The sequence below is a fragment of the Streptomyces sp. NRRL S-37 genome (assembly GCF_000721605.1).
GTDB lineage: Bacteria > Actinomycetota > Actinomycetes > Streptomycetales > Streptomycetaceae > Streptomyces.
The window spans coordinates 1-42,225 of the sequence record NZ_JOIZ01000033.1 but is presented as its reverse complement, the minus strand read 5'-3'; the positions used below and the strand labels follow the sequence as shown (position 1 = coordinate 42,225).

Below are 42,225 nucleotides of genomic sequence, written 5' to 3'. Positions count from 1 at the left end.
CCCCCGGCACCCCGCCGGCCGCACTCACCCACACCCCGGCAGCCCCCGCGCGACACCCCGGGACCGCCCCCACCGGCCCTCCACGACCCGACGCCACCACAGCCGGACACCCCCGCCCCGAACCCCCGCCCCGGCCTGTGCATACCGATCATCGGGATCTGTGTGGGCGGCGGTCCGGGTTAAGAGGTGACGGATTCCCCGTTCCGGCGCGTGAGCAGCCAGGGCTCCACCACACCCAGGCCTCGCACGGGCCGCTGCCACATGGGCTGGAGCGCGAACCGGTAGCCCGGCGGTTCCTCGCCCTCCTTCTCCGCCGCGGCCACCGCCTCGGCCGCCGCCGCCTCGGAGGCGGGCGCGTCACCGGTACGGATCAGCTCCTCGGCGAAGGCGCTGTCGACGAGCACGGCGTCGCGCGGGGCTATGGACGTGAGCCGGGAGGCCAGGTTCACGGTCGTACCGAACACATCACCCATCCGGGTGGTCACCGTGCCGAACGCCATGCCGACCCGCAGCTCCGGCATGGTCTCGTCGTTCGCCATGGTCTCGATCAGCCGCATCGCGATGTCCGCGGCGACACCGGCGTCGTCGGCGGCGTAGAGCACCTCGTCGCCCAGCGTCTTGATGAGCCGGCCGCCCCGCGCGGCGACCAGGTCGGCGGCGGTGGTCTCGAAGGCCTCGACGAGCTCGCCGAGCTCCTCCTCCTCCATCCGCCGGGTCAGCCGGGTGAATCCCACGAGGTCCGCGAAGGCGACGGCGAGCCGCCGGTCGACCATCTCCTCGTCGTCGGCGCCCTGCACGACCCGCCCGGCCGACGCGGCGAGCTGCCGCCGCCAGACGTAGACGAGGAACTCCTCCAGCTCGGGCAGGAGCAGTTCGACGATCGGATACGTCACCTCGGTACGGGTCATGCCCGGCTCGGGCGGCTCGGTCAGCCCTTCCAGGAAGGAGTCGATCTGCCACTCGGCCAGCCGGGCGGTGGTCTGTCCGGTGGACCGCGCCACCTGGACCGCCATGGCCTCGCTCAGCAGGCCCGCCTCCACCAGACCGGCGAGCCGGCGCAGGGCGAGGACGTCGGCCTCGGTGAGGGCCTTGGCCTGGCCCACGTCGGCGAAACCCATCGCCCGCCAGAAGCGGGTGGCCAGCTCCATGGTGACGCCGGCGCTGCGGGCCGCCTGGAACGGTGTGTAACGGCGCTCGGCGCCCAGGATGAGCTGTTCGAGGCGCAGGGCAAGCGGATCCTCGCCGGCGCCCTGCCCGTCCGTGGAACCCGAGTCGTCGACGGTCACGCGTGCCCTTCCGATCTGCCATGGCCAGGTATCGACCGGGCTCAACTCTACGGCAGGTGTGCGCCAGCTCACTCCGTCAGGTTGGGCCGGGGGGTGCGGTGACCGGCGTTCCCATGGTGGCCGGCGTGGGTGCGGGCCTGCCCCACCGGACCGAACGCCACGCCGCGGGCATCCCGCCCACCGGACCGGACACCGCACCACAGGCACGAGCCCCTCATCCCCACCAGGGCGAGCAGCCGCACCACAGGCCTAAGACCCGCGCCCCACCGGGGCGAGCAGCCGCACCGCAGGTGTCAACGCGCGCCCCCCGCAGGCCGCACGTGCACGATGTCGCCCGCGCCCACCGGTTCCTGCACGCCCTCCCCCGTGGCCAGCACCAGCCGTCCGTCGCCGTCCACCGCGACCGCCTCCCCCACCAGCTCCCGGTCCCCCGGCAGCTCCGCCCGCACCATCCGCCCCAGCGTCGCGCACCCCGCCGCGTACGTCTCCTGCAGGCCGCTCTCCCCCGGGTCACCCCCCACCGCACGCCACCGCCCGTACCAGTCCTCCAGCGACCGCAGCACCCCCCGCAGCAACGGATCCCGGTCCGTGCTCACCGCCCCCGCCAACGCCAGCGACCCCGCCGTCGGCACCGGCAGCTCGTCGTCCCGGAGGCTCACATTGATCCCGACGCCGATCACCACCCCGTCGTCACCGGCCCGCTCCGCCAGGATCCCCCCGGCCTTGCGTTCCTCTCCCCCCACCGTGACCAGCAGATCGTTGGGCCACTTCAACGCCGTGTCGACGCCCGCGGCCCGCGACAGCCCGGTCGCCACCGCCACCCCCGTGAGCAGCGGCAGCCACCCCCACCGGGCCACCGGCACCTCGGCGGGCCGCAGCAGCACGGAGAAGAACAGCCCGGACCGGGCCGGCGCCGTCCACCGCCGGTCGAGACGCCCGCGCGCGGCGGTCTGCTCCTCCGCGACGAGGACGGCCCCCTCCTTCAGCGCCCCCTCGGCGGCCCGCGCCACGAGGTCGGAGTTGGTGGAACCGGTGCGCTGCACCACGTCCACCCGCGTCCACAATCCGCCCGCGCGCACCAGCCCCCGGCGCAGACCGACGGCGTTCAACGGCGGGCGGTCCAGGTCGGACCAGCGTCCCGGACCCGGCTCACTGTGCCCGCCGGGCGTACCTTCAGCATGGGGTGTCATACGCCCCACACTAGGTTCGGCGCCTTCCGCCCCGCACAGGGGAGGGATCCCGGTCCGGGAGCCGGGGCTCGCGGCCGGCTCTCCGAGGATCTCCTTCCCGGGTCTGTGAAGGGGAAGGCGGTGTGGGAAACACCGCACTGCCGATCGGAAGACCCCCCACTACGCTACGGATGAGTAACCGTCCCCCCTTTTGAGCAGGCAGGGAGCCGCATCCCGATGTCCGAGCCGGAAGAGCAGCAGCCCGACATCCACACGACCGCGGGCAAGCTCGCGGATCTGAGGCGTCGCATCGAGGAGGCGACGCACGCCGGCTCCGCACGCGCCGTCGAGAAGCAGCACGCCAAGGGCAAGCTGACGGCCCGTGAGCGGATCGACCTCCTGCTCGACGAGGGGTCCTTCGTCGAACTCGACGAGTTCGCCCGGCACCGCTCCACCCACTTCGGCCTCGACGCCAACCGCCCCTACGGCGACGGCGTCGTCACCGGCTACGGCACCGTCGACGGCCGTCCGGTCGCCGTCTTCTCCCAGGATTTCACCGTCTTCGGCGGGGCGCTGGGCGAGACGTACGGGCAGAAGATCTGCAAGGTCATGGACTTCGCGCTGAAGACCGGCTGCCCGGTGATCGGCATCAACGACTCCGGCGGCGCCCGCATCCAGGAGGGCGTGGCCTCGCTGGGCGCGTACGGCGAGATCTTCCGCCGCAACACCCACGCCTCCGGTGTGATCCCGCAGATCAGCCTGGTCGTCGGCCCCTGCGCGGGCGGCGCGGTCTACTCCCCCGCGATCACCGACTTCACCGTCATGGTCGACCAGACGTCCCACATGTTCATCACCGGTCCCGACGTCATCAAGACGGTCACCGGTGAGGACGTCGGTTTCGAGGAACTCGGCGGCGCCCGCACCCACAACACCGCGTCCGGCGTGGCCCACCACATGGCCGGCGACGAGAAGGACGCGATCGAGTACGTCAAGCAGCTCCTGTCCTACCTCCCCTCCAACAACCTCTCCGACCCCCCGGCGTTCCCGGAGGAGGCGGACCTGACGGTCACCGACGAGGACCGCGAACTCGACACGCTCGTCCCGGACTCGGCGAACCAGCCCTACGACATGCACACCGTCGTCGAGCACGTCCTCGACGACGCCGAGTTCTTCGAGACCCAGCCGCTGTTCGCGCCGAACATCCTCACCGGCTACGGCCGCGTCGAGGGCCGTCCCGTCGGGATCGTGGCCAACCAGCCGATGCAGTTCGCCGGCTGCCTGGACATCACCGCCTCCGAGAAGGCGGCCCGCTTCGTACGCACCTGCGACGCCTTCAACATCCCGGTGATCACCTTCGTCGACGTCCCCGGCTTCCTGCCCGGCGTCGGCCAGGAGCACGACGGCATCATCCGCCGCGGCGCCAAACTGATCTTCGCCTACGCCGAGGCCACCGTCCCCCTCATCACGGTCATCACCCGCAAGGCGTTCGGCGGCGCGTACGACGTCATGGGCTCCAAGCACCTGGGCGCCGACCTCAACCTCGCCTGGCCCACCGCCCAGATCGCCGTGATGGGCGCACAGGGCGCGGTCAACATCCTGCACCGCCGCGCCATCGCCGGGTCGGACGACCCGGAGGAGACCCGCGCGCGGCTGATGCGGGAGTACGAGGACACCCTCCTCAACCCCTACGTCGCGGCCGAGCGCGGCTACGTCGACGCGGTGATCATGCCGTCGGACACCCGCCGGCACATCGTCCGGGGGCTGCGTCAGCTGCGTACGAAGCGGGAATCCCTGCCCCCGAAGAAGCACGGCAACATCCCCCTGTAAGGAGCCGACGTGATCAAGGTCGTACGGGGCAACCCCACACCGGAGGAGCTGGCCGCCGCACTGGCGGTGGTCCGGGCGCGCGCCGCGGCGGCGTCAGCCGTGCCGCCCGGCGCGCCCGCCCCCCGCGACTCCTGGTCGGACCCGTCCCGGATCGCGGCCCGCGGCGTCCCGCGCCCGGGCCCGGCGTCGTGGACGCGCACGTACTGGCCGGGCTGAGCCGCCGCCGGCATCGGGGGCGCGGGGCCGTGCCCGTCCGCGGCTCCACCGCGCGCAGGGACAACGCCGCGCCCCTACTTGAGTACGCGTACTCAGGCACCTCGACCGGTCAGGCGCCACGCTGGTGACATGCTGTGGTCCGACCCCGAGAACGAGCCGCCCGAGGAACTGCGGAACACGCAGAGCATGCTGCGGCGGCTGGGTGTTCTCGTGGCGCTGGCCATGGTGCTCGCCATGCTCGTGATCGGCGTGAGATGAGGCATCCGGGCCACGTCGATACGCTGACCGCATGACAGATCAGCCGCGCCGCCGACTCGTGCTCGCCTCCCAGTCCCCCGCCCGGCTCGGGCTGCTCCGCCAGGCCGGGCTGGATCCCGAGGTGATCGTCAGCGGGGTCGACGAGGACGCCGTCACCGCCCCCACCCCCGCAGAGCTGGCGCTCGCCCTGGCCGAGGCCAAGGCGTCCGTCGTCGCCGCGAAGCCCGAGGTCAAGGGTGCGCTGGTGATCGGCTGCGACTCGGTCCTGGAACTGGACGGCCAGGCCCTCGGCAAGCCCGCGGACTCCGAGGAGGCCACCGCGCGCTGGAAGTCCATGCGGGGCCGCGCGGGGACGCTGCAGACCGGCCACTGCGTCTACGACACCGTCAGTGGCCGTTACGCCTCCGCCACCGCCTCCACCGTGGTCCGCTTCGGTGATCCCACGGACGAGGAGATCGCCGCCTACGTGGCCTCCGGTGAACCGCTCCACGTCGCCGGGGCGTTCACCCTGGACGGCCGCTCGGCCCCGTTCATCGACGGCATCGACGGCGACCACGGCAATGTCATCGGCATCAGCCTGCCCCTGGTCCGTCGTCTCCTCGCCGACCTCGGCATCGGCATCACGGAGCTGTGGGCGCGGCCGGAGGCGTGACCGGAGGCGTGACCGGAGGCGTGACCGGAGAGCCGTCGCCACCGCCGGCGCCGCCCTCGGGAGCGGCGCCGGACCCGGCGGCGGCCGGCTGCTCCGGACGGCCGTCGTACGTCATCAGCAGCAGCACGATGAGCGCCAGTACGACGACCATGCAGAGGAACGCGGGCGGGCCGACCAGGCCCCAGGCGACCGCGCCCAGCAGTGCGTGCACCACCGCCGCGCTGATCAGCAGCACCCGGCCGAGCCCGGCGGGCGACCGGTCGCGTACGGCCACGAGCAGGGCCACCAGGCCGCACAGCGCGAAGTAGAGCCCGAAGACGATGCCGCCGGCCTTCGAGGACGCCGCCATCATGTCCGGGTCGAGCCCGGCCAGCGACATGTCCTGGCGGTCGACGACGGAGGCCAGGATCCAGTTCAGCGCCACGACGCCGAGCGCCTCCACGAACAGGACGAGCGCCACGACCCCTGCCACCGGTCTGCGCACCACCGGCCCCCACCCACTTTCGAGCACGCTTGCCGTTACCCCGAGTATGTTCGGGTCGACGCGAAGGCTACTAACGGGTAAATCGCGGTACAAGGGTTCTGCGGAGGGCAAAGAATCATTGGGCCATTCGTAGGGACTCCACAAAGAAACGGAGTGGGCCGCAGCACGCTCTCACAGAGACCTTGACCACACGGGACGGCTAGGGTTTCCGGGAGGAGTCCTGCGTACCGAGGTACGACAAGGGCTTTCGCGGGTCGAGCGAGCCTCGTATCACGCTCCGTGTGGGCAAGCTCACCAGTGGGGACGGGTCGAAGTGCCGTGTCGGCAGTCCCTAAACTCGGCTTGTTTCAAGGAGGGAGCCTCAATCGTGCGCAAGGTGCTCATCGCCAACCGTGGCGAAATCGCTGTCCGCGTGGCCCGGGCCTGCCGGGATGCCGGAATCGCGAGCGTTGCCGTCTATGCCGACCCGGACCGGGACGCTCTGCATGTCCGCGCCGCGGATGAGGCGTTCGCCCTGGGCGGTGACACTCCGGCCACCAGTTACCTCGACATCGACAAGGTGCTGAAGGCCGCGCGTGAGTCGGGCGCGGACGCCATCCATCCGGGCTACGGCTTCCTCTCCGAGAACGCCGAGTTCGCGCAGGCGGTGCTCGACGCGGACCTGATCTGGATCGGTCCGCCGCCGCAGGCCATCCGCGACCTGGGGGACAAGGTCGCGGCCCGGCACATCGCGCAGCGCGCGGGCGCCCCGCTGGTGGCGGGTACGCCCGATCCCGTGAGCGGGGCCGAGGAGGTCGTCGCCTTCGCCGAGGAGCACGGGCTGCCGATCGCCATCAAGGCCGCCTTCGGCGGTGGCGGGCGCGGTCTGAAGGTGGCGCGGACGCTGGAGGAGGTGCCGGAGCTGTACGACTCCGCGGTGCGCGAGGCGGTCGCCGCCTTCGGTCGCGGGGAGTGCTTCGTCGAGCGCTACCTGGACAAGCCGCGGCACGTGGAGACGCAGTGCCTGGCCGACAAGTACGGCAACGTGGTCGTGGTCTCCACCCGTGACTGCTCGCTGCAGCGGCGGCACCAGAAGCTGGTCGAGGAGGCGCCGGCGCCGTTCCTGTCGGACGCCCAGGTGGAGCAGCTGTACTCCGCCTCCAAGGCGATCCTGAAGGAGGCCGGCTACGTCGGCGCGGGCACGGTGGAGTTCCTCGTCGGCCTGGACGGCACGATCTCCTTCCTGGAGGTGAACACGCGTCTGCAGGTGGAGCACCCGGTGACCGAGGAGGTCGCCGGCATCGACCTGGTGCGGGAGATGTTCCGCATCGCGGACGGTGAGGAGCTGGGGTACGGCGATCCGGTGCTGCGGGGTCACTCGTTCGAGTTCCGCATCAACGGTGAGGACCCGGGGCGCAACTTCCTGCCGGCGCCCGGTACCGTCACCCGTTTCGACGCGCCGTCGGGGCCGGGTGTGCGGCTGGACGCGGGCGTGGAGTCGGGGTCGGTCATCGGGCCGGCGTGGGACTCGCTGCTGGCCAAGCTGATCGTCACCGGGCGCACCCGCAAGGAGGCGCTGGAGCGGGCCTCCCGTGCGCTGGCGGAGTTCCAGGTCGAGGGCATGGCCACGGCCATCCCGTTCCACCGCGCGGTGGTGAAGGACCCGGCGTTCGCGCCCGAGCTCACCGGTTCGGCCGAACCGTTCACGGTGCACACGCGGTGGATCGAGACGGAGTTCGTCAACGAGATCAAGCCGTTCACCGCCGCGGTCGACGCGGGGGCGGAGGAGGAGGCCGACCGCGAGACGGTCGTCGTCGAGGTCGGCGGCAAGCGTCTGGAAGTCTCGCTCCCGGCCTCGCTGGGCATGTCCCTGGCCCGTACGGGGCTGGCGGCGGGCGCGAAGCCGAAGCGGCGTGCGGCGAAGAAGTCGGGCCCGGTGGTCTCGGGCGACACCCTCGCCTCTCCGATGCAGGGCACGATCGTCAAGCTCGCCGTGGAGGAGGGGCAGGAGGTCCAGGAGGGCGACCTGGTCGTCGTCCTGGAGGCCATGAAGATGGAGCAGCCCATCAACGCCCACCGGTCCGGCACGATCAAGGGCCTGAGCGCGGAGGTCGGTGCCTCGATCACCTCCGGTGCGGCGATCTGCGAGATCAAGGACTGACACGTCTGACGCCTGCGGCGCTACGTTCACCCTGGTAGGGGTGCGCGTAGCGCCCACGGCCGGTGGGTGGGCCGGGGCCGCAGGCGGCTACGCCGCGCTCACCGCGGGCAGTCGTGCCTCCCTCAGTGCCTGAAGAGCCTGGGAGGTGCCCCCAGGGCGGCGCAGGTGGGTGGTGGGGTACCTCCCGATCGAGCGGAGTCGAGAGTGGGGGAGGCCCCCCGCAAGCGCCGGCCCGCGCAACTCACCGCCGGCTCACACCAACGGGGTCACCCAGTAAGCGCGAGGGTGACGCAAACCCACCCCCGAACGGAGCCGTCAGCGCCTGCGCAAGTCCGCCACCCGCGCCCGCTCAGCCCCTTGGGCCGACTCCGCCGCCCCCAGCGCCACAGCCGTACGCAGCCCGCCGGGCCCCTGCCGCCGCGGCCCGGGAAGAGGGACGTCCCGGCGCTGACGCCCCGGCGAGCCCCCCTCGCCCCCCGCCCCCGCGACAGCGATCTGGACGCCCTGATCGGCCAGCGCCTGCAACTCGGTCGCCGCCCGGTCGTCGTGCCCGGCCGGCTCATCGGTCACCAGCCGCGTGATCAGATCCGTGGGCACCGTCTGGAACATCGTGTCCGTACCGAGCTTGGTGTGGTCCGCGAGGACCACCACCTCCGCCGCGGCCTGGACCAGTGCCCGGTCGACCGACGCCGACAGCATGTTGGACGTGGACAGCCCGCGCTCGGCGGTGAGGCCGCTCCCGGAGAGGAACGCCCGGGACACCCGCAGCCCCTGCAGGGACTGCTCGGCACCACTGCCCACCAGGGCGTAGTTCGAGCCGCGGAGCGTACCGCCGGTCATCACCACCTCCACCCGGTTGGCGTGGGCCAACGCCTGGGCGACCAGCAGCGAGTTGGTGACGACCGTGAGGCCGGGCACCCGGGCCAGCCGGCGGGCCAGCTCCTGCGTGGTGGTACCCGCGCCGACCACGATGGCCTCGCCCTCTTCCACGAGGTTCGCGGCGAGGTCGGCGATCGCGGTCTTCTCGGCGGTCGCGAGATGTGACTTCTGCGGAAAACCGGATTCTCGCGTGAAACCGCCCGGCAGTACCGCACCGCCGTGCCGGCGGTCGAGGAGTCCTTCTGCCTCCAGCGCGCGCACGTCCCGCCGTACGGTCACTTCGGAGGTCTGGACGACGCGGGCGAGCTCACGGAGCGACACGGCCCCGTTCGCTCGCACCATTTCGAGGATCAATTGGCGACGTTCTGCAGCGAACACGAAACTGACAGTAACGCCGACGACCGTCTGCTTTCAGCAGTTTGCGCTGAATAGCAGAAGTTGTTCGCACAGCCCTGCACCAAGTGGTATAGGGCTGTCGTTTCGGACCATCAGGCCTCCGCGCCGGCCTTCCGGGTGTGCAACTGCCGTGCCACCTCGGCGATCGAGCCCGACAGCGAGGGGTAGACCGTGAAGGCGTTCGCGATCTGTTCCACCGTCAGATTGTTGTCGACCGCGATCGAGATGGGGTGGATGAGTTCCGAGGCGCGCGGCGCGACGACCACGCCGCCCACCACGATGCCGGTGCCCGGGCGGCAGAAGATCTTGACGAAGCCGTCGCGGATGCCCTGCATCTTCGCGCGCGGGTTGCGCAGCAGCGGCAGCTTCACCACGCGGGCGTCGATCTTGCCGGCGTCGACGTCGGCCTGGGAGTAGCCGACGGTGGCGATCTCGGGGTCGGTGAAGACGTTCGACGAGACCGTCTTGAGGTTCAGCGGGGCCACCGCGTCGCCCAGGAAGTGGTACATGGCGATACGGCCCTGCATCGCCGCCACCGAGGCGAGCGCGAAGACGCCGGTGACGTCGCCGGCGGCGTAGACGCCGGGAGCCGTGGTGCGGGAGACCTTGTCGGTCCAGATGTGGCCGGACTCGCGCAGCCGGACCCCGGCCTCCTCCAGGCCCATGCCCTCGGAGTTGGGGATGGCGCCCACGGCCATCAGGCAGTGCGAGCCGGTGATGACGCGGCCGTCGGCGAGCGTCACCTCCACCCGGTCCCCGACCCGCTTCGCGGACTGGGCCCGCGAGCGCGCCATGACGTTCATCCCGCGACGGCGGAAGACGTCCTCCAGCACGGCGGCGGCGTCCGGGTCCTCGCCCGGCAGCACCCGGTCGCGCGAGGAGACGAGCGTCACCTTCGACCCGAGCGCCTGGTAGGCGCCGGCGAACTCGGCGCCCGTGACACCGGATCCGACCACGATGAGCTCCTCGGGGAGCTCGTCCAGGTCGTACACCTGGGTCCAGTTCAGGATGCGCTCGCCGTCGGGGCGGGCGTCCGGCAGCTCGCGCGGGTGGCCGCCGGTCGCGATCAGCACGGCGTCGGCGGTGAGCGTCTCCTCGGTCCCGTCCGCGGCGCGGACGACGACCTTCCGCGATCCGTCGAGCGCCTGCATGCCCTCCAGCCGGCCCCGGCCGCGCAGCACGCGCGCGCCGGCCCGGGTCACCGAGGCGGTGATGTCGTGGGACTGGGCCAGCGCGAGCCGCTTCACCCGCCGGTTGACCTTGCCGAGGTCCACGCCCACCACCCGGGCGGCCTGCTCCATGGGCGGGGTGTCGTCGGCGACGATGATGCCCAGTTCCTCGTACGAGGAGTCGAAGGTGGTCATCACCTCGGCCGTGGCGATCAGGGTCTTGGACGGCACGCAGTCGGTGAGCACCGACGCCCCGCCCAGGCCGTCGCAGTCGACGACGGTCACCTCCGCGCCGAGCTGTGCGGCGACCAGCGCCGCTTCGTATCCGCCGGGTCCGCCACCGATGATCACGATCCGAGTCACGTACTCCATTGTCCCGCACACTTCACCGTGCGACCGCCCGGGGGCCTCGGCCGTGGCTCCCCCGTTACCGAAGGTGGCGCCCGTTCCCGCTGCCGTACCCTTCCCCCATGTCGCTCTACGCCGCGTACGCCGCCCATCTCGACGCGCGGCTGATGTCCCGCCGCGCCCCGCACTCGCCGCTGCGTGCCACCGGCTGGCTGAACGGGTGGCGGCTGACGTTCGGGGGTGAGCACCTGGGCGGGGAGGGCGCGCTGGCCACGCTGGTGGAGGACCCGATCTCGGCGGTCTTCGTCGCCCTCTACGACATCGCCCCGATGGACGAGGAGCCCCTGGACCGCTGGGAGGGCGCGGGCGACCTGGACCTCTACCGCCGCACCCGGGTGCGCGTGCACACCCTGGACGGCGAGGAGCCGGCCTGGACGTACGTCCTCAACGGTTACGAGGGCGGCCTCCCCGCGGCCCGCTACCTGGGCGAGATCGCCGACGCGGCGGAGTCCGCGGGCGCGCCCCACGACTATGTGATGGAACTCCGCAAGCGTCCCTGCTGACCTTCTCGGGGGAAACGACAGGACAACGATCGGCAACCCGTTCACTCCGACATCTACGCGCGTAGGCGATTACCGGCTACCCTCGTCGCGTGAACGCTTCTCTTCTTCCGGACGACATCCAGGGCGACCCGTACGCCGCAGCCGACGCCGCCGCCGCGCGCCTGCGCGAACTCACCGGCGCCGAGACCCACGACGTCGCCCTCGTGATGGGCTCCGGCTGGGCCCCGGCCGTGGACGCCCTCGGCACGCCCGAGGCCGAGCTCCAGGTCACCGAGCTGCCCGGCTTCCCGCCGCCGGCGGTGGAGGGTCACGGCGGCAAGATCCGCTCGTACGCCATCGGTGCGAAGCGGGCCCTGGTGTTCCTGGGCCGTACGCACTACTACGAGGGACGCGGGGTCGCCTCGGTGGCCCACGGCGTCCGTACGGCCGTGGCCGCCGGGGCGAAGACGATCGTCCTGACGAACGGCTGCGGGGGTCTGCGCGCGGGCATGCGTCCCGGTCAGCCGGTCCTGATCAGCGACCACATCAACCTCACGGCGACCTCGCCGATCGTCGGCGCGAACTTCGTCGACCTCACGGATCTGTACTCGCCGCGGCTGCGGGCGCTGTGCAAGGAGATCGACCCCACGCTGGAGGAGGGCGTCTACGCCCAGTTCCCCGGCCCGCACTACGAGACTCCGGCGGAGATCCGGATGGCCCGGGTGATCGGCGCGGACCTGGTCGGCATGTCGACGGTCCTCGAGGCCATCGCCGCGCGGGAGGCGGGGGCGGAGGTCCTGGGCATCTCCCTGGTCACCAACCTGGCCGCGGGGATGACGGGCGAGCCGCTGAACCACGAGGAGGTCCTCCAGGCGGGCCGGGACTCCGCGACGCGGATGGGGTCCCTGCTGGCCCAGGTGCTCGGACGCCTGTAGGGCGCGGCACCGCCACCGTTTCCCGTGGCGCCGTACCCGTTTCGCGTGGCGCCGTCACCGTTTCGCGCGGGGCCGGCGCCACAGGCATGCAACCCTGACAGTCGACGAACTCAGAGAGGCCGACCGACCGTGCACGACGACGCCCTCATCGCACAGGCCCAGGCGTGGCTCGCCGAGGACCCCGACCCGGACACCCGCGAGGAACTCGCCCGCCTCATCGACGCCGGCGACCACGCCGAGATCGCCGCCCGTTTCAGCGGCACCCTCCAGTTCGGCACCGCCGGCCTCCGGGGCGAGCTCGGCGCGGGCCCGATGCGCATGAACCGCTCCGTCGTCATCCGCGCGGCCGCCGGCCTCGCCGCGTACCTGAGGAAGCACGGCCACACCGACGGCCTGGTCGTCATCGGCTACGACGCCCGCCACAAGTCCCGTGACTTCGCCGAGGACACCGCCGCCGTCATGACCGGTGCCGGACTGCGCGCGGCCGTCCTGAACCGCCCCCTCCCCACCCCCGTCCTCGCCTTCGCCATCCGGCACCTCGGCGCCGTCGCCGGAGTGGAGGTCACCGCCAGCCACAACCCGCCCCGCGACAACGGCTACAAGGTGTACCTCGGCGACGGCTCCCAGATCGTCCCCCCGGCCGACGCGGAGATCGCCGCCGAGATCGAGGCCGTGGCCTCGCTCACCACGGTCCCCCGTCCCACCGAGGGCTGGGAGATCCTCGACGACACCGTCCTGGACGCCTACCTCGCCCGCACGGACGCGGTCCTGGCCGAGGGGTCCCCCCGCACCGCCCGCACCGTCTACACGGCGATGCACGGCGTCGGCAAGGACGTCCTCCTCGCCGCCTTCGCGCGGGCCGGCTTCCCGGAGCCCGTCCTCGTCGCCGAGCAGGCCGACCCCGACCCGGAGTTCCCGACCGTCGCGTTCCCCAACCCGGAGGAGCCCGGCGCGATGGACCTGGCCTTCGCGAAGGCCCGGGAGACCGATCCCGACCTGGTCATCGCCAACGACCCGGACGCCGACCGCTGCGCCGCGGCCGTCAAGGACGGCGCCGACTGGCGCATGCTGCGCGGCGACGAGGTCGGCGCCCTGCTCGCCGCCCACCTGGTGCGCCGCGGGGCGACCGGCACGTTCGCGGAGTCGATCGTCTCGTCGAGCCTCCTCGGCCGTATCGCCGGGAAGGCGGGCCTCCCGTACGAGGAGACGCTGACCGGCTTCAAGTGGATCGCCAGGGTGGAGGGCCTGCGCTACGGCTACGAGGAGGCCCTCGGCTACTGCGTGGACCCGGACGGCGTACGCGACAAGGACGGCATCACGGCGGCCCTCCTCCTCACCGAACTGGCCTCCGGTCTGAAGGCCGAGGGCCGCACCCTCCTCGACCTGCTCGACGACCTCGCCGTCGAGCACGGTCTGCACGCCACCGACCAGCTCTCGGTCCGCGTACAGGACCTCGGCCTGATCGCCTCCGCGATGCGCCGCCTGCGCGAGCAGCCGCCCACGGAGCTGGCCGGCCTGCGCATCACCGGGGCCGAGGACCTGACCCGGGGCACGAAGACCCTCCCGCCCACCGACGGCCTCCGCTACACCCTGGACGGCGCGAGGGTCGTCGTCCGCCCCAGCGGCACGGAGCCGAAGCTGAAGTGCTACCTGGAGGTGGTGGTCCCGGTCGCCACGAGGGCCGGCCTGCCCGAGGCCCGCGCGAAGGCGACGGCGCTCCTCGCGAGGATCAAGCAGGACCTGTCCGAGGCGGCGGGCATCTGAGGGAGCCCGGCGTGATCTGAGGGACCCCCGCGTGGGGCGGGCCCGCCCGCCCCACGTCATCCCCTCACCCCATGGCCAGCAGCACCGCCAGCAGCACCGCCCCCGCGACGGCGGGCGCCGCGATCTCGTAGGCCCACCGCACGGTCACCTCGCCCTGCGCGGCCTCGGCGTCCTGCCGCCGCTCGTGCAGCTCACGCATCTCGTCCATCGCCCGGTCGCTCTCGTGCCGCCGGGGCCCCTCCGAGGCACCCGCACCGCGCCGGTCGCCGCCCGTGCGCACCACCTGCGCGGCGGCCCGCGCCTCCTGCCGGTTCGCCTTGCTGCGGGCCCGCAGCGACACCGGCAGGGCCCAGAGCTGGTACTTCGCGCCGGACGCGGTGAGGACCTCGTTGGTGAAACTGGACCGCAGCGCGGCGACCTGGCCCCAGGGCAGCACGATCAAGCGGAACGGGTTGCGGACGCGCAGCCGGTCGTCGTTCACGTACACGGCGGGACGCAGGGTGTAGGCGACGATCAGCGGTACGAGGAGGAGCATCGCGGCGAGGGCCAGCCAGGGGGTGCGGCCCTCGCCGGCGAACACCGCGTCGACACCGAGCCATCCGACGACGGCGAGCAGCAGCACACCGCCGACGATGCCCGCGAGCGAGCGGTGGACGCGGTCCTTGTACTGAGGTGCCTCGGACCCGGCCGGCTTCGTGGGCTCCGGGTCGGGCGACTGGTGCTCGGGGGACGTCATGCTCCCGATTCTGCACGACGCCTCCGGTGACGTCGTACGCGGTGGAAGCCGTACGCGATCCCCCACGGGGCTGTACAGCCGCTACGCGCGTAGATATGCTCGTCTGGTGACCATGCCCACCACTGCACCCCATGCTCTCAGCGACGTCACCGCGTCCGACGGCACGCTGCGCCGCTTCCTCCACGGGCTGCCCGGCGTCGACGCGGTCGGCCTGGAGGCGCGCGCCGCCTCCCTCGGTACCCGTTCGATCAAGACGACCGCGAAGGCGTACGCCATCGACCTCGCCATCTCGATGGTCGACCTGACGACGCTGGAAGGCGCGGACACCCCGGGCAAGGTCCGGGCGCTCGGCGCGAAGGCGGTCCGCCCCGACCCGACCGACCGCACCACGCCCGCCACGGCCGCGGTCTGCGTCTACCCCGACATGGTGGCCACGGCGAAGGAGGCCGTCGCCGGCTCCGGCGTCAAGGTCGCCTCCGTCGCCACCGCCTTCCCGGCCGGCCGCGCCCCGATCGCCGTGAAGCTGGCGGACGTCCGCGAGGCCGTCGCCGCCGGTGCGGACGAGATCGACATGGTCATCGACCGCGGGGCGTTCCTCGCGGGGAACTACGGGAAGGTGTACGACGAGATCACCGCCGTGAAGGAGGCCTGCGGGACGAACGCCCGCCTGAAGGTCATCTTCGAGACGGGCGAGCTGTCGACGTACGACAACATCCGCCGGGCGAGCTGGCTCGGCATGCTGGCCGGGGCGGACTTCATCAAGACCTCGACCGGCAAGGTCGCCGTCAACGCGACCCCCGCGAACACCCTCCTCATGCTGGAGGCGGTCCGCGACTTCCGCGCTCAGACCGGCGTCCAGGTCGGTGTGAAGCCGGCCGGCGGCATCCGCACGTCGAAGGACGCCGTCAAGTTCCTGGTCCTGGTCAACGAGACCGCGGGCGAGGACTGGCTGGACAACCACTGGTTCCGCTTCGGCGCCTCCTCGCTGCTGAACGACCTGCTGATGCAGCGTCAGAAGCTGGCCACCGGCCGCTACTCCGGCCCCGACTACGTGACGGTGGACTGATCACCATGGCACCCGTTTTCGAGTACGCACCGGCGCCCGAGTCCCGCTCGGTCGTCGACATCGCCCCGTCGTACGGCCTGTTCATCGACGGCGAGTTCACCGAGGCCGCCGACGGCAAGGTCTTCAAGACCGTCTCCCCCTCCACCGAGGAGGTCCTCTCCGAGGTCGCCGAGGCCGGTGAGGCGGACGTCGACCGCGCGGTGAAGGCCGCCCGCAAGGCCTTCGAGAAGTGGTCGGCGCTCCCCGGCTCCGAGCGCGCGAAGTACCTGTTCCGCATCGCCCGCATCGTCCAGGAGCGCAGCCGCGAGCTCGCCGTCCTCGAGACCCTCGACAACGGCAAGCCGATCAGGGAGACCCGCGACGCGGACCTCCCCCTGGTCGCCGCGCACTTCTTCTACTACGCGGGCTGGGCCGACAAGCTCGACCACGCCGGCTACGGCGCGAACCCGCGGCCGCTGGGCGTCGCGGGCCAGGTCATCCCCTGGAACTTCCCGCTGCTGATGCTGGCGTGGAAGATCGCCCCGGCGCTCGCGACCGGCAACACGGTGGTCCTGAAGCCGGCCGAGACGACCCCCCTCTCCGCGCTCTTCTTCGCGGACATCTGCCGTCAGGCCGGGCTCCCCAGGGGCGTCGTCAACATCGTCACCGGCGACGGCCGCACCGGCGCCGCGCTGATCGCCCACCCGGACGTCAACAAGGTCGCCTTCACGGGCTCCACGGCCGTCGGCAAGGAGATCGCGCGCACGGTCGCGGGCACCCGCAAGAAGCTCACCCTCGAACTGGGCGGCAAGGGCGCCAACATCGTCTTCGACGACGCGCCCCTCGACCAGGCCGTCGAGGGCATCGTCAACGGCATCTTCTTCAACCAGGGCCAGGTCTGCTGCGCGGGCTCCCGCCTGCTGGTCCAGGAGTCGATCCACGACGAGCTGCTGGACTCCCTCAAGCGCAGGCTCTCCACCCTGCGTCTGGGCGACCCCCTGGACAAGAACACCGACATCGGCGCGATCAACTCCGCCGAGCAGCTCGCCCGGATCACCGCGCTGGCCGACCAGGGCGAGGCGGAGGGCGCCGAGCGCTGGTCCCCGGCCTGCGAACTGCCGTCGTCCGGCTACTGGTTCGCCCCGACGCTCTTCACGAACGTCACCCAGGCGCACACGGTCGCCCGCGACGAGATCTTCGGCCCGGTGCTGTCGGTGCTGACCTTCCGCACGCCCGACGAGGCCGTCGCCAAGGCCAACAACACCCCGTACGGCCTGTCGGCGGGCATCTGGACGGAGAAGGGTTCGCGCATCCTGGCGGTCGCGAACAAGCTCCGCGCGGGCGTCGTCTGGTCCAACACGTTCAACAAGTTCGACCCGACCTCGCCGTTCGGCGGTTACAAGGAGTCGGGCTTCGGCCGCGAGGGCGGCCGCCACGGCCTGGAGGCGTACCTCGATGTCTGATCGCCTGTCTGTTTTCAAGACCTACAAGCTGTACGTCGGCGGGAAGTTCCCGCGTTCCGAGAGCGGCCGGGTGTACGAGGTGACCGACGCAAAGGGCAAGTGGCTGGCGAACGCCCCGCTCTCCTCCCGCAAGGACGCCCGTGACGCGGTGGTCGCCGCGCGCAAGGCGTTCGGCGGCTGGTCCGGCGCGACGGCGTACAACCGCGGCCAGATCCTGTACCGGATCGCGGAGATGCTGGAGGGCCGCCGCGACCAGTACGTCGCGGAGGTCGCCGACGCCGAGGGCCTGTCGAAGTCGAAGGCGGCGGCGCAGGTCGACGCGGCGATCGACCGCTGGGTCTGGTACGCGGGCTGGACCGACAAGATCGCCCAGGTGGTCGGCGGCGGCAACCCGGTCGCGGGCCCGTTCTTCAACCTCTCCTCCCCCGAACCGACGGGCGTGGTCGCCGTACTGGCCCCCCAGGAGTCGTCCTTCCTGGGCCTGGTCTCGGTGGTCGCCCCGGTGATCGCGACGGGCAACACGGCGGTCGTGATCGCCTCGGAGAAGTCCCCGCTCCCCGCCCTCTCCCTCGGCGAGGTCCTGGCCACCTCCGACCTCCCCGGCGGAGTCGTCAACATCCTCTCCGGCCGTACGGCCGAGATCGCCGCCTCGCTCGCCGCGCACCAGGACGTCAACGCGATCGACCTCGCGGGCGCCGACGAGGTGCTGGCGAAGGAGCTGGAGATCGCGGCTGCGGACAACCTCAAGCGCGTCCTGCGTCCACAGCCTGTGGACGACTGGTCGGCGACGCCCGGCACGGACCGCCTGACGGCGTTCCTGGAGACCAAGACGGTCTGGCACCCGACGGGCTCCCTGGGCGCGTCCGGCTCCGCCTACTGACCGAGTGACCCCGGCGGCCCCCGACACCGCCGGGAACTCCCCGGACAACGGCCAGGCCGCCGCCCCGGCACCACGAGGGGACCGTTTCTCCAGGCGCGATACCGCTCACGCGGCGTTTCGCCTGGAGAAACGGTCCCCTCACCGAACGGTGACGGCACGCACCGACAACGACCGGTCCGCCGGCCGGGGGTTCCTCGGAGCCACATCCCGCACACTGATCACGACTCGATACGCGCCTCACCCGTGAGGGGCGTCCTCGAGCCCGGCGGTCACCCCGGCGGCTCAGGGCGGTTGAATGCCCAGGTGGTGAACTGGGCACAGATGTACGACTGCCACGGAGACGTCGATCGCGTCCCCGAGCTCCTGGCGCGGGCCGAGCGCGAGGACGACGCCGCGGCATGGGACGAGCTGGGTCACCGGCTGGTCCTCGAACGCGACTTGGTGTTCCCCGCCAGTTTCGCCGCACTGCCGCGTCTGGTGCGTCTGGCGTCGGGGAGTGCGAGGGCGCGCGGGCTGGCCGGGGCGATCGTCCGGTGCGGGGCAGGACGCCATGGCTGCGACGATCTGCTGGCGGAGTGCGCCGAAGCGATAGCGGAACTCCGCGGGCTGCTCGACCGGCACCTGCGATCCCGACCGGACGACTACCTTGCGGCCTTCCGTGACATGCTCGCCACCGAAGGGCACTACCACTGGAGTGCGGTCCTGGGAGACTTCTCGGACGACTTCTACCAGGTCGCCTGCCCTCACTGCGCTGCCGAGGTGACGATCGCCATCGGCGGTTACGGACGCTATTCGGCGATCCGGGACTGGAACCTGGGCGACGTGGACCGACGTGACCTGAGGCCGGCATCTCTGGAAGGGCTCTCCGGCACCGGTCGCCGGATGTACGAGACCGTCGTCCGCGACGGGCAGACTGTGCTCGCCGACGGAATCGCCCATCTCTTCGGCCAGGCGGAATGCCCCCGCTGTGCCAGCGTCTTCGGCATCGCGGATGAGTACGAGGCTTCCCATCGTCCCCTCATGTGAGGGGTGCGCTGAAGACGACCGGCCGTGTCTCAGGGATGGAGCCACAGCCGGTGCGGGGTGGCGCCCGCGCCCCGCCGGCCCCGAGCGCCACCGAGGCGGTCGCGAGGACGGTCAGGGCGCGTCGGGCGGCCGGTTTCCTGGGTGTCTTGTGTCGGGCCATCGCTCTGCCACCCGCCAACTTCGAATAGTAACCATGCGAAAGCGCACAGTAGTCGACGTGTGACGCGCGCTTCAAAGCCGTACCGTGGGGCGTACGTCGCCCGGTTGATGCCTCAGACTGGTGTCCCGTGAGTTCCCAGTCGCCCATATCCGCGCGAGTCGTGCTGCTCTGCGGCCCCTCCGGCTCCGGCAAGTCCCTCATCGCGGCCCGTTCCGGTCTGCCCGTGCTGCGCCTCGACGACTTCTACAAGGAGGGCGACGACCCGACCCTCCCCCTCGTGGCGGGCAGCACGGACATCGACTGGGACCACCCCGGCTCCTGGGACGCGGACACCGCCGTCGCCGCGATCGAGCGGCTGTGCCGCACGCGTCGTACGCCGGTTCCCGTCTACGACATCTCGCTGAGCGCCCGTACGGGCGAGACGGCCGTCGACATCGGCGGGACCCCGCTGTTCATCGCCGAGGGCATCTTCGCCGCGGAGATCGTCGAGCGCTGCCGTGAACTCGGCCTGCTGGCCGACGCGCTGTGTCTGAACCGCGGCCCGGTGCGGACGTTCCGGCGGCGGTTCCTGCGGGATCTGAAGGAGGGCCGCAAGTCGGTGCCGTTCCTGCTGCGCCGCGGCTGGCGGCTGATGCGGCTGGAGCGGTCGATCGTGGCCCGCCAGACGGCGCTGGGCGCGTACGCCTGCGACCGGGACGAGGCGCTGGGCCGCCTCGCGAGGGCGGCGGTCGCCGGGCGTACGGCGACGGGGACGAGCACGCCGGCCTAGCACCGCGACCACCGCGACCACCGGGCGCACACGAAAGGCGGGACTGGGCGGGCCCCCCGGCCCTCCAGTCCCGCTGTTTCGCACTCCCCCGTGATCCCCCCCCCGGATCCGCAGAGGTCCCCCGTGACCCCCTCGTGCTTCCCCCCCAGTCCCCCGCTTGTCACGGCGGCGTCCCCCGACGCCCCCGCGCTCCCCCACTCGCCACGGCGACGTCCCCCGACATCCCCGCGCTCCCCCGTTCGTCACGGCGACGCCCCCCGGCATCCCCGCGACTCCCCCGTACCCTCAGGCGACGAGCTCCCCGAAGGCGTCCTCCTCGTCACGGCCGAAGCTGAGGACCTCGTCCTCGCGCAGCCGGCGGAGCGACCGCCAGATGCTGGACTTCACCGTGCCGACACTGATGCCGAGGATGTCCGCGATCTCCGGGTCCGTGCGGCCCTCGTAGTAGCGCAGGACCAGCATGGTGCGCTGGAGCTCGGGCAGCCGGGCCAGCGCCTGCCACAGCACGGCGCGCAGCTCGGTGCCGCGCATCGCGTCCGTGTCACCGGCCGTCTCCGGCAGTTCCTCGGTCGGGTACTCGTTCAGCTTGCGGCGGCGCCACGCGCTGATGTGCAGGTTGGTCATGGTGCGGCGGAGGTATCCGCCGACCGCCGCCTTGTCGCTGATCCGGTCCCACGCCCGGTAGGTCGAGAACAACGCGCTCTGCAGCAGGTCCTCGGCCTCGAAGCGGTCACCGGTCAGGTGGTAGGCGGTGGCGTACAGGGAGGCGCGACGCTCCTGGACGTAGGCGGTGAACTCCGCCTCCGACAGCGAGCGGTGCTCCCCCGAGCCCTCCCCGTACGCGTTCCCCCCGTTCGTGTCCCCCGTAGGTGCGTCAACCACCGTCATGATCGTGGTGTGCTGACGCCCGGTGCCGCGGGCGCACCCCCGCATGCCCGCCGCACCGGACTTCTCACAACCCCGGTGCACGTCGTGCAGACGCGTGATCACTGCGCTGGTGCTGGTGCCGTGCAGCGTGTTCATCTCGCGCCCCCCGTCGTGGACTTCCGGTGTTCTGCCGTGCTGTTGTGCTTGTGCCGAAAAGCTTGCCCGGGGACCTTCATCGCCGTGTCAGCCGACTGTCACAGGCGTGTCACAGAGGTCGGTCACGGTGGGCCCACAGATCCTTCACAGGTGTCCGTGCACGTAGCGGCACGTATGCGGGCCCAATGGTCATCTGCCGTCCATGGGTCGAACAGGGGGCCCTCCATGGGCCAGAATGAGCCCGTGCCTTCCCTGTTGCTGATCGAGGACGACGACGCCATCCGCACGGCCCTGGAGCTCTCACTGACGCGCCAGGGTCACCGGGTGGCGACCGCTGCCAGTGGTGAGGACGGTCTGAAGCTGCTGCGTGAGCAGCGGCCGGATCTGATCGTGCTGGATGTGATGCTGCCCGGCATCGACGGGTTCGAGGTGTGCCGGCGCATCCGGCGCACGGACCAGTTGCCGATCATCCTGCTGACCGCGCGCAACGACGACATCGACGTGGTGGTCGGGCTGGAGTCCGGCGCCGACGACTACGTCGTCAAACCGGTCCAGGGCCGGGTGCTGGACGCCCGGATCCGGGCGGTGCTGCGGCGCGGGGAGCGGGAGTCCACCGACTCGGCGACCTTCGGCAGCCTGGTCATCGACCGTTCGGCGATGACGGTGACGAAGAACGGCGAGGACCTCCAGCTCACGCCGACCGAGCTGCGGCTGCTCCTCGAGCTGAGCCGGCGGCCGGGGCAGGCGCTGTCCCGGCAGCAGTTGCTGCGGCTGGTGTGGGAGCACGACTACCTGGGTGACTCGCGCCTGGTGGACGCGTGTGTCCAGCGGCTGCGCGCCAAGGTCGAGGACGTGCCGTCGTCCCCGACCCTGATCCGTACCGTGCGCGGTGTCGGCTACCGACTGGACCCGCCTCAGTGACACAGGAGCACGACGGGGAGACCCGCGGCTGGTCCGCGGCGCGCAAGGGAGTCTGGTCACGGCTGCGGTTCACCAGCCTGCGGCTGCGGCTGGTCGTGGTGTTCGGGCTGGTCGCGCTCACCGCGGCGGTGTCCGCGTCCGGCATCGCGTACTGGCTGAACCGTGAGTCGGTGCTGACCCGCACCCAGGACGCGGTGCTGCGCGACTTCGAGCAGGAGATGCGCAACCGGGCGGGCGCGCTGCCCGAGCGGCCGACACAGGACGAACTGCAGCGCACCGCCGGGCAGATGGCGACCAGCAGTCAGCGCTTCACCGTGCTGCTGGTCGCCGAGAACCCCGACGGCCGGACCGTGTACGGCAGTTCGGGCGGGCTGAACGGCTTCTCGCTGCGGGACGTGCCGGTCTCACTGCGCAAGGCGGTGACCGAACCGCAGAAGATCACGTCGAACAACACGTACCCGCACCACCTGTACTGGCAGCGGATCGTCGACGGCGACACCCCGTACCTGGTGGCGGGGACGCGGGTGATCGGCGGCGGGCCGACCGGCTACATGCTGAAGTCACTGGAGCCGGAGGCCAAGGACCTCAACTCGCTGGCCTGGTCGCTGGGGATCGCCACGGGGCTGGCGCTGATAGGCGCCGCGCTGCTCGCGCACGCGGCGGCCACGACGGTGCTGAAGCCGGTGCAGCGGCTCGGTGTGGCCGCGCGGCGGCTCGGCGAGGGGAAGCTGGACACCCGGCTCAGGGTGTCGGGCACCGATGAACTGGCGGACCTCTCCCGGACGTTCAACAAGGCGGCCGAGGCGCTGGAGAAGCGGGTGGCGGACATGGCGGGGCGCGACGAGGCGTCCCGGCGGTTCGTGGCGGACATGAGCCACGAGCTGCGGACGCCGCTGACCGCGATCACGGCGGTGACGGAGGTCCTGGAGGAGGAGCTGGACTCCGAGGCCGGCGGCATCGATCCGATGATCGAGCCCGCGGTACGGCTGGTGGTGAGCGAGACCCGGCGGCTGAACGACCTGGTGGAGAACCTGATGGAGGTGACCCGCTTCGACGCGGGCACCGCCCGGCTGGTCCTCGACGACGTGGACATCGCCGACCAGATCACCGCCTGCATCGACGCGCGTGCCTGGCTGGACGCGGTCGACCTGGACGCCGAGCGCGGCATCCACGCCCGGATCGACCCGCGCCGGCTGGACGTGATCCTGGCGAACCTGATCGGGAACGCGCTCAAGCACGGCGGGTCGCCGGTACGGGTCTCGGTACGGGAGGACGGCGCGGAGGGCGCCGGGGACGGGGGGATGGTGGTCATCGAGGTGCGGGACCACGGTCCCGGCATCCCGGAGGAGGTCCTGCCGCACGTCTTCGACCGCTTCTACAAGGCGAGCGCCTCACGGCCGCGTTCCGAGGGCAGCGGCCTGGGCCTGTCCATCGCGCTGGAGAACGCCCATATCCACGGTGGCGAGATCACCGCGGCCAACTCCCCCGAGGGGGGCGCCGTGTTCACCCTGCGGCTGCCGCGGGACGTGTCCGCGCGGAGCGCTTCGGAGAAGGACGGCGACATCGGGGACGAGGGCGCCGAGGGGGACGCCTGATGAACGTACGGACTGCTCCGCGGCGTACGCGGGGGCTGCTCGCGGCGGGGGCGCTCACGGTGCTGCTCGCCGGATGCGGGATACAGGCCACGGAGGTGCCGACCGACTTCGGTCCCGCGCCGTCGCGGGTGCGCTGCTCGCCGGCCGGGCCGGAGGCGTCGGCGCAGGCGGAGCGGGGGCTGCCGGCGCAGGTGTTCCTGCTGTGCGGGTCGTCGCTGGTGGCCGTCGACCGGACGGTGCGGGTGCCGGACGGGGCGGCGGACTCGCGGCGCGTGCTGGTGGCGCAGGGGCTGCTGGACGAGCTGGCGCGGGAGCCGTCGGCCGCCGAGCAGCGGGCCGGGTACAGCACGCGGGTACGGCGGGGGACGACCGTGGGCGGTCCGCGGCCCGGCGACCCCGAGGACACGCTGCGGCTGAGCACCGCGCCCGCGGACCTCACCTCCGCCGGGCTCGCGCAGATCGTGTGCACCTTCTCCGACTCGGCGGCGGCCGAGGGCGACGGCTCGGTGATCCTGGGCGGCCCCGACAGCGCCCGGCCGCGCCGCTACGCGTGCACGGACGAGGTCCGGTCCCGTCCGGACGAGGAGGAACCGCAGTCCTCGGAGGCCGCCGGCGGGTGAGCGCGCGGCTGTGGCACACGCCTCATCCGGTGAACGGGTGACATCCCGGAACCGACCGTGCCGAAGGCCGCGTCTTGGGGGGCGTGCAGCGTCAAGGTTTCACCGGCGGCTCCGCCGTGACCCGTATCCGTGTGACAGGAGGCCTCCTCCTGGGCGCGTATCTCGCGTTCGTCGCCTGGTACACGCTGCGCCCCCTGGACGTCCCCTGGGTGATGCCCGCCAATCTGCGGCCGCTGGACGGCATCCGGGGCGACTTCGCGCTGAGCTGGACGACGGGGGTCCGCCGGATCTGCGAGGGGCTGGCGCTGCTCGCGCCGCTGGGTGTGCTGCTGCCGATGGCCGGGGGCCGGCCGGCCGTCTCGCGGCTGGGTTCGCTGGTCCGCACCACGGCGGCGACCGCGCTGGTGTCGCTGGCCATCGAGATGCTGCAGACGGCGGTGCCGGGCCAGGTCGTGGACGTCGACTCGCTGCTGCTGAACACGGCGGGCGCGGCACTCGCGCACGCGGCGGTGGTGCCGGCGGTCCGTGCCCGGCTGCGCCGCCGGGCGGTGCGACGCTCCGTCACGCCCCTCCTCCCGGAGGAGCAGGATCAGGGGAGGACCCCGACGATTCCCAGGGTCGGGATCGCCCCGTGGAGTGACGCTTTGCCCCCTTCGTCTCCGTAACGTGGAGTGCGTCGAGGCAGCCGGTCGGGAGGCCTCGCACCACTCACGAAGGAGTCACGATGAGCCGCCTCGCCCGCCCCACCGACAACCGCATGATCGGCGGAGTCTGCGCCGCGCTGGCCCGGCGCTTCGGTACCTCCGCGACCACGATGCGGGTGATCTTCCTGCTGTCGTGCCTGCTTCCGGGCCCGCAGTTCCTGCTGTACATAGCGCTGTGGATCCTGTTGCCGTCGGAGGACAAGGCCCGGGCGGCCTGGTAGCTCCGCGACGCGGTCCGCCGCGCGTACGCCGAGGGGGCGCGACCCGGTTCGGGTCGCGCCCCCTCGGTACGTTTCCGCCTGGCGGTCAGGCGCCGAGCGGCATCCCGTTGAGGTTGACGCCCTGGGTGGGCAGGTCCTGCAGCGGCATGCCGCCGAGGAGACCGGTCGGTGCCTCCTGGCCCACCTGCCGGGCGACCGGCTGCGCGGTCGCCACGCCGGTGCCGGCCAGCTCCTGGCCCGTCGCCAGCGCCCGGTCCGAGCCCGGCAGCGCGGTGGACAGCTTCTCCGCCGGGACGGCCCGGTTGACGGTGTCCAGCGCCGGGGCGGCGTCCGGGACGGCCGGGGCCGCGTGGGCGGCGCCGGCACCGGCGGCGGCGAAGGCGGCACCCAGCACGGCGACACCGAGGGTCTTGGCAGCAGACTGCTTCATGTAAACGCGTCCTCGAAATGGGATACGGGGGGTGAGCGGTGCTGAGACCGTAAACACGGGGCCCCTGCCGCCGCAAACATCGAAATGCGGACGGATGGTGAACATTGACGGTGTTCACGTTTCCCGCGGACGCCGTTCTCAGCTTTCCTTTTCCGGAGATCCGCTGGTGGAGGCCGTCTGACGGAACAGCCATTCGGACTTCAGCTCGGCGTATCCGGGCTTGACGACGTCATTGATCATGGCGAGTCGTTCATCGAAAGGAATGAACGCCGATTTCATCGCATTGACGGAGAACCACTGCAGATCGTCGAGCGTGTAACCGAATGCGTCGACCAGGTGCTCGAATTCCCGGCTCATGGTGGTGTGGGACATCAGACGGTTGTCGGTGTTCACCGTGGCCCGGAAGTGCAGCCGGCGCAGCAGTCCGATGGGGTGCTCGGCGTACGAGGCGGCGGCCCCGGTCTGGAGGTTGGAACTGGGGCACAGCTCCAGCGGGACGCGCTTGTCCCGGACGTAGGAGGCCAGCCGGCCGAGTTCGACCGTGCCGTCGTCGCGGACCCGGATGTCGTCGATGATGCGCACCCCGTGTCCCAGCCGGTCGGCGCCGCACCACTGGAGGGCCTGCCAGATGGACGGCAGCCCGAACGCCTCGCCGGCGTGGATGGTGAAGTGGTTGTTCTCCCGCTTCAGGTACTCGAAGGCGTCGAGGTGCCGGGTGGGCGGGTAGCCGGCCTCGGCGCCCGCGATGTCGAAGCCGACGACGCCCAGGTCCCGGTAGCGGTTGGCGAGTTCGGCGATCTCCAGGGCGCGGGCGGCGTGCCGCATCGCGGTGAGCAGGGCGCCGACCCGGATCCGGCGGCCGTTCCCCTTCGCGCGCCGCTCCCCCTCCCGGAAGCCCTCGTTGACGGCCTCGACGACCTCTTCGAGGGTCAGTCCGCCTTCGAGGTGCTGCTCGGGGGCGTAGCGCACCTCGGCGTAGACGACGCCGTCCTCGGCGAGGTCCTCGGCGCACTCGGCGGCGACCCGGACGAGGGCGTCACGGGTCTGCATGACGCCGACGGTGTGCGAGAAGGTCTCCAGGTACCGCTCCAGGGAGCCGGAGTCGGCGGCCTCCCGGAACCACAGGCCCAGCTTGTCGGGGTCGGTCTCGGGGAGGTGGTGGTACCCGCTCTCGCGGGCCAGGTCCACGACGGTGCCGGGACGCAGCCCGCCGTCGAGATGGTCGTGCAGCAGAACCTTGGGCGCCCGGCGGATCTGCTCCGTCGTCGGGGTGTTCGCGATGGTCTGGCTCGTCATTTCCGCACTCTAACTCCTACGCGCGTAGATCACCGGGAGGGCGAAGGCGCCGATACGTAACAGTGATCGCACGGCCGGGTGGAGTACACCCGCACTTCTGAGAATGTTCTGTCATGGCACAGGAAGCGATGCCGGTTCGTACGGCCCGGCTGGGGAGGGCGCTCGGCCCGGAGCCGACGGCGGTGGGCGGAGTGGTGCTGCTGCTCCCCGGCGGCGAGGAGGTGTCCGGCCGCAGACCGTCCGCCGTGCTGGCGGCCGCCTCCGTACGCGCTCTGGGGCGCCGTCTCACCCGCGCGGGCCGCGACGAGAGCCTCGCCGCCCATGTCGTCCACTACCGCTACCGGGGCTGGAACGGCAGCGAGGCGCATCTCGCGCGGGACGCCGCGTGGGCCGCCGACGAGGCCGTACGGCGCTACGGGGACGTCCCCGTCTGCCTCGCCGGCATCGGCATGGGCGGCAGGGCCGCGCTCCGCGCGGGAGGCCACGAGGCCGTCAACTCCGTGCTGGCGCTGGCCCCCTGGCTGCCGGACGAGGACGTGGCGGCGCCACCCGAACCGGTGAAACAGCTCGCCGGGCGGCGGGTGCTGATCGTGCACGGCACGAACGACGCGCGCAGCGATCCCGAGTTGTCGTTCCGGCTGGCGGCGCGGGCCAAGAAGGCGAACCGGGAGGTGTGCCGGTTCGAAGTGCATTCGGACGGACACGGGTTGAGTCAGTACCGGGACGAAGTGCTGGCGTTGTCCGAGGACTTCGTGATGGGGGCGCTGTTCGGGCGGACGTTCTCGCGGCCCGTGCAGGATGCCTTGGCGGCGCCTCCGCCGTTGGGGTTGCGGATGCCGTTGGCTGCGGGGTTCGGTAGGTCGCTGCGGCGGTAGCGCCATTGGGCGGAATGTCGTTTCGCGACTGCGGGCCGTCGAGGGCTGGTCGCGCAGTTCCCCGCGCCCCCAGGGGACCTGTCCCTGCGTCGGCAGTCAGCTACCCCTTCTCAAGTCGGCAGCAAGATGCCCCTCTTGCCGAGCAGGAACTTCTTGAAGGCCGCCACCGGGGGTGTGTCCGGGCGGCCGGCGAGCCAGGCCACGCCGATCTCCCTGGCCGCCCTGGGGGCCGTGACCGTCAGTTCGACCACTCCCGGGCGGGGGAAGGCCGGCGGGGGGAGGAGGGCCACGCCCAGGCCCGCCGCCACCAGGCCGCGCAGGGTCTCGGCCTCCTCGCCCTCGAAGGCGATACGGGGTTTGAAGCCGGCCTGGGCGCAGAGGTCGTCGGTGATGCGGCGCAGGCCGTAGCCGGGTTCCAGGGTCACGAAGGTCTCGTCGGCGGCCTCGGCGAGGCGGATGCGGCGGCGGCCGGCGAGGCGGTGGTCGACGGGGACGACCAGGCGCAGCTTCTGTTCGTCGAGGCGGCGGGCGACGAGGTCGGGGGCTTCGGGCACCGGGGAGGTCAGGCACAGGTCGAGTTCGCCCGCGCGGAGGCGTTCCAGCATGGCCTCGCCGTAGTTCTGGACCAGGCTGAAGCGGATGCGCGGGTGGTCGGCGCGGAAGGCGTGCAGCAGGCCGGGTACGGTCTCGGCGCCCATGGTGTGCAGGAAGCCGAAGGCCACCTTGCCGGTGGCGGGGTCGGCGTCGGCACGGACCTCGTCGGCGGCGCGCCCGATCTCGGCGAGGGCGCGTTCGACGGAGGTGAGGAAGGTGCGGCCGGCCGGGGTGAGGGAGACGGTGCGGCCGTGGCGGGCGAACAGTTCGACTCCCAGGTCCTGTTCGAGGCGGACCATCGCGCGGGAGAGGGTGGACTGCGGGACCTGCATCTCCTGGGCGGCGCGGGTGACGTGCTCGGTGCGGGCGACGCCGGCGAAGTGGGCGAGGCGGGGGGCGAGCAGCATCGCCATGTCGTCCGTGTCTCGTGTGTCACCGGTCCGTGACAGCCGGCTCCGTGACCTCTGCTCATGCGCCATGGGAACGATTATGGCGATTCCGTGCATTGGACGGATGAGCGGGGGCGTACGTAGCTTCGAGGCATGACTCCCGCCAGTACCGGGGCGTCCACCAGCGTGGGCGCCGTCGCATCCGTTCCCTCCGTCCAGCCGCCCGTCGCCGAGTCCCGGATGTCCCCGGGCGGACCCGGTTACCGCCGGATGAGTCTCGCCCTGTTCCTCGCGGGCGTCGCGACCTTCGCACTGCTGTACTCCACCCAGGCCCTGCTGCCGCTGATCTCCGGCGACTTCGCGGTGAGCGCGGGCGACGCGAGCTGGACGGTGGCGGCGGCCACCGGCGGCCTGGCCCTGTTCGTGCTGCCGATGAGCGCGCTGTCGGAGCGCTACGGACGGCGTACGGTCATGACGGCCTCGCTGGCCGTCGCGGTGACCCTCGGGCTGCTGGTGCCGTTCGCGCCGTCGCTGGGCGCGCTGGTGGTGCTGCGGGCGCTGCAGGGTGCGGCGCTGGCCGGGCTGCCGGCGTCGGCGACGGCGTATCTCGCGGAGGAGGTCACGCCGAAGGCGCTGGTGACGGCGATCGGGCTGTTCGTGGCCGGTAACAGCGTCGGCGGGATGAGCGGCCGGGTGATCACCGGCTGGGTGGCGCAGGAGTGGGGCTGGCGGGTCGCCGTCGGGGTGATCGGCGTGGTCGCGGTGGCGTGCGCGGTGGCGTTCCGGCTGCTGCTGCCGGCGCCGAGGCACTTCCGGGCGGGCTCGCTGCGGCCGGGTGTGCTGGCGCGGACCGTCCGGGGGCATCTCGCCGATCCGCTGCTGCGGCGGCTGTACGCGATCGGCGCGCTGTTCATGACGGTGTTCGGCGGTGTCTACACGGTCATCGGCTACCGGCTGACCGAGGCGCCGTTCTCGCTGCCGCAGGGCATCGTGGGCTCGATCTTCCTGGTGTACCTGGTCGGCACGGTCTCGGCGTCGGCGGCGGGGCGGCTGGTGGGCCGGCTGGGCCGCCGGGGCGCGCTGTACGCGGGCGGCGGGACGACCGCGGCGGGGCTGCTGCTGTCGCTGGCGGGGTCGTTGCCGGTGGTGCTGCTGGGGCTGGTGCTGATCACGGCGGGGTTCTTCGCGGGGCACGCGGTGGCGTCGTCGGCGGTCGGGAAGACGGCGACGGTGGGGCGGGCGCAGGCGTCGGCCCTGTACCAGTCCGCGTACTACGTCGGGTCCAGCGTGGGGAGCACGGTGGGGGCGCTCGCGTTCCACGCGGGGGGCTGGGGCGGAACGGTGGGGGTCGGCCTGGTGGCGGTGGCCGGGGTCGCGGCGATCACCCTGGCCGGGACGCGGGCGGCGGCGCGGGCGGCTGTGGTCCGTCCGGCCTGACTTTTCTCGCCCCCGCCGCCCCTTCCCGTTCCCGTCCCCCAGGGCGCTGCCCCCAGACCTCCGCTCCTCAAACTCCCCCAGAGGGGGTACCCCCAGAGAGGCTGAATTTCAGCCTCTCCGGCGTTTGAGGAGCGGGGTCTGGGGCGGAGCCCCAGGCTCGGGACGGGAAGGGGCGGCGGGGGCGAAACACCCCTGACCTGCGCGTTCGTCCGCGCGGCGGGCCGTTGTCAGTGGGCTGTTGTAGCTTCCGGAGTGGTGGCTGCGATGGTGCGCCACGAGAGGCCACATGGGGTGAGTGGACGATGACGAACGGCACCGCGACGACGACCGACCTGGACGCCGGGCTGGAGGCGCACCGGGTCGAACTGACCGGGTACTGCTACCGGATGCTGGGCTCCTCCTTCGAGGCGGAGGACGCGGTGCAGGACACGATGATCCGCGCCTGGCGCGGCCTCGACAGGTTCGAGGGCCGTTCCAGCCTGCGCTCGTGGCTGTACCGCATCGCGACCAACGTCTGTCTGGACATGCTGGCGGCGGGCAACAAGCGGGCGAGGCCGATGGATCTGACCGAGTCCACCCCGCTGGCGCAGGCGGCGCTCTCCCCCCGCCCGGACAGCACCTGGCTGGAGCCGATGCCCGACTCCCGGGTGCTGCCCACGCCCGCCGACCCGGCGGAGGTGGCGGTCGCCAAGGAGTCGGTGCGGCTCGCCTTCATGGCCGCGCTGCAGCAGCTGCCGGCCAGGCAGCGGGCGGTGCTGATCCTGCGGGAGGTGCTGGCCTGGAAGGCGAGCGAAGTCGCCGAGCTGCTGGGCACCTCGGTCGCCTCGGTGAACAGCGCCCTCCAGCGGGCCCGGGCGACGCTCGCCGAGCGCCGGCAGCCGGGCGCCGACGCGTCGGTCTCCGACCCGCTGGACGAGGAGCAGCAGAAGCTGCTCGAGCGCTATGTGGCGGCGTTCGAGGGGTACGACATGTCGGCACTGACCGCGCTGCTGCACGAGGACGCCGTCATGACGATGCCGCCGTTCGACCTGTGGCTGACCGGCGTCGACGACATCACGGGCTTCATGACGACGCTGGGCGCCCCGTGCGCGGGTTCGCGGCTGGTGCCGGTGGAGGTCAACGGACTGCCGGGGTTCGCGCAGTACAAGCCCGACCCGGAGACCGGCGGTTTCATGCCTTGGGCGGTCCAGGTGCTGGAGATATCAGGCGGCCGGATCACCGGGTTCCACTGTTTCCTCGACACCCAGCGGTGGTTCCCGCTGTTCGGGCTGCCCCTCCACCTCGAAGCGGAGGCCGACCAGGTCGAGCAGAGCGCATAGCGCCGGGGAGGGATCGCGCAGCCGTATCCGGCCCCCGGACCGACGGGCGGTGAGCTGGAGCCGTGCGAGCAGGTTCACGGCGGCGAGACCGGCCGGCCCCAGCCCGGCGACATCACACACGACCACCCTGCCCGAGCCGCCACCGCCGCCTCCCCCGTCCAGCAGCGCCCGCAGCGCGTCGCAGGGCCCGCTCACCTCGTCCCGGGTGAGGGGGCCGCTGAGTACGAGTACGGGCGGTGTCATGGCGTCCACGACCGGTAGACCGGGCGTCGGCGCGCAACTCATCGCGGGCGGCCGGCGCCGTAAGGATCACATTGACCTGGACGCGGCCCTCCCCGGAGGGTTGGCTGTATGTGCCATAGACCCTCCCCGCCCCCGGTGTCCGATGCCCTTCGCGTCCGCGAGGAGCCGCCGTGCAGGGGGTGCTGAGCGGGTTCCTGGTGATCGCCGTCGTCATCGGCGTCGGCTATGTCATCGGCCGCCGGGGGTATCTCGGCGCGCAGGGCCGTGAGGTCCTGACGAAGCTGGCGTTCCATGTGGCGTCCCCGGCGCTGCTGTTCACCACGCTCGCCCGGGCCGACCTGTCGGTGGTCTTCTCCAGCCGGCTGCTGGTCACCGCGCTGAGCACGGCGGCGGTGGCGGGCGTCTTCGTCGCGGTGGGTGTCGTACGGGGCTGGGGGGTGGGCCGCACCACCATCGGCGCCCTGTGCTCCAGCTACGTCAACTCCGGCAACCTGGGGATCCCGATCGCCGTGTACGTACTGGGCGACGCCTCGCTGGTGGCGCCGGTGCTGCTGTTCCAGCTGGTCGGGGTCACGCCGGTCGCGCTGACGATCCTCGACCTGTCGACGGCGGGCGAGAAGCAGCCGCTGTGGCGGCGGATCCTGACCCCGTTGCGCAATCCGATCGCGGTGGGGTCGCTGGCGGGGGTGGCGGTGTCGGCGGCCGGGGTCGGGATACCGGGGCCGGTGTGGGACCCGGTGACCCTGATCGGCAACATGGCGGTCCCCGCCGTGCTGCTCGCCTTCGGCATCTCGCTGCGCGGCAGCACGCTGCCCCTGCGGGGCGGTGACCGGGGCGCCGTCCTGCTCGCCGTGGGCCTGAAGGCGGTGGGCCAGCCGCTGGCGGCCTGGGCGCTGGCGGTGGGCGTCTTCGGGCTGCGCGGCGCGCACCTGCTGGACGTGGTGGTGACCTCGGCCCTCCCGGCCGCCCAGAACCTCTTCACCTACGCGAGCAGCTACCGGGTGGGCGAGAAGCTGGCCCAGGAGGCGATCCTGGTGTCGACGGTGCTGTCGGTGCCGGTGCTGGTGGTGGTGGCGGCGTTGCTGGGGTGAGTCAGGTCTCGGGGAACTCGCTGGTGTCGATGACGAGGTCGAAGGGGGCAGGGAGCTTGATCGGCTCGCCGAACTTCGCGGTGCTCAAGGGGCGGTAGACGTCACCCTTCGGTTCACCGTAGAGAGTCGCGGTCGGTCCGTTGGGGGCCCAGCGGTCGACGAGGAGGTAGAGCGGGATGCCCGCGGTGGCGTAGGCGGCAGGCTTACTGACGCGGTCATTGCGGGCGTTGGACTTCGAGGTGACCTCGACGACCAGTTCGGCGAGAGCGGCAGGGATGTGAGTGTCCGACTCGGTGTGGTCCCGTACCGGGGCGACCACGAGGTCCGGGATGAGCATGCCCAGACGCGACGGCACAGCGATGGCCAGAGTCTGGAAGATTTCCCAGTCCTCGGGGATCACGGAGTAGAGGCGACGCTGGATGCGGGCCGCGATCACGTTGTGGCGGTACGCGGGAGCGGGTGACACGGTGATGATCCCCTCGATGATCTCCACCTTGCTGCCCTCGGGCCATTCCATCTCCTCCCAGAACCGGACGAGGTCGCCCCAGTTCTGGTCGGGCTCCTGGCTCACGGTGAGTGCGCTCATGGCGGTCTCCTTCGGTGCGTCACCGAGTACAGCATGCCGAACGGGACCGGTGAGGGTCCACCGGTCCCGTTCGCCCTGATGAGGAAACCGCAGGTCAGGCGATACGTTCCAGCACGACCGGCGTGGCCGTGAAGGCCGTGCCGGGGGCCTCGATGTCGTAGGAGCCCTCGATGGACCGGAGGGCGTAGTCGAAGCGGTCCGGGGTGTCCGTGTGGAGGGTGAGGAGGGGCTGGCCCTCGGTCACGGTGTCGCCGGGCCTGGCGTGGAGTTCGACGCCCGCGCCCGCCTGGACCGGGTCCTCCTTGCGGGCGCGGCCCGCGCCGAGGCGCCAGGCGGCGACGCCGATGTCGTAGGCGTCGAGGCGGGTCAGGACGCCGGAGGACGGGGCCTTGACGACGTGCTGCTCGCGGGCGACCGGGAGGGCCGCGTCCGGGTCGCCGCCCTGCGCGCTGATCATGCGGCGCCAGACGTCCATCGCGGAGCCGTCCGCCAGGGCCTTCGCCGGGTCGGCGTCCTTCAGGCCGGCCGCGTCCAGCATCTCGCGGGCCAGGGCGAGGGTCAGTTCGACGACGTCCGCGGGGCCGCCGCCCGCCAGGACCTCGACCGACTCGCGGACCTCGAGGGCGTTGCCGGCGGTCAGGCCGAGCGGGGTGGACATGTCGGTGAGGAGGGCGACCGTCTTGACGCCGGAGTCGGTGCCCAGGCCGACCATGGTGCGGGCCAGTTCGCGGGCGTCGTCGATCGTCTTCATGAAGGCGCCGGTGCCGACCTTCACGTCCAGGACCAGGGAACCGGTGCCCTCCGCGATCTTCTTCGACATGATCGAGGAGGCGATCAGCGGGATCGCCTCGACCGTGCCCGTGACGTCCCGGAGGGCGTACAGCTTCTTGTCCGCCGGGGCCAGTCCGTCGCCCGCCGCGCAGATCACGGCGCCGGTGCCGTCCAGCACCGACAGCATCTCCTCGTTGGAGAGCAGCGCGCGCCAGCCGGGGATGGACTCCAGCTTGTCGAGGGTGCCGCCGGTGTGGCCGAGGCCGCGGCCGGAGAGCTGGGGGACGGCCGCGCCGCAGGCCGCGACGAGGGGGGCCAGCGGGAGGGTGATCTTGTCGCCGACGCCGCCGGTGGAGTGCTTGTCGGCGGTGGGGCGGGAGAGGGACGAGAAGTCCATGCGCTCGCCGGAGGCGATCATCGCGGCGGTCCAGCGGGCGATCTCGCTCCGGTTCATGCCGTTGAGGAGGATCGCCATGGCGAGGGCCGACATCTGCTCGTCGGCCACCTCCCCGCGGGTGTACGCGTCGATCACCCAGTCGATCTGCTCGTCGCTGAGTTCGCCGCGGTCCCGCTTGGTGCGGATGACGGAGATGGCGTCCATGGCCATGGCTGGCGTTCCTTCCGGAGGTGCGAAGGGTGCGGCCCCTCCGGACGACGGTATCGGCGGATGCCGGCGGTCGCCCGGAGGGGCCGTACGGGAATTACTTGGTGAGGTGCTGCGGGCCGAAGGCCTGGGGCAGCATCTCGGAGAGCGGGAGGATGCCCGCCGGGGTCTCCAGGAGCAGGCCGGGGCCGCCGAACTCGTACAGCAGCTGGCGGCAGCGGCCGCACGGGACGAGGATCTCGCCGTCGCCGTCCACGCAGGTGAAGTGGGTGAGCCGGCCGCCCCCGGTGCGCTGGAGCTCGGAGACCAGTCCGCACTCGGCGCACAGGCCGAGCCCGTACGAGGCGTTCTCGACGTTGCAGCCGGAGACCGTGCGTCCGTCGTCGACCAGGGCCGCCACGCCGACCGGGTAGCCCGAGTAGGGGGCGTAGGCGTGGGTCATGGCGTCCCGTGCCACGGCGCGCAGCGCCTCCCAGTCGGTGCCGGCCGCGGTGGACCCGGCGGAGGTCACTTGCCCTGTCCCTTCCGGTACGGCATGCCGTCCGCCTTGGGCATGCGCAGCCGCTGCGCGGAGAGGGCGAGGACCACGAGGGTGATGACGTACGGCGTGGCGGAGACGACCTGGTTGGGGACCTCGTTGGTGGTGGCGTACCAGGTCCCGACGAGGGCGCCGATGACCAGGGTGATCACCGCGTGGACGTACTTCTTGCGGACGGCCAGCCAGATCGCGCCGATGACCAGCAGCAGCGCGCCGAGCAGCAGCAGGGCGTGCACGTTGGCGGAGCCGCCGCGCAGGTTGAGGCTGTCGGTGTAGCCGAAGAGGCCGGCGCCGATGGCGAGGCCGCCGGGCATCCAGTTGCCGAAGATCATCGCGGCGAGGCCGATGTAGCCGCGGCCGCTGGTCTGGCCCTCCAGGTAGAAGGGGTTGGCCACGATGGAGAGGAAGACGCCGCCGAGGCCGGCCAGACCGCCGGAGATGATCACGGCGAGGTACTTGTACTTGTAGACGTTGACGCCGAGGGACTCGGCGGCGACCGGGTTCTCGCCGCAGGAGCGCAGGCGCAGGCCGAAGGCCGTGCGCCACAGGATCCACCAGGTGGCGGGGACGAGCGCGACGGCGATCAGGGTCAGCCAGGAGACATCGGTGACCAGTCCGCCGAGCAGTCCCGCGATGTCCGAGACGAGGAACCAGCCCTTGTCGTTGAGGTCGCTCAGTCCGTCGGACAGTCCCGGCACGGTGAAGTGGCCGAGGGACTCGACCGCCGGGGACTGCTTGGCGGAGCCGCCCTGGTGGCCCTCGAAGGCGAGGGGGGCGAGGTAGCGGGTGGCGCCGAGGGCGAGGATGTTGATGGCCACACCGGAGACGATGTGGTTGACGTTGAAGGTGATCGTGACGATCGCGTGCAGCAGTCCGCCGAGGCAGCCGCCGATGACGCCGACGAGGACGCCGGTCCACGGGCCCCACTGGAATCCGGCCCAGGCGCCGAACCAGGTGCCCAGGATCATCATGCCCTCGAGGCCGATGTTGACGACGCCCGCGCGCTCGGCCCACAGGCCGCCGAGACCGGCGAGGCCGATCGGAACGGCGAGCTGGAGGGCGGTGGACATCTGGCTGACGTTGGTGATGCCGTCCGCGCCGGTGATGATGCGGACGATCGAGACCAGGGCCAGGGCTCCGGCGATGACCAGGAGCAGGACGGGCCACGACATGCGGCGGCCGGTCGGCGGTGCGTGTTCCAGCGACGGCTGGTTGACGTCGGTCGCTGTGGTCGGAGCGGTCATCGGCCGGCCACCTCCTTCGTGGTGTTGTTGTCGGCGCCCAGGACGTGTCCCGCGGCGAGCTCCGCGCCGACCCGGCGCTGCTGGCGGCGCAGGCCCCACTCGCGGACGGCCTCGTAGGAGACGACCACCGAGAGGACGATCAGGCCCTGCATGATGACCGCGATCTCCTTGTCGTAGCCGTGGAAGTCCAGTTCGGGCGAGGCCTTGTCGAGCCAGGCCCACAGCAGGGCGGCGAAGGCGATGCCGACCGGGCTGTTGCGGCCGAGCAGGGCGATGCCGATGCCGAGGAAGCCGATGCCGGTGGGGAAGTTGAGGTTGTAGGTGTGGGAGTCGCCGAGGAGGATCGGCAGGCCCGCGAGGCCGGCGATGGCGCCGGAGAGCAGCATGGCGGTGAGGACCATGCGCCTGGGGTCGACGCCGCTGGCGGAGGCGGCGGACTCGGAGGCGCCGGAGGCGCGCAGGTCGAAGCCGAAGCGGGTGCGGTTGAGGGTGACCCAGTAGCCGATGCCGAGCAGGACGGCGAGGATCACCAGGCCGTAGATCTCGCCGGCCGCGCCCATGTCGATGCCGGGGATCCAGCCGGACTCGTGCATCTCGCCGGTGGTGCTGTTGTTGCCGATCTTGACGCCGAAGACGTCCGGCTTCCACATGTAGACGATGAGCGAGGTGGCGATCGCGTTGAGCATGATCGTGGCGACGACCTCGCTGACGCCGCGGGTGACCTTGAGGACGCCGGCGATGCCGGCCCAGAAGGCGCCGGTGAGGACGGCGGTCAGCAGCAGCAGCGGGACCTGGAGGAACGCCGGGAGGGCGGCGTGGGCGCCGACGACGGCGGCCATCATGGCGCCGAGCTGGTACTGGCCGTCGACGCCGATGTTGAACAGGTTCATGCGGAAGCCGATGGCGACCGCGAGGGCGGCGATGTAGTACATCGAGGCCTGGTTGATGATCAGGACCTGGATGTCGGAGAAACCGGCCTGCTCGAACATCAGGGCGAACGGTTCGACCGGGTTCTTGCCCGACGCGATCAGGACGATCGCACTGAGCACGAAGGCCACGGCGAGCGCGATGACCGGTCCGGCCACCGCGAGGAGCACGCGCTCCTTGTCGAACTTCTTCATCAGCGGGCCTCGTCTTCCGCACCCGGGCCGCCGTCGGCCGGGGTCTCTTCGTGCTCCAGGTGTCCGGAGGCGGCGCCGGTCATGGCGGTGCCGAGTTCCTCCGGGGTGATGGTGGCCGGGTCGGCGTCCGCGACCAGCTTGCCGTCGTAGATCACCCGGAGGGTGTCGGACAGGCCGATGAGCTCGTCCAGGTCGGCGGAGATCAGCAGCACGGCCAGGCCCTCGCGGCGGGCCTCGCGGATGTGGTCCCAGATCGCGGCCTGCGCGCCGACGTCCACACCGCGGGTGGGGTGGGCGGCGATCAGGAAGCGCGGCTTGTGGCTCATCTCGCGGCCGACGATCAGCTTCTGCTGGTTGCCGCCGGACAGGGAGGCGGCGGTGACGTCGATGCCGGGGGTGCGGACGTCGTACTCGGTGACGATCCGGCGGGTGTCCTGCTGGGCGGCCTTCGGGTCGAGCCAGACGCCCTTGGCGTTGGGCTTCTCGGTGACGTGGCCGAGGATGCGGTTCTCCCAGAGGGGGGACTCCAGGAGCAGGCCGTGGCGGTGGCGGTCCTCGGGGATGTAGCCGATGCCCTGCTCGCGGCGCTTGCGGGTGGCCCAGGAGGTGATCTCCTCGTCGGCCAGCCGGATGACGCCGGAGTCGGCGTGCCGCAGGCCGATGAGCGCGTCGACCAGCTCGGTCTGGCCGTTGCCCTCGACGCCGGCGATGCCGAGGACCTCGCCCGCGTGGATGGTGAAGCTGATGTCGTCGAGCAGGGCCTTGCCGCCGGGGGCCGCCAGGCGCAGCTTCTCGACGGTGAGGACGGGGCGGTCGGTGACCGTGGACTCGGCCGTCTCGGGGGTGGGCAGCTCGCTGCCGACCATCAGCTCGGCGAGCTGGCGCGGGGTGGTCTCGGCGGGGACGGCCGTGCCGACCGTGGTGCCGCGGCGGATGACGGTGATGTCGTCGGCGACGGAGAGGACCTCGCCCAGCTTGTGGGAGATGAAGATGACCGACAGGCCCTCGGCCTTCAGCTCGCGCAGGTTGTCGAAGAGCGCGTCGACCTCCTGCGGCACGAGGACGGCGGTGGGCTCGTCGAGGATCAGGGTGGTGGCGCCGCGGTAGAGGACCTTGAGGATCTCCACGCGCTGGCGGGCGGCGACGCCGAGCTCCTCGACCAGGCGGTCGGGCTCCACACCCAGGCCGTAGCGGTCGGAGAGCTCCTTGATCTTGCGGCGGGCCTTGGAGCCGATGCCGTAGAGCTTCTCGCTGCCGAGGACGACGTTCTCGAGGACGGTGAGGTTGTCGGCGAGCATGAAGTGCTGGTGCACCATGCCGATGCCGCGGACGATGGCGTCGGCGGGCGAGGAGAAGCTCACCTTCTCGCCGTGGATCGCGATGGTGCCCTCGTCCGGCTTCTGCATGCCGTAGAGGATCTTCATCAGGGTCGACTTGCCGGCGCCGTTCTCGCCGACGAGGGCGTGGACGGTGCCCTTGCGGACCGTGAGGTGGATGTCGTGGTTGGCGACGACACCGGGGAAGCGCTTGGTGATGCCGGCGAGTTCGACGGCGGTCACCGAATCGTTGACCGCCGCTCCGGCCGGAGGGCTGCTGGACGCGTTGATGACGCACTCTCCTGGGGACGGGGGCCGTCTACGCGCGTAGCGCCCCTACGGCATGCAAAGGGGCGGCGCACTCGACCGACGGGGTACGAGGAGCCTGGCTCCTCGTACCCCGTCGAGCGGACGCGACCCCGGGTGTTTCAGGGTGACTTGCCTCAGCTCGACTTGACCTTGATCTCGCCGCTGACGATCTTCTCCTTGGCCGTCTCGATGGCTTCCTGGAGCTCGGCGTCGTCCGCGAACTTCGGGTTGGAGTTCGACAGGCTCACCTCACCCGTCTTCAGATCGCCCTTGACGATACCGGTCGTGGGCTTGCCGTCCTCCACCGACTTCGCCAGGTTGTACACCGCCTTGGCGACGTCCTTCATCGCCGAGGTCAGGATCGAGTCCTTGTACGTGGCGAGGGCTTCCTGCTGGTACTGGTCGGAGTCGACACCGATCGCCCACACCTTGTTGGCGGCGGCGGCCTCGATGACGCCCTGGCCGGACAGGCCGGCGGCCGCGTAGACGACGTCCGCCTTCTTCTCGATCTGGCCCTCGGCGGCGCTCTTGCCCTTGTCGGGGCTGGAGAAGCCGCCCTCCTCCGCGGTCTGGGTCAGGAACTGCGAGATGACCTTGACCTTGGGGTCGGTGTCCTTGACGCCCTGCTCGAAGCCCGCGCGGAACTTGTGGATCAGCGGGATGTTCACACCGCCCACGAAGCCGACCGTCTTCGTCTTGGTGCTCTTGGCGGCGGCGACACCGGCCAGGTAGGAGGCCTGCTCCTCGGAGAAGACCAGGTCGGCGACGTTCTTCGCCTCGATCGTGGCGTCGTCGACGATGCCGAAGGTGGTGTCCGGGAACTTCTCCGCGGCACCCTTCACGGCGGCGGCGTACGCGTAGCCGACACCGACGACCGGGTTGTAACCCTGCTTCGCCAGCGAGACCAGGCGCTGCTCCTTGTCGGCGTCGGTCTCGCCGTCGGTGGGCTCGACGTCGGCCGTCTCGTAGCCGAACTCCTTCTTCGCCTGCTCCAGGCCCGCGTACGCGGCGTCGTTGAAGGACTGGTCGCCCTTGCCGCCGACGTCGTACGCGATGGCGAGGCCCTTGTCACCCTTCGACTCCGAGGAGCTCGAGGAGGTGGAGGTGCCGCCACAGGCGGAGAGGGCGAGGGCCAGGGAGGCGGTCGCTGCGCCTGCGACCGTGATCCGGGAAATCCGGCGCATGTGTGGTGCTCCTAGTCGTACAAAGCGCCGGGACGTGTTCAGCTGCGGCGCTGGCTCTGCCGCAGATTAACGCGCGTAGACCTGCCTGAAAACCCCTTCTGTCCACCTTGTTATGCGGCCGTGGCCAACGTAACGCCGAGCGGTGGGCGGGGCGTCGCCGGGCGCGAACGGGGGGTGGCTGTGGGTGAGCGGGAGCCCTCGGCGCATCGGCCCCGGGCCCTTTTCGCGCCCGCGCGGCGCGAGGCCCCGCCTCCCCCGGAAGGGCGTGGGAACGACGGAGAGGGCCGGCGCCCGTCGGGCCGGCCCTCTCCGTGGGTGTGTACCGGGTCCGGTTACTCCGTCTTGACCTGGATGGAGCCGTCGGTGATGCCTTCCTTGGCCTTGTTCACGGCGTCCGTCAGGCCGGGGATCCCGGCCATCTTCGGGTTGCTCTCGGACAGGCCGACGCCGTTCACCTTGAGGTCGAAGACCTGGGTGCCGGTCAGCGGCTTGCCGTCCTCGACGGACTTGGCCAGGGTGTACACCGCGCCGCCGACGTCCTTGAGGGCGGAGGTGAGGATGTAGTCCTTGTACGCGGCGAGGGCTTCCTGCTGGTACTGGTCGGAGTCGACACCGATCGCCCAGACCTTCGCCTTGGCCGCGGCCTCGATGACGCCCTGGCCGGAGAGGCCGGCCGCCTGGTAGATGACGTCGGCCTTCTTCTCGATCTGGCCCTCGGCGGCGGCCTTGCCCTTGTCGGGGCTGGAGAAGCCGCCCTCCTCCGCGGTCTGCGTCAGGTACTGCGGGATCACCTTGACCTTGGGGTCGGTCGCCTTGACGCCCTGCTCGAAGCCGGCCTGGAACTTGTGGATCAGCGGGATGTCCACGCCGCCCACGAAGCCGACCGTCTTCGTCTTGGTGGCCTTGGCGGCGGCGACACCGGCGAGGTAGGAGGCCTGCTCCTCGGCGAAGACGAGGGAGGTGACGTTGTCGCCCTCGACCACGGAGTCGACGATGCCGAAGGTGGTCTTCGGGTACTTCGCGGCGACGGCCTTCATCGCGGGGCCGTAGGCGAAGCCGACGCCGATGACCGGGTTGTAGCCCTGGCGGGCCAGCGAGGCCAGGCGCTGCTCCTTGTCCGCGTCGGTCTCGCCCTCGGTGGGTTCGACGTCGGCGGTCTTGTAGCCGAACTCGTCCTTGGCCTTGGTGAGGCCGGCGAAGGCCGCGTCGTTGAAGGACTGGTCGCCCTTGCCGCCGATGTCGTAGGCGATGGCGAGGCCGAGGTTCTCCTTGGAGCCGCCGCTGCCGCCGTTGTCACCGCTGGTGCCGCCGCAGGCGGTGGCGGCGAGTGCGAGCGAGGCGACCCCCACCGCGACGCGGGTCAGTTTGGATATCCGACGCATCTGAAGTTCCCCATTCTCCAAAGCCCCGCAGTGGGCGCTCGGTTCGGCGCACATTAACGCGCGTAGACACTCCTGGGAACGGGGGCGAGCGGGGCCGTTATCCATTCGTGCCGGTGGCCGGTTACGTCCTGGTGAACCAGGGGGGCGTACGGGTCCGAAGCGGGCGGTCGGTGCGGGGCTTGTGGGTGCACGCGGCCCACGCTGCCTCTGGTGCGCGGGGCGCGCAAGCGGAGCGGGCGGGGAGGTGAGGGTGGGGACTGGTGGGGTG

The 42,225-nt window shown here is 71.6% G+C and carries 41 protein-coding genes; 22 read left to right on the top strand and 19 right to left on the bottom strand.

Going from position 1 to position 42,225, the window contains the following annotated elements; genetic code table 11:
- Positions 1 to 179 precede the first annotated feature (179 nt).
- Together IH50_RS0134405 and IH50_RS0134400 are read right to left on the bottom strand one after the other, a co-directional pair.
- Complete coding sequence (locus IH50_RS0134405) at positions 180 to 1,286, bottom strand: adenylate/guanylate cyclase domain-containing protein (RefSeq protein WP_030871558.1); 1,107 nt, start codon at positions 1,284 to 1,286, stop codon at positions 180 to 182.
- 293 nt (positions 1,287 to 1,579) lie between these two features.
- Complete coding sequence (locus IH50_RS0134400) at positions 1,580 to 2,476, bottom strand: biotin--[acetyl-CoA-carboxylase] ligase (protein ID WP_030871556.1); 897 nt, start codon at positions 2,474 to 2,476, stop codon at positions 1,580 to 1,582.
- 216 nt (positions 2,477 to 2,692) lie between these two features.
- On the opposite strand from IH50_RS0134400, the gene IH50_RS0134395 reads away from it, so the two are divergent.
- The 4 genes from IH50_RS0134395 to IH50_RS0134380 all read left to right on the top strand — a co-directional run bounded on the left by IH50_RS0134395 (position 2,693) and on the right by IH50_RS0134380 (position 5,408).
- Positions 2,693 to 4,282, top strand: a complete 1,590-nt coding sequence (locus IH50_RS0134395; RefSeq protein WP_030871552.1) for an acyl-CoA carboxylase subunit beta — start codon at positions 2,693 to 2,695, stop codon at positions 4,280 to 4,282.
- 9 nt (positions 4,283 to 4,291) lie between these two features.
- Positions 4,292 to 4,498, top strand: a complete 207-nt coding sequence (locus tag IH50_RS0134390) for an acyl-CoA carboxylase epsilon subunit (protein ID WP_030871548.1) — start codon at positions 4,292 to 4,294, stop codon at positions 4,496 to 4,498.
- Positions 4,499 to 4,627: 129 nt separating this feature from the next.
- Positions 4,628 to 4,756, top strand: coding sequence for a morphogenic membrane protein MmpB (gene mmpB / locus IH50_RS43230; RefSeq protein ID WP_267883287.1), 129 nt, complete (start codon positions 4,628 to 4,630; stop codon positions 4,754 to 4,756).
- Between the two features lie 31 nt (positions 4,757 to 4,787).
- Complete coding sequence (locus IH50_RS0134380; protein ID WP_030871545.1) at positions 4,788 to 5,408, top strand: Maf family protein; 621 nt, start codon at positions 4,788 to 4,790, stop codon at positions 5,406 to 5,408.
- Here the strand turns inward: IH50_RS0134380 and IH50_RS0134375 are convergent.
- A complete protein-coding gene (locus IH50_RS0134375) occupies positions 5,377 to 5,880 on the bottom strand; it encodes a hypothetical protein (RefSeq protein ID WP_030871541.1) in 504 nt (167 codons plus the stop codon). The genes IH50_RS0134380 and IH50_RS0134375 overlap by 32 nt on opposite strands.
- Positions 5,881 to 6,259: 379 nt before the next feature.
- Between IH50_RS0134375 and IH50_RS0134370 the strand changes: the two genes are divergently transcribed.
- Positions 6,260 to 8,032, top strand: coding sequence for an acetyl/propionyl/methylcrotonyl-CoA carboxylase subunit alpha (locus IH50_RS0134370; protein ID WP_030871538.1), 1,773 nt, complete (start codon positions 6,260 to 6,262; stop codon positions 8,030 to 8,032).
- A gap of 315 nt (positions 8,033 to 8,347) precedes the next feature.
- Here the strand turns inward: IH50_RS0134370 and IH50_RS0134365 are convergent, their stop codons facing one another.
- Both IH50_RS0134365 and IH50_RS0134360 read right to left on the bottom strand, forming a co-directional pair.
- Entirely contained in the window at positions 8,348 to 9,289 is a 942-nt protein-coding gene (locus IH50_RS0134365) for a DeoR/GlpR family DNA-binding transcription regulator (RefSeq protein WP_078914198.1), read from the bottom strand.
- 110 nt (positions 9,290 to 9,399) lie between these two features.
- Positions 9,400 to 10,860, bottom strand: a complete 1,461-nt coding sequence (locus IH50_RS0134360) for an NAD(P)H-quinone dehydrogenase (protein ID WP_324617161.1) — start codon at positions 10,858 to 10,860, stop codon at positions 9,400 to 9,402.
- 86 nt (positions 10,861 to 10,946) lie between these two features.
- Between IH50_RS0134360 and IH50_RS0134355 the strand changes: the two genes are divergently transcribed.
- From IH50_RS0134355 to IH50_RS0134345, 3 genes are all read left to right on the top strand, one after another.
- Entirely contained in the window at positions 10,947 to 11,387 is a 441-nt protein-coding gene (locus IH50_RS0134355) for a gamma-glutamylcyclotransferase (RefSeq protein ID WP_030871529.1), read from the top strand.
- 89 nt (positions 11,388 to 11,476) lie between these two features.
- Positions 11,477 to 12,301 carry a purine-nucleoside phosphorylase gene (locus tag IH50_RS0134350; protein ID WP_030871527.1) on the top strand — a complete coding sequence of 275 codons (825 nt, stop codon included), beginning with the start codon at positions 11,477 to 11,479 and terminating at the stop codon, positions 12,299 to 12,301.
- A 129-nt stretch (positions 12,302 to 12,430) separates the two neighbouring features.
- Positions 12,431 to 14,065 carry a phospho-sugar mutase gene (locus tag IH50_RS0134345; protein ID WP_030871526.1) on the top strand — a complete coding sequence of 545 codons (1,635 nt, stop codon included), beginning with the start codon at positions 12,431 to 12,433 and terminating at the stop codon, positions 14,063 to 14,065.
- Between the two features lie 64 nt (positions 14,066 to 14,129).
- On the opposite strand, the gene IH50_RS0134340 is transcribed toward IH50_RS0134345, so the two are convergent.
- Positions 14,130 to 14,801, bottom strand: a complete 672-nt coding sequence (locus tag IH50_RS0134340; RefSeq protein WP_030871523.1) for a PH domain-containing protein — start codon at positions 14,799 to 14,801, stop codon at positions 14,130 to 14,132.
- A gap of 112 nt (positions 14,802 to 14,913) precedes the next feature.
- Between IH50_RS0134340 and deoC the strand changes: the two genes are divergently transcribed.
- The 5 genes from deoC to IH50_RS0134315 all read left to right on the top strand — a co-directional run bounded on the left by deoC (position 14,914) and on the right by IH50_RS0134315 (position 20,144).
- Positions 14,914 to 15,867, top strand: a complete 954-nt coding sequence (gene deoC, locus IH50_RS0134335; RefSeq protein WP_030871522.1) for a deoxyribose-phosphate aldolase — start codon at positions 14,914 to 14,916, stop codon at positions 15,865 to 15,867.
- Between the two features lie 5 nt (positions 15,868 to 15,872).
- Positions 15,873 to 17,309, top strand: coding sequence for an aldehyde dehydrogenase family protein (locus IH50_RS0134330; RefSeq protein WP_030871520.1), 1,437 nt, complete (start codon positions 15,873 to 15,875; stop codon positions 17,307 to 17,309).
- Entirely contained in the window at positions 17,302 to 18,189 is an 888-nt protein-coding gene (locus IH50_RS0134325; RefSeq protein WP_030871516.1) for an aldehyde dehydrogenase family protein, read from the top strand. Before IH50_RS0134330 ends, IH50_RS0134325 begins: the two co-directional genes overlap by 8 nt.
- Before the next feature lie 303 nt (positions 18,190 to 18,492).
- Positions 18,493 to 19,215, top strand: a complete 723-nt coding sequence (locus IH50_RS0134320) for a hypothetical protein (RefSeq protein ID WP_158801382.1) — start codon at positions 18,493 to 18,495, stop codon at positions 19,213 to 19,215.
- A gap of 287 nt (positions 19,216 to 19,502) precedes the next feature.
- Positions 19,503 to 20,144, top strand: a complete 642-nt coding sequence (locus tag IH50_RS0134315; RefSeq protein ID WP_234328304.1) for a uridine kinase family protein — start codon at positions 19,503 to 19,505, stop codon at positions 20,142 to 20,144.
- Positions 20,145 to 20,429: 285 nt separating this feature from the next.
- On the opposite strand, the gene IH50_RS0134310 is transcribed toward IH50_RS0134315, so the two are convergent.
- On the bottom strand, positions 20,430 to 21,167 hold the full coding sequence (locus tag IH50_RS0134310; RefSeq protein WP_030871506.1) for a SigE family RNA polymerase sigma factor: 738 nt from the start codon (positions 21,165 to 21,167) through the stop codon (positions 20,430 to 20,432).
- Positions 21,168 to 21,410: 243 nt separating this feature from the next.
- Between IH50_RS0134310 and afsQ1 the strand changes: the two genes are divergently transcribed.
- The 5 genes from afsQ1 to IH50_RS0134285 all read left to right on the top strand — a co-directional run bounded on the left by afsQ1 (position 21,411) and on the right by IH50_RS0134285 (position 25,228).
- Positions 21,411 to 22,088 carry a two-component system response regulator AfsQ1 gene (gene afsQ1, locus IH50_RS0134305; protein WP_158075115.1) on the top strand — a complete coding sequence of 226 codons (678 nt, stop codon included), beginning with the start codon at positions 21,411 to 21,413 and terminating at the stop codon, positions 22,086 to 22,088.
- Positions 22,085 to 23,683, top strand: a complete 1,599-nt coding sequence (locus tag IH50_RS0134300; protein ID WP_030871494.1) for a sensor histidine kinase — start codon at positions 22,085 to 22,087, stop codon at positions 23,681 to 23,683. Before afsQ1 ends, IH50_RS0134300 begins: the two co-directional genes overlap by 4 nt.
- Positions 23,683 to 24,303, top strand: a complete 621-nt coding sequence (locus tag IH50_RS0134295; RefSeq protein WP_030871492.1) for a hypothetical protein — start codon at positions 23,683 to 23,685, stop codon at positions 24,301 to 24,303. Before IH50_RS0134300 ends, IH50_RS0134295 begins: the two co-directional genes overlap by 1 nt.
- 83 nt (positions 24,304 to 24,386) lie before the next feature.
- Complete coding sequence (locus tag IH50_RS0134290) at positions 24,387 to 24,968, top strand: VanZ family protein (RefSeq protein ID WP_030871488.1); 582 nt, start codon at positions 24,387 to 24,389, stop codon at positions 24,966 to 24,968.
- A gap of 59 nt (positions 24,969 to 25,027) precedes the next feature.
- On the top strand, positions 25,028 to 25,228 hold the full coding sequence (locus tag IH50_RS0134285; protein WP_030871485.1) for a PspC domain-containing protein: 201 nt from the start codon (positions 25,028 to 25,030) through the stop codon (positions 25,226 to 25,228).
- An 85-nt stretch (positions 25,229 to 25,313) separates the two neighbouring features.
- Here IH50_RS0134285 and IH50_RS0134280 read toward each other — a convergent pair whose 3' ends face one another.
- Together IH50_RS0134280 and IH50_RS0134275 are read right to left on the bottom strand one after the other, a co-directional pair.
- Positions 25,314 to 25,658: a hypothetical protein gene (locus IH50_RS0134280; RefSeq protein WP_030871483.1), complete on the bottom strand. Its 345-nt coding sequence runs from the start codon at positions 25,656 to 25,658 to the stop codon at positions 25,314 to 25,316.
- Between the two features lie 138 nt (positions 25,659 to 25,796).
- Positions 25,797 to 26,954: an adenosine deaminase gene (locus IH50_RS0134275; RefSeq protein ID WP_030871480.1), complete on the bottom strand. Its 1,158-nt coding sequence runs from the start codon at positions 26,952 to 26,954 to the stop codon at positions 25,797 to 25,799.
- Between the two features lie 113 nt (positions 26,955 to 27,067).
- Between IH50_RS0134275 and IH50_RS0134270 the strand changes: the two genes are divergently transcribed.
- Positions 27,068 to 27,829, top strand: a complete 762-nt coding sequence (locus IH50_RS0134270; RefSeq protein ID WP_030871477.1) for an alpha/beta hydrolase — start codon at positions 27,068 to 27,070, stop codon at positions 27,827 to 27,829.
- 110 nt (positions 27,830 to 27,939) lie between these two features.
- Here the strand turns inward: IH50_RS0134270 and IH50_RS0134265 are convergent, their stop codons facing one another.
- Complete coding sequence (locus tag IH50_RS0134265; RefSeq protein WP_037873428.1) at positions 27,940 to 28,902, bottom strand: LysR family transcriptional regulator; 963 nt, start codon at positions 28,900 to 28,902, stop codon at positions 27,940 to 27,942.
- A gap of 63 nt (positions 28,903 to 28,965) precedes the next feature.
- On the opposite strand from IH50_RS0134265, the gene IH50_RS0134260 reads away from it, so the two are divergent.
- Together IH50_RS0134260 and IH50_RS0134255 are read left to right on the top strand one after the other, a co-directional pair.
- Positions 28,966 to 30,249 carry an MFS transporter gene (locus IH50_RS0134260; RefSeq protein WP_030871471.1) on the top strand — a complete coding sequence of 428 codons (1,284 nt, stop codon included), beginning with the start codon at positions 28,966 to 28,968 and terminating at the stop codon, positions 30,247 to 30,249.
- Between the two features lie 302 nt (positions 30,250 to 30,551).
- Positions 30,552 to 31,568, top strand: a complete 1,017-nt coding sequence (locus IH50_RS0134255) for a sigma-70 family RNA polymerase sigma factor (protein ID WP_030871470.1) — start codon at positions 30,552 to 30,554, stop codon at positions 31,566 to 31,568.
- Here the strand turns inward: IH50_RS0134255 and IH50_RS40410 are convergent.
- Positions 31,452 to 31,853, bottom strand: a complete 402-nt coding sequence (locus IH50_RS40410) for an STAS domain-containing protein (protein ID WP_078914197.1) — start codon at positions 31,851 to 31,853, stop codon at positions 31,452 to 31,454. The genes IH50_RS0134255 and IH50_RS40410 overlap by 117 nt on opposite strands.
- A gap of 128 nt (positions 31,854 to 31,981) precedes the next feature.
- On the opposite strand from IH50_RS40410, the gene IH50_RS0134250 reads away from it, so the two are divergent.
- On the top strand, positions 31,982 to 32,902 hold the full coding sequence (locus IH50_RS0134250) for an AEC family transporter (protein WP_030871468.1): 921 nt from the start codon (positions 31,982 to 31,984) through the stop codon (positions 32,900 to 32,902).
- Between the two features lies 1 nt (position 32,903).
- Here the strand turns inward: IH50_RS0134250 and IH50_RS0134245 are convergent, their stop codons facing one another.
- The 8 genes from IH50_RS0134245 to IH50_RS0134210 form a co-directional block, all read right to left on the bottom strand.
- Complete coding sequence (locus tag IH50_RS0134245) at positions 32,904 to 33,488, bottom strand: Uma2 family endonuclease (RefSeq protein WP_030871466.1); 585 nt, start codon at positions 33,486 to 33,488, stop codon at positions 32,904 to 32,906.
- A gap of 94 nt (positions 33,489 to 33,582) precedes the next feature.
- Positions 33,583 to 34,860 (bottom strand): thymidine phosphorylase, encoded by a 1,278-nt coding sequence (locus tag IH50_RS0134240; protein WP_030871463.1) that lies wholly within the window; start codon positions 34,858 to 34,860, stop codon positions 33,583 to 33,585.
- Between the two features lie 100 nt (positions 34,861 to 34,960).
- Positions 34,961 to 35,374, bottom strand: a complete 414-nt coding sequence (locus IH50_RS42930; protein ID WP_030871461.1) for a cytidine deaminase — start codon at positions 35,372 to 35,374, stop codon at positions 34,961 to 34,963.
- Positions 35,371 to 36,645 carry an ABC transporter permease gene (locus IH50_RS42925; protein WP_030871459.1) on the bottom strand — a complete coding sequence of 425 codons (1,275 nt, stop codon included), beginning with the start codon at positions 36,643 to 36,645 and terminating at the stop codon, positions 35,371 to 35,373. The genes IH50_RS42930 and IH50_RS42925 overlap by 4 nt, the downstream gene beginning before the upstream one ends.
- Positions 36,642 to 37,766, bottom strand: a complete 1,125-nt coding sequence (locus IH50_RS0134225; protein WP_030871457.1) for an ABC transporter permease — start codon at positions 37,764 to 37,766, stop codon at positions 36,642 to 36,644. Before IH50_RS0134225 ends, IH50_RS42925 begins: the two co-directional genes overlap by 4 nt.
- On the bottom strand, positions 37,766 to 39,325 hold the full coding sequence (locus IH50_RS0134220) for an ABC transporter ATP-binding protein (RefSeq protein WP_030871454.1): 1,560 nt from the start codon (positions 39,323 to 39,325) through the stop codon (positions 37,766 to 37,768). The genes IH50_RS0134225 and IH50_RS0134220 overlap by 1 nt, the downstream gene beginning before the upstream one ends.
- 200 nt (positions 39,326 to 39,525) lie before the next feature.
- Positions 39,526 to 40,575, bottom strand: coding sequence for a BMP family lipoprotein (locus IH50_RS0134215; protein ID WP_030871451.1), 1,050 nt, complete (start codon positions 40,573 to 40,575; stop codon positions 39,526 to 39,528).
- 332 nt (positions 40,576 to 40,907) lie between these two features.
- A complete protein-coding gene (locus IH50_RS0134210) occupies positions 40,908 to 41,957 on the bottom strand; it encodes a BMP family lipoprotein (RefSeq protein WP_030871448.1) in 1,050 nt (349 codons plus the stop codon).
- Between the last annotated feature and the right edge of the window lie 268 nt (positions 41,958 to 42,225).

What these genes read in the sequence shown, in the direction of transcription:
- IH50_RS0134395 (WP_030871552.1), top strand. Translation starts at nt 2,693, where the DNA reads ATGTCCGAGCCGGAAGAGCAGCAGCCCGACATCCACACGACCGCGGGC.
- IH50_RS0134270 (WP_030871477.1), top strand. Translation starts at nt 27,068, where the DNA reads ATGGCACAGGAAGCGATGCCGGTTCGTACGGCCCGGCTGGGGAGGGCG.
- IH50_RS0134275 (WP_030871480.1), bottom strand. Translation starts at nt 26,954, where the DNA reads ATGACGAGCCAGACCATCGCGAACACCCCGACGACGGAGCAGATCCGC.
- IH50_RS0134240 (WP_030871463.1), bottom strand. Translation starts at nt 34,860, where the DNA reads ATGGACGCCATCTCCGTCATCCGCACCAAGCGGGACCGCGGCGAACTC.
- IH50_RS0134210 (WP_030871448.1), bottom strand. Translation starts at nt 41,957, where the DNA reads ATGCGTCGGATATCCAAACTGACCCGCGTCGCGGTGGGGGTCGCCTCG.
- IH50_RS0134355 (WP_030871529.1), top strand. Translation starts at nt 10,947, where the DNA reads ATGTCGCTCTACGCCGCGTACGCCGCCCATCTCGACGCGCGGCTGATG.
- IH50_RS0134245 (WP_030871466.1), bottom strand. Translation starts at nt 33,488, where the DNA reads ATGAGCGCACTCACCGTGAGCCAGGAGCCCGACCAGAACTGGGGCGAC.
- IH50_RS0134260 (WP_030871471.1), top strand. Translation starts at nt 28,966, where the DNA reads ATGACTCCCGCCAGTACCGGGGCGTCCACCAGCGTGGGCGCCGTCGCA.
- IH50_RS0134325 (WP_030871516.1), top strand. Translation starts at nt 17,302, where the DNA reads ATGTCTGATCGCCTGTCTGTTTTCAAGACCTACAAGCTGTACGTCGGC.
- IH50_RS0134215 (WP_030871451.1), bottom strand. Translation starts at nt 40,575, where the DNA reads ATGCGCCGGATTTCCCGGATCACGGTCGCAGGCGCAGCGACCGCCTCC.
- IH50_RS0134330 (WP_030871520.1), top strand. Translation starts at nt 15,873, where the DNA reads ATGGCACCCGTTTTCGAGTACGCACCGGCGCCCGAGTCCCGCTCGGTC.
- IH50_RS0134400 (WP_030871556.1), bottom strand. Translation starts at nt 2,476, where the DNA reads ATGACACCCCATGCTGAAGGTACGCCCGGCGGGCACAGTGAGCCGGGT.
- IH50_RS0134285 (WP_030871485.1), top strand. Translation starts at nt 25,028, where the DNA reads ATGAGCCGCCTCGCCCGCCCCACCGACAACCGCATGATCGGCGGAGTC.
- IH50_RS0134280 (WP_030871483.1), bottom strand. Translation starts at nt 25,658, where the DNA reads ATGAAGCAGTCTGCTGCCAAGACCCTCGGTGTCGCCGTGCTGGGTGCC.
- IH50_RS0134340 (WP_030871523.1), bottom strand. Translation starts at nt 14,801, where the DNA reads ATGACGTCCCCCGAGCACCAGTCGCCCGACCCGGAGCCCACGAAGCCG.
- IH50_RS0134380 (WP_030871545.1), top strand. Translation starts at nt 4,788, where the DNA reads ATGACAGATCAGCCGCGCCGCCGACTCGTGCTCGCCTCCCAGTCCCCC.
- IH50_RS0134265 (WP_037873428.1), bottom strand. Translation starts at nt 28,902, where the DNA reads ATGGCGCATGAGCAGAGGTCACGGAGCCGGCTGTCACGGACCGGTGAC.
- IH50_RS40410 (WP_078914197.1), bottom strand. Translation starts at nt 31,853, where the DNA reads ATGAGTTGCGCGCCGACGCCCGGTCTACCGGTCGTGGACGCCATGACA.
- IH50_RS0134310 (WP_030871506.1), bottom strand. Translation starts at nt 21,167, where the DNA reads ATGAACACGCTGCACGGCACCAGCACCAGCGCAGTGATCACGCGTCTG.
- IH50_RS42925 (WP_030871459.1), bottom strand. Translation starts at nt 36,645, where the DNA reads ATGACCGCTCCGACCACAGCGACCGACGTCAACCAGCCGTCGCTGGAA.
- IH50_RS0134255 (WP_030871470.1), top strand. Translation starts at nt 30,552, where the DNA reads ATGACGAACGGCACCGCGACGACGACCGACCTGGACGCCGGGCTGGAG.
- IH50_RS0134295 (WP_030871492.1), top strand. Translation starts at nt 23,683, where the DNA reads ATGAACGTACGGACTGCTCCGCGGCGTACGCGGGGGCTGCTCGCGGCG.
- mmpB (WP_267883287.1), top strand. Translation starts at nt 4,628, where the DNA reads ATGCTGTGGTCCGACCCCGAGAACGAGCCGCCCGAGGAACTGCGGAAC.
- deoC (WP_030871522.1), top strand. Translation starts at nt 14,914, where the DNA reads ATGCCCACCACTGCACCCCATGCTCTCAGCGACGTCACCGCGTCCGAC.
- IH50_RS0134225 (WP_030871457.1), bottom strand. Translation starts at nt 37,766, where the DNA reads ATGAAGAAGTTCGACAAGGAGCGCGTGCTCCTCGCGGTGGCCGGACCG.